Source organism: Streptomyces sp. NPDC048295, from assembly GCF_040652135.1.
In the GTDB taxonomy this organism is placed as follows: Bacteria; Actinomycetota; Actinomycetes; order Streptomycetales; family Streptomycetaceae; genus Streptomyces.
On the sequence record NZ_JBEZLL010000003.1, the window covers coordinates 278,403 to 334,023 of the forward strand.

The 55,621-nt window shown below is 68.4% G+C and carries 60 protein-coding genes and 1 tRNA gene (2 of these 61 only partly in view); 50 read left to right on the forward strand and 11 right to left on the reverse strand.

What is annotated here, in order from left to right; translation table 11 throughout:
* On the forward strand, positions 1-144 hold the 3' portion of the coding sequence (locus AB0D53_RS05860; RefSeq protein WP_362440664.1) for a helix-turn-helix domain-containing protein. The gene continues 462 nt to the left of window position 1, outside the view; only the last 144 of its 606 coding nucleotides appear in the window; the start codon falls outside the window, past its left edge; it ends in the stop codon at positions 142-144.
* 207 nt (positions 145-351) lie between these two features.
* Here the strand turns inward: AB0D53_RS05860 and AB0D53_RS05865 are convergent, their stop codons facing one another.
* Entirely contained in the window at positions 352-1,374 is a 1,023-nt protein-coding gene (locus AB0D53_RS05865; RefSeq protein WP_362440667.1) for an adenosine deaminase, read from the reverse strand.
* A 123-nt stretch (positions 1,375-1,497) separates the two neighbouring features.
* Complete coding sequence (locus AB0D53_RS05870; protein ID WP_362440670.1) at positions 1,498-2,724, reverse strand: pyridoxal phosphate-dependent aminotransferase; 1,227 nt, start codon at positions 2,722-2,724, stop codon at positions 1,498-1,500.
* A 225-nt stretch (positions 2,725-2,949) separates the two neighbouring features.
* Between AB0D53_RS05870 and AB0D53_RS05875 the strand changes: the two genes are divergently transcribed.
* From AB0D53_RS05875 to tuf, 14 genes are all read left to right on the forward strand, one after another.
* Positions 2,950-3,022 (forward strand) — tRNA-Trp (locus AB0D53_RS05875).
* Between the two features lie 106 nt (positions 3,023-3,128).
* The gene (secE, locus tag AB0D53_RS05880; protein ID WP_072485564.1) at positions 3,129-3,416 is read left to right on the forward strand and encodes a preprotein translocase subunit SecE; all 288 of its coding nucleotides are present in this window, start codon (positions 3,129-3,131) and stop codon (positions 3,414-3,416) included.
* A 74-nt stretch (positions 3,417-3,490) separates the two neighbouring features.
* Positions 3,491-4,360 carry a transcription termination/antitermination protein NusG gene (gene nusG / locus AB0D53_RS05885; protein WP_362440674.1) on the forward strand — a complete coding sequence of 290 codons (870 nt, stop codon included), beginning with the start codon at positions 3,491-3,493 and terminating at the stop codon, positions 4,358-4,360.
* A gap of 177 nt (positions 4,361-4,537) precedes the next feature.
* On the forward strand, positions 4,538-4,972 hold the full coding sequence (gene rplK / locus AB0D53_RS05890) for a 50S ribosomal protein L11 (RefSeq protein ID WP_006126872.1): 435 nt from the start codon (positions 4,538-4,540) through the stop codon (positions 4,970-4,972).
* An 82-nt stretch (positions 4,973-5,054) separates the two neighbouring features.
* Positions 5,055-5,777, forward strand: coding sequence for a 50S ribosomal protein L1 (rplA, locus tag AB0D53_RS05895; RefSeq protein ID WP_093540773.1), 723 nt, complete (start codon positions 5,055-5,057; stop codon positions 5,775-5,777).
* Positions 5,778-5,939: 162 nt separating this feature from the next.
* Positions 5,940-6,842, forward strand: coding sequence for a hypothetical protein (locus AB0D53_RS05900; protein WP_362440677.1), 903 nt, complete (start codon positions 5,940-5,942; stop codon positions 6,840-6,842).
* 275 nt (positions 6,843-7,117) lie between these two features.
* A complete protein-coding gene (rplJ, locus tag AB0D53_RS05905; RefSeq protein WP_266415516.1) occupies positions 7,118-7,648 on the forward strand; it encodes a 50S ribosomal protein L10 in 531 nt (176 codons plus the stop codon).
* 111 nt (positions 7,649-7,759) lie between these two features.
* Positions 7,760-8,143 carry a 50S ribosomal protein L7/L12 gene (rplL, locus tag AB0D53_RS05910; RefSeq protein WP_362440680.1) on the forward strand — a complete coding sequence of 128 codons (384 nt, stop codon included), beginning with the start codon at positions 7,760-7,762 and terminating at the stop codon, positions 8,141-8,143.
* Positions 8,144-8,762: 619 nt separating this feature from the next.
* The gene (gene rpoB / locus AB0D53_RS05915) at positions 8,763-12,248 is read left to right on the forward strand and encodes a DNA-directed RNA polymerase subunit beta (protein WP_362440683.1); all 3,486 of its coding nucleotides are present in this window, start codon (positions 8,763-8,765) and stop codon (positions 12,246-12,248) included.
* A 129-nt stretch (positions 12,249-12,377) separates the two neighbouring features.
* Positions 12,378-16,277, forward strand: coding sequence for a DNA-directed RNA polymerase subunit beta' (locus AB0D53_RS05920; RefSeq protein WP_362440686.1), 3,900 nt, complete (start codon positions 12,378-12,380; stop codon positions 16,275-16,277).
* A gap of 471 nt (positions 16,278-16,748) precedes the next feature.
* On the forward strand, positions 16,749-17,120 hold the full coding sequence (gene rpsL, locus AB0D53_RS05925) for a 30S ribosomal protein S12 (RefSeq protein WP_003948652.1): 372 nt from the start codon (positions 16,749-16,751) through the stop codon (positions 17,118-17,120).
* Between the two features lie 2 nt (positions 17,121-17,122).
* A complete protein-coding gene (gene rpsG / locus AB0D53_RS05930) occupies positions 17,123-17,593 on the forward strand; it encodes a 30S ribosomal protein S7 (protein ID WP_072485550.1) in 471 nt (156 codons plus the stop codon).
* A 38-nt stretch (positions 17,594-17,631) separates the two neighbouring features.
* Entirely contained in the window at positions 17,632-19,758 is a 2,127-nt protein-coding gene (fusA, locus tag AB0D53_RS05935) for an elongation factor G (protein WP_362440691.1), read from the forward strand.
* A 160-nt stretch (positions 19,759-19,918) separates the two neighbouring features.
* On the forward strand, positions 19,919-21,112 hold the full coding sequence (gene tuf, locus AB0D53_RS05940) for an elongation factor Tu (RefSeq protein WP_356479249.1): 1,194 nt from the start codon (positions 19,919-19,921) through the stop codon (positions 21,110-21,112).
* A 147-nt stretch (positions 21,113-21,259) separates the two neighbouring features.
* On the opposite strand, the gene AB0D53_RS05945 is transcribed toward tuf, so the two are convergent.
* The 4 genes from AB0D53_RS05945 to AB0D53_RS05960 form a co-directional block, all read right to left on the reverse strand.
* Complete coding sequence (locus AB0D53_RS05945) at positions 21,260-23,311, reverse strand: PIG-L family deacetylase (RefSeq protein WP_362441046.1); 2,052 nt, start codon at positions 23,309-23,311, stop codon at positions 21,260-21,262.
* Between the two features lie 218 nt (positions 23,312-23,529).
* Positions 23,530-23,988, reverse strand: a complete 459-nt coding sequence (locus AB0D53_RS05950; protein WP_362440694.1) for a GNAT family N-acetyltransferase — start codon at positions 23,986-23,988, stop codon at positions 23,530-23,532.
* 23 nt (positions 23,989-24,011) lie between these two features.
* On the reverse strand, positions 24,012-26,303 hold the full coding sequence (locus tag AB0D53_RS05955; RefSeq protein ID WP_362440696.1) for a poly(A) polymerase: 2,292 nt from the start codon (positions 26,301-26,303) through the stop codon (positions 24,012-24,014).
* Between the two features lie 162 nt (positions 26,304-26,465).
* Complete coding sequence (locus AB0D53_RS05960) at positions 26,466-28,136, reverse strand: RNA ligase family protein (RefSeq protein WP_362440699.1); 1,671 nt, start codon at positions 28,134-28,136, stop codon at positions 26,466-26,468.
* A gap of 510 nt (positions 28,137-28,646) precedes the next feature.
* Here AB0D53_RS05960 and rpsJ point away from each other — a divergent pair.
* The 31 genes from rpsJ (at position 28,647) to truA (ending at position 45,976) form a co-directional block, all read left to right on the forward strand.
* Entirely contained in the window at positions 28,647-28,955 is a 309-nt protein-coding gene (gene rpsJ / locus AB0D53_RS05965) for a 30S ribosomal protein S10 (protein ID WP_003948644.1), read from the forward strand.
* 13 nt (positions 28,956-28,968) lie between these two features.
* The gene (gene rplC / locus AB0D53_RS05970; RefSeq protein WP_072485542.1) at positions 28,969-29,613 is read left to right on the forward strand and encodes a 50S ribosomal protein L3; all 645 of its coding nucleotides are present in this window, start codon (positions 28,969-28,971) and stop codon (positions 29,611-29,613) included.
* Between the two features lie 7 nt (positions 29,614-29,620).
* Positions 29,621-30,271: a 50S ribosomal protein L4 gene (gene rplD, locus AB0D53_RS05975; RefSeq protein WP_327369309.1), complete on the forward strand. Its 651-nt coding sequence runs from the start codon at positions 29,621-29,623 to the stop codon at positions 30,269-30,271.
* Complete coding sequence (gene rplW / locus AB0D53_RS05980) at positions 30,271-30,594, forward strand: 50S ribosomal protein L23 (RefSeq protein WP_003966958.1); 324 nt, start codon at positions 30,271-30,273, stop codon at positions 30,592-30,594. The genes rplD and rplW overlap by 1 nt, the downstream gene beginning before the upstream one ends.
* A 39-nt stretch (positions 30,595-30,633) precedes the next feature.
* Positions 30,634-31,470 (forward strand): 50S ribosomal protein L2, encoded by an 837-nt coding sequence (gene rplB, locus AB0D53_RS05985; protein ID WP_072485540.1) that lies wholly within the window; start codon positions 30,634-30,636, stop codon positions 31,468-31,470.
* Positions 31,471-31,482: 12 nt separating this feature from the next.
* Complete coding sequence (gene rpsS / locus AB0D53_RS05990; protein WP_003966956.1) at positions 31,483-31,764, forward strand: 30S ribosomal protein S19; 282 nt, start codon at positions 31,483-31,485, stop codon at positions 31,762-31,764.
* A gap of 40 nt (positions 31,765-31,804) precedes the next feature.
* Entirely contained in the window at positions 31,805-32,152 is a 348-nt protein-coding gene (gene rplV, locus AB0D53_RS05995) for a 50S ribosomal protein L22 (protein ID WP_004571827.1), read from the forward strand.
* Positions 32,152-32,991, forward strand: coding sequence for a 30S ribosomal protein S3 (rpsC, locus tag AB0D53_RS06000; protein WP_072485539.1), 840 nt, complete (start codon positions 32,152-32,154; stop codon positions 32,989-32,991). The genes rplV and rpsC overlap by 1 nt, the downstream gene beginning before the upstream one ends.
* A gap of 5 nt (positions 32,992-32,996) precedes the next feature.
* The gene (gene rplP, locus AB0D53_RS06005; RefSeq protein ID WP_072485538.1) at positions 32,997-33,416 is read left to right on the forward strand and encodes a 50S ribosomal protein L16; all 420 of its coding nucleotides are present in this window, start codon (positions 32,997-32,999) and stop codon (positions 33,414-33,416) included.
* Positions 33,416-33,640 (forward strand): 50S ribosomal protein L29, encoded by a 225-nt coding sequence (gene rpmC, locus AB0D53_RS06010; protein ID WP_014047786.1) that lies wholly within the window; start codon positions 33,416-33,418, stop codon positions 33,638-33,640. The genes rplP and rpmC overlap by 1 nt, the downstream gene beginning before the upstream one ends.
* The gene (gene rpsQ, locus AB0D53_RS06015) at positions 33,640-33,924 is read left to right on the forward strand and encodes a 30S ribosomal protein S17 (protein WP_030977953.1); all 285 of its coding nucleotides are present in this window, start codon (positions 33,640-33,642) and stop codon (positions 33,922-33,924) included. The genes rpmC and rpsQ overlap by 1 nt, the downstream gene beginning before the upstream one ends.
* A 107-nt stretch (positions 33,925-34,031) precedes the next feature.
* Positions 34,032-34,400, forward strand: a complete 369-nt coding sequence (gene rplN, locus AB0D53_RS06020) for a 50S ribosomal protein L14 (protein WP_003966950.1) — start codon at positions 34,032-34,034, stop codon at positions 34,398-34,400.
* Positions 34,401-34,402: 2 nt separating this feature from the next.
* A complete protein-coding gene (rplX, locus tag AB0D53_RS06025; RefSeq protein ID WP_003966949.1) occupies positions 34,403-34,726 on the forward strand; it encodes a 50S ribosomal protein L24 in 324 nt (107 codons plus the stop codon).
* Positions 34,726-35,283, forward strand: coding sequence for a 50S ribosomal protein L5 (gene rplE, locus AB0D53_RS06030; protein WP_072485537.1), 558 nt, complete (start codon positions 34,726-34,728; stop codon positions 35,281-35,283). Before rplX ends, rplE begins: the two co-directional genes overlap by 1 nt.
* 2 nt (positions 35,284-35,285) lie before the next feature.
* On the forward strand, positions 35,286-35,471 hold the full coding sequence (locus AB0D53_RS06035) for a type Z 30S ribosomal protein S14 (protein ID WP_003948630.1): 186 nt from the start codon (positions 35,286-35,288) through the stop codon (positions 35,469-35,471).
* 224 nt (positions 35,472-35,695) lie between these two features.
* Positions 35,696-36,094 (forward strand): 30S ribosomal protein S8, encoded by a 399-nt coding sequence (gene rpsH, locus AB0D53_RS06040; RefSeq protein ID WP_037688013.1) that lies wholly within the window; start codon positions 35,696-35,698, stop codon positions 36,092-36,094.
* Positions 36,095-36,115: 21 nt separating this feature from the next.
* A complete protein-coding gene (rplF, locus tag AB0D53_RS06045; protein WP_329818618.1) occupies positions 36,116-36,655 on the forward strand; it encodes a 50S ribosomal protein L6 in 540 nt (179 codons plus the stop codon).
* A gap of 2 nt (positions 36,656-36,657) precedes the next feature.
* Positions 36,658-37,041, forward strand: a complete 384-nt coding sequence (gene rplR, locus AB0D53_RS06050) for a 50S ribosomal protein L18 (RefSeq protein ID WP_093540756.1) — start codon at positions 36,658-36,660, stop codon at positions 37,039-37,041.
* 46 nt (positions 37,042-37,087) lie between these two features.
* The gene (gene rpsE, locus AB0D53_RS06055) at positions 37,088-37,693 is read left to right on the forward strand and encodes a 30S ribosomal protein S5 (protein ID WP_072485533.1); all 606 of its coding nucleotides are present in this window, start codon (positions 37,088-37,090) and stop codon (positions 37,691-37,693) included.
* Complete coding sequence (rpmD, locus tag AB0D53_RS06060; protein ID WP_018550611.1) at positions 37,693-37,875, forward strand: 50S ribosomal protein L30; 183 nt, start codon at positions 37,693-37,695, stop codon at positions 37,873-37,875. The genes rpsE and rpmD overlap by 1 nt, the downstream gene beginning before the upstream one ends.
* 1 nt (position 37,876) lies before the next feature.
* Entirely contained in the window at positions 37,877-38,332 is a 456-nt protein-coding gene (rplO, locus tag AB0D53_RS06065; protein ID WP_329818619.1) for a 50S ribosomal protein L15, read from the forward strand.
* Between the two features lie 214 nt (positions 38,333-38,546).
* Positions 38,547-39,866 (forward strand): preprotein translocase subunit SecY, encoded by a 1,320-nt coding sequence (gene secY / locus AB0D53_RS06070; RefSeq protein WP_329818620.1) that lies wholly within the window; start codon positions 38,547-38,549, stop codon positions 39,864-39,866.
* A complete protein-coding gene (locus tag AB0D53_RS06075) occupies positions 39,866-40,522 on the forward strand; it encodes an adenylate kinase (RefSeq protein WP_329818621.1) in 657 nt (218 codons plus the stop codon). Before secY ends, AB0D53_RS06075 begins: the two co-directional genes overlap by 1 nt.
* A 137-nt stretch (positions 40,523-40,659) precedes the next feature.
* Positions 40,660-41,502: a type I methionyl aminopeptidase gene (map, locus tag AB0D53_RS06080; protein ID WP_362440711.1), complete on the forward strand. Its 843-nt coding sequence runs from the start codon at positions 40,660-40,662 to the stop codon at positions 41,500-41,502.
* Between the two features lie 204 nt (positions 41,503-41,706).
* Complete coding sequence (gene infA, locus AB0D53_RS06085; protein ID WP_003956442.1) at positions 41,707-41,928, forward strand: translation initiation factor IF-1; 222 nt, start codon at positions 41,707-41,709, stop codon at positions 41,926-41,928.
* Between the two features lie 60 nt (positions 41,929-41,988).
* The gene (gene rpmJ, locus AB0D53_RS06090) at positions 41,989-42,102 is read left to right on the forward strand and encodes a 50S ribosomal protein L36 (RefSeq protein WP_003956441.1); all 114 of its coding nucleotides are present in this window, start codon (positions 41,989-41,991) and stop codon (positions 42,100-42,102) included.
* A 194-nt stretch (positions 42,103-42,296) separates the two neighbouring features.
* On the forward strand, positions 42,297-42,677 hold the full coding sequence (gene rpsM, locus AB0D53_RS06095; RefSeq protein WP_018519286.1) for a 30S ribosomal protein S13: 381 nt from the start codon (positions 42,297-42,299) through the stop codon (positions 42,675-42,677).
* 105 nt (positions 42,678-42,782) lie between these two features.
* A complete protein-coding gene (rpsK, locus tag AB0D53_RS06100; protein ID WP_003956432.1) occupies positions 42,783-43,187 on the forward strand; it encodes a 30S ribosomal protein S11 in 405 nt (134 codons plus the stop codon).
* Between the two features lie 133 nt (positions 43,188-43,320).
* Positions 43,321-44,343, forward strand: coding sequence for a DNA-directed RNA polymerase subunit alpha (locus AB0D53_RS06105; RefSeq protein ID WP_003966937.1), 1,023 nt, complete (start codon positions 43,321-43,323; stop codon positions 44,341-44,343).
* Between the two features lie 180 nt (positions 44,344-44,523).
* A complete protein-coding gene (rplQ, locus tag AB0D53_RS06110) occupies positions 44,524-45,024 on the forward strand; it encodes a 50S ribosomal protein L17 (RefSeq protein ID WP_072486706.1) in 501 nt (166 codons plus the stop codon).
* 97 nt (positions 45,025-45,121) lie between these two features.
* Positions 45,122-45,976 (forward strand): tRNA pseudouridine(38-40) synthase TruA, encoded by an 855-nt coding sequence (truA, locus tag AB0D53_RS06115; protein ID WP_362440716.1) that lies wholly within the window; start codon positions 45,122-45,124, stop codon positions 45,974-45,976.
* A gap of 18 nt (positions 45,977-45,994) precedes the next feature.
* Here truA and AB0D53_RS06120 read toward each other — a convergent pair whose 3' ends face one another.
* Both AB0D53_RS06120 and AB0D53_RS06125 read right to left on the reverse strand, forming a co-directional pair.
* Positions 45,995-47,884, reverse strand: a complete 1,890-nt coding sequence (locus tag AB0D53_RS06120) for a hypothetical protein (protein ID WP_362440719.1) — start codon at positions 47,882-47,884, stop codon at positions 45,995-45,997.
* Between the two features lie 16 nt (positions 47,885-47,900).
* Positions 47,901-48,746, reverse strand: a complete 846-nt coding sequence (locus AB0D53_RS06125; protein ID WP_362440722.1) for a hypothetical protein — start codon at positions 48,744-48,746, stop codon at positions 47,901-47,903.
* A gap of 58 nt (positions 48,747-48,804) precedes the next feature.
* Between AB0D53_RS06125 and AB0D53_RS06130 the strand changes: the two genes are divergently transcribed.
* The 4 genes from AB0D53_RS06130 to glmM all read left to right on the forward strand — a co-directional run bounded on the left by AB0D53_RS06130 (position 48,805) and on the right by glmM (position 53,324).
* Positions 48,805-50,433, forward strand: coding sequence for an ATP-binding cassette domain-containing protein (locus AB0D53_RS06130; RefSeq protein WP_362441049.1), 1,629 nt, complete (start codon positions 48,805-48,807; stop codon positions 50,431-50,433).
* Between the two features lie 344 nt (positions 50,434-50,777).
* The gene (rplM, locus tag AB0D53_RS06135) at positions 50,778-51,221 is read left to right on the forward strand and encodes a 50S ribosomal protein L13 (RefSeq protein WP_072486702.1); all 444 of its coding nucleotides are present in this window, start codon (positions 50,778-50,780) and stop codon (positions 51,219-51,221) included.
* Positions 51,222-51,265: 44 nt separating this feature from the next.
* Positions 51,266-51,793, forward strand: coding sequence for a 30S ribosomal protein S9 (gene rpsI / locus AB0D53_RS06140; RefSeq protein ID WP_072486701.1), 528 nt, complete (start codon positions 51,266-51,268; stop codon positions 51,791-51,793).
* A 172-nt stretch (positions 51,794-51,965) separates the two neighbouring features.
* Positions 51,966-53,324 (forward strand): phosphoglucosamine mutase, encoded by a 1,359-nt coding sequence (glmM, locus tag AB0D53_RS06145; RefSeq protein ID WP_362440726.1) that lies wholly within the window; start codon positions 51,966-51,968, stop codon positions 53,322-53,324.
* A gap of 10 nt (positions 53,325-53,334) precedes the next feature.
* Here the strand turns inward: glmM and AB0D53_RS06150 are convergent, their stop codons facing one another.
* The 3 genes from AB0D53_RS06150 to AB0D53_RS06160 all read right to left on the reverse strand — a co-directional run.
* Positions 53,335-54,291, reverse strand: a complete 957-nt coding sequence (locus AB0D53_RS06150; RefSeq protein ID WP_362440729.1) for a DUF389 domain-containing protein — start codon at positions 54,289-54,291, stop codon at positions 53,335-53,337.
* A gap of 37 nt (positions 54,292-54,328) precedes the next feature.
* Positions 54,329-55,324 (reverse strand): type I pantothenate kinase, encoded by a 996-nt coding sequence (gene coaA, locus AB0D53_RS06155; RefSeq protein ID WP_362440732.1) that lies wholly within the window; start codon positions 55,322-55,324, stop codon positions 54,329-54,331.
* Between the two features lie 86 nt (positions 55,325-55,410).
* On the reverse strand, positions 55,411-55,621 hold the 3' end of the coding sequence (locus tag AB0D53_RS06160) for a hypothetical protein (protein ID WP_362440735.1). The gene runs 386 nt beyond the window's last position; only the last 211 of its 597 coding nucleotides appear in the window; its start codon lies off the right edge, out of view; the stop codon is at positions 55,411-55,413.

Here is a 55,621-nt window from a genome sequence, read left to right on the forward strand (position 1 = left end):
TACGCGGCCGCCTCGCTGCTGCTGGGAGCCTGCGTGCAACGGGCGTTCGCCTACGAGGCCACGGCCGACGGGAGGCCCCCGCAGCCCCTCGACGAATTCGCCGCGTCCCTGGCCAGGACGCTGATGCGGGGTATGGGTGCGTAGCCGCCCCTAGGGGTGTCGGACACATGCCTGCGGCGTCGCGGTGTCCGGCACGCACGCTCACGGCGTTGCCGAAACGCCCACGTGGCTCCTTCCCCGAGCTCTCAGCTGCGTTCGAGCAGGGGAGACCCCATCCGCGGACGCTCCGGCGCCTTGCGGTCGCACGCACCGGACACCGCTCCTCCTCCCGCACTCATGTGTCGGACACCCCTAGTCCGCGGGCTTCGCCAGCCAGTCGTCGACGCCCGCCAGCAGCTCCGCCCGGACCGGGGCGGGCGCGGCGGAGCCCCGCACCGACTGCCGGGCCAGCTCCGCGAGCTCCTCGTCCGTGAACGCGTGATGGCGCCGCACGAGGTCGTACTGCGCGGCCAGCCGGGAACCGAAGAGCAGCGGATCGTCCGCGCCCAGCGCCATCGGCACCCCGGCATCGAACAGCTTGCGCAGGGGTACGTCGGCGGGCTTCTCGTAGACGCCCAGCGCCACGTTCGACGACGGGCAGACCTCGCAGGTCACCCTGCGCTCCGCCAGCCTGCGCAGCAGCCGCGGGTCCTCGGCGGCCCGTACCCCGTGTCCGATCCGGGCCGCGTCGAGATCGTCCAGACAGTCCCGCACGCTGGCGGGGCCGGACAGCTCGCCGCCGTGCGGCGCCGCCAGCAGCCCGCCCTCGCGGGCGATGGCGAAGGCCCGGTCGAAGTCCCGGGCCATCCCGCGCCGCTCGTCGTTGGAGAGCCCGAATCCGACCACGCCACGGTCCGCGTACCGCACCGCGAGCCGGGCGAGCGTCCGGGCGTCCAGCGGATGCTTCATCCGGTTCGCCGCGATCACCACCCGGATCGGCAGCCCGGTCGCGCGCGAGGCGCTGTCCACCGCGTCCAGGATGATCTCGATCGCAGGGATCAGCCCGCCGAGCAGCGGGGCGTACGAGGTGGGGTCGACCTGGATCTCCAGCCAGCCGGAGCCGTCCGCGACATCCTCCTGGGCCGCCTCGCGCACCAGCCGCTGAATGTCCTCGGGCGCCCTGAGGCAGGACCGGGCGATGTCGTAGAGCCGCTGGAAGCGGAACCATCCGCGCTCGTCCGTGGCCCGCAGCTTGGGCGGTTCGCCGCCGGTCAGGGCGTCGGGCAGGTGCACGCCGTACTTGTCGGCGAGTTCGAGCAGGGTCGTCGGCCGCATCGACCCGGTGAAATGCAGGTGCAGGTGGGCCTTGGGCAACAGCCGTACATCACGCTCCATCCCAAGATCCTGCCGCACACGTGGGGTCGAGCGGTAGCCGCTTTCCCCATCGGGTTGACGCCCGAACGCAGAAGCGACCCCCGGCCGGGCGCCGGGGGTCGCTTCTGCCGAATTCGGTACCCGCTACGCCTTGGCCTCGCCCAGCAGCTTCTGGATCCGCGAGACGCCCTCGACGAGGTCCTCGTCACCCAGCGCGTACGAGAGGCGGAGGTAGCCCGGCGTACCGAAGGCCTCGCCCGGCACGACCGCGACCTCGGCCTCGTCCAGGATCAGCGCCGCCAGCTCGACGGAGGTGGCCGGGCGCTTGCCGCGGATCTCCTTGCCGAGCAGCTCCTTCACCGAGGGGTACGCGTAGAACGCGCCCTCGGGCTCCGGGCACAGCACCCCGTCGATCTCGTTGAGCATCCGGACGATGGTCCGACGGCGCCGGTCGAAGGCGGTACGCATCTCGGCGACCGCGTCCAGGTTCCCGGAGACGGCGGCCAGCGCGGCGACCTGGGCCACGTTGGACACGTTGGACGTGGCGTGCGACTGGAGGTTGGTCGCGGCCTTGACGACGTCCTTCGGGCCGATGAGCCAGCCCACCCGCCAGCCGGTCATCGCGTACGTCTTGGCCACGCCGTTGACCACGATGCACTTGTCACGCAGGGCGGGAACGAGCGCGGGCAGCGAGGTGAACTTCGCGTCGCCGTAGACCAGGTGCTCGTAGATCTCGTCGGTCAGCACCCACAGGCCGTGCTCGACGGCCCACTCACCGATCGCCTTGGCGTCGGCCTCGCTGTACACGGCACCGGTCGGGTTCGAGGGGGAGACGAACAGGACGACCTTCGTGCGCTCGGTGCGCGCCGCCTCCAGCTGCTCGACGGAGACCCGGTAGCCGGTGGTCTCGTCGGCCACTACCTCCACCGGGACACCGCCGGCCAGCCGGATCGACTCGGGGTAGGTGGTCCAGTACGGGGCGGGCACGACGACCTCGTCGCCCGGGTCGAGGATCGCGGCGAACGCCTCGTAGATGGCCTGCTTGCCACCGTTGGTCACCAGGATCTGCGAGGTGTCGACCTCGTAGCCCGAGTCGCGCAGCGTCTTCTCCGCGATGGCGGCCTTGAGCTCGGGGAGCCCGCCCGCCGGGGTGTAGCGGTGGTACTTCGGGTTGCGGCAGGCCTCGACCGCGGCGTCGACGATGTAGCCGGGGGTCGGGAAGTCGGGCTCACCGGCACCGAAGCCGATCACCGGACGGCCGGCGGCCTTGAGGGCCTTGGCCTTGGCGTCGACGGCGAGGGTGGCGGATTCGGAGATCGCACCGATGCGGGCGGAGACCCGGCGCTCGGAGGGGGAAGTTGCAGCGCTCATGGTCCCCATGGTTTCAGACCGTGATCCCTGTCGGCACAGCGGTTTCAGGGACCGGACAGGACTCGGACAGCATGCGGACAACATGCGGCCAGGAGCGGTCGGGAGCTATCTGTTCGACGCCGGGCCGCTGAACACGTACACTCACCTGTCGTTGGCCTTCACCAGCCGCACCGTTCCTGCACCGGAACCATCCGGGGAGATGCGGTAGGTTGGTGGAAACCACAAAGGGTCGTAGCTCAATTGGTAGAGCACTGGTCTCCAAAACCAGCGGTTGGGGGTTCAAGTCCCTCCGGCCCTGCTACACACTCCTTCGCCAGGATGTGTGCGCATGTACGTACTTCTATGCACCGCCGTGCGGCTCCACCGGGCGCGGCACGGCCATGACCCGGAATCAGGTGAGAAGCGTGACGGACGCCGTGGGCTCCATCGACATGCCTGATGCCGAGGATGAAGTACCCGAGTCGAAGAAGAAGACCCGGAAGGGCGGCAAGCGCGGAAAGAAGGGCCCTCTGGGCCGCCTCGCGCTGTTCTACCGCCAGATCGTCGCCGAGTTGCGCAAGGTCGTCTGGCCGACTCGTAGTCAGCTGACGACGTACACCAGCGTGGTGATTGTCTTCGTCGTCGTCATGATCGGTCTGGTTACCGTGATTGACTTCGGATTCCAGCGGGTCATCAAGTACGTCTTCGGCTGATCCCGCGGAGGGCGCCTCATGGGCGCCCCTTTCGCATGTTCCACCCATTTGTGATCCAGGAAGAAGCAGCCACCGTGTCTGACCCGAACCTGAACGACGCCGTCGAGCCGACGGCGGGCGCCTTCGAGTCCGCCGAGGACGAGCTCGACATCGTCGAGGCGGCGGACGCCGAGGAGCCGGACCAGGCCGAAGCTGCCGACGCCGCCGCTGGTGAGCCCGCCGAGCAGGCCGCCGTGAACGTCGAGGACGAGGAAGAGGCCGCGGAGGCCGACGCCGAATCCGAGAGCGACGAGGACGACGAGGAGGAGGCCGAGCCGGCCGCTCCCGTCGACGCCGTCACCGCCCTGCGCGACGAGCTGCGTGGCCTTCCCGGCGAGTGGTACGTCATCCACACGTACGCCGGCTACGAGAAGCGCGTGAAGGCCAACCTGGAGCAGCGCGCCGTCTCGCTCAACGTCGAGGACTTCATCTACCAGGCCGAAGTGCCCGAGGAAGAGATCGTCCAGATCAAGAACGGTGAGCGCAAGAACGTTCGCCAGAACAAGCTCCCGGGCTACGTCCTGGTGCGCATGGACCTGACGAACGAGTCCTGGGGCGTCGTCCGCAACACCCCCGGTGTCACCGGCTTCGTGGGCAACGCCTACGACCCGTACCCGCTGACCCTGGACGAGATCGTCAAGATGCTCGCCCCGGAGGCCGAGGAGAAGGCCGCCCGCGAGGCCGCCGAGGCCGAGGGCAAGCCGGCTCCGGCCCGCAAGGTCGAGGTCCAGGTGCTCGACTTCGAGGTCGGCGACTCGGTCACCGTCACCGACGGCCCGTTCGCGACGCTGCAGGCGACGATCAACGAGATCAACGCCGACTCGAAGAAGGTCAAGGGCCTCGTCGAGATCTTCGGCCGCGAGACCCCGGTCGAGCTCAGCTTCGACCAGATCCAGAAGAACTAGCGGTTTTCCGCCAGTTCCTGGACACATGCCTACCGAGCAGGTCAGACCGGCTGAGAAGCCCGTCTGACCTGCTCGGTTTTTGGTCGCGCAGCTATACCCGTTATCGTTGTGCGGTATGCCTCCATCCGGATGATCGGACGGCGGCGAAACAACTCTCACTAGGACCCGGAGAGAGCAATGCCTCCCAAGAAGAAGAAGGTCACGGGGCTTATCAAGCTCCAGATCAACGCCGGTGCGGCCAACCCGGCCCCGCCGGTCGGCCCCGCGCTCGGCCAGCACGGCGTCAACATCATGGAATTCTGCAAGGCCTACAACGCCGCGACCGAGTCGCAGCGTGGCATGGTCGTGCCGGTGGAGATCACGGTCTACGAAGACCGTTCCTTCACCTTCGTCACCAAGACTCCGCCGGCCGCGAAGCTGATCCTCAAGGCCGCGGGCGTGGAGAAGGGCTCCGGCGAGCCGCACAAGACCAAGGTCGCCAAGCTGACGGCTGCCCAGGTCCGTGAGATCGCCACGACGAAGCTCCCCGACCTGAACGCCAACGACCTCGACGCCGCGTCGAAGATCATCGCTGGCACCGCCCGTTCCATGGGCATCACGGTCGAAGGCTGATTCAGCCCCTCACACCCCCAGTGGTAGGGCCAAGCGCTGGCCCGCACCACGACTCCACACCCTGAAACCAACAGGAGTAGAAGTGAAGCGCAGCAAGAACCTCCGCGCTGCGGACGCCAAGGTCGACCGGTCGCGCAACTACGCGCCGCTCGAGGCCGTCCGTCTCGCCAAGGACACCGCCTCCACCAAGTTCGACGGCACCGTCGAGGTCGCGTTCTGCCTGGGTGTCGACCCGCGCAAGGCCGACCAGATGGTCCGTGGCACCGTGAACCTCCCGCACGGCACCGGCAAGACCGCCCGGGTCCTGGTCTTCGCGACCGGTGACCGTGCTGCGGCCGCGGAAGCCGCTGGAGCCGACATCGTCGGCGCCGACGAGCTCATCGACGAGGTGGCGAAGGGCCGTCTGGACTTCGACGCCGTCGTCGCCACTCCGGACCTCATGGGCAAGGTCGGCCGCCTCGGCCGCGTGCTCGGTCCGCGTGGTCTGATGCCGAACCCGAAGACCGGCACCGTCACCCCCGACGTCGTGAAGGCTGTCAACGACATCAAGGGCGGCAAGATCGAGTTCCGCGTCGACAAGCACTCGAACCTGCACTTCATCATCGGCAAGACGTCGTTCGACGACACCAAGCTGGTGGAGAACTACGCAGCGGCGCTGGAGGAGATCCTCCGTCTGAAGCCGTCCGCCGCCAAGGGCCGCTACATCAAGAAGGCCACCCTGGCCACCACGATGGGCCCCGGCATCCCGCTGGACGCCAACCGCACCCGTAACCTCCTCGTCGAGGAGGACCCGGCCGCCGTCTGAGCCCTCGCGCTCGGCAGCACGCCGCGTCACGTGTGACATTGACGGGCCCCGCAACCTTTCGAGGTGCGGGGCCCGTCCTTGTATCCGTATTGCCGGAGGCTGTGTCGGACCTGTGCGTTAGCGTGAGGCCCCGACAGAGCCGAACGAGGGGTGGAAGCTGACATGAGGACCAGTACCGTGCGACGCGTGTGTCTGTCGGTGGCGGTGGCAGCGACGCTGACGTCGGTCGCGGCCTGCAATGGATCGGACAGCGGCAAGAGCGACAGCAAGGGCAGCGGCGTCGTGAAGGCCGACCCGATCGCCGCGCTGCTCGACGTGCAGAAGAAGACCGGCGGGGAGAGCTCGGCGAAGGTCGAGGGCAGCACCCAGATGGGCACCACCATGTCCATGGAGCAGACCGGCGCCATCGACTGGGCCGACGGTCTCACCGGCACCATGGAGATCACGTACACCGGCGGCAGCATGGCGGACGCCATGAAGCAGACCGGCGGCACCGGCACGATGCAGGCCCGCTACTTCAAGGACGGCTACGTCGTCAACATGGGCGACGGCTTCGCGAAGCAGGCCGGCGGCAAGCACTGGATCAGCTACGGCTACGCCGACCTCGCCAAGCTGGCGGGCGCCTCCGGCGAGGCGATGAAGCAGCAGATGCAGAACACCACGCCGGACCAGGGCGTGAAGTCGCTGCTGGCCTCCGGCGACGTGAAGAAGGTCGGCAAGGAGGACGTCCGGGGCGTCTCCACCACGCACTACTCCGGCACCGTCGACGTCGCCGCCCTGACGGCGAAGAACTCCGAGCTCGACGCCGGCCAGCTGGAGCAGCTGAAGAAGCAGCTGAGCGACGCCGGCATCACCACGGAGACGGTCGACCTCTGGGTCGACGACAACGACCTGCTGGTCAAGAAGACCGAGCGCGGCCAGATGAAGACCGGTGAGCTCAACTCCACGGTGTACTACAGCGACTACGGCACGAAGGTCTCGGTCGAGCAGCCCCCGGCCTCCGACACGGTCGACTTCGCCGAGCTCCTGAAGCAGCAGCAGGGAGCGGGTTCGGGCGCGTCCTGACCCTCCCGGGCCGCCCGGAGCGGGACGGATTTGCTCGGCGCGACCACGGTCGCGTACTCTCCTACAGAAGCCAAAGACCGCTGGTCGTTGCTGTGCTCTCGCAAGAGGGAACAGTGACCGAAGGATCCGTTGAGTACGGGCGACCTGCGCAGGTGACTGTGGAAAGCTCCCGGACTTCGTTCGGTCGAGCTACGCCCTGGCGCCCGCGCCGGGGCGTTTCGTCTTTCCCGGCCCCTTCTGAGCGGTCCTCATCACCCGGAAGGAGGCCGACGCTCATGGCAAGGCCCGACAAGGCTGCCGCGGTAGCCGAGCTGACGGACCAGTTCCGCAGCTCGAACGCCGCCGTGCTGACCGAGTACCGGGGTCTCACCGTGGCGCAGCTCAAGACGCTGCGTCGTTCGCTCGGTGAGAACGCCCAGTACGCCGTGGTGAAGAACACGCTGACCAAGATTGCGGCCAACGAGGCCGGGATCACTTCGCTGGACGACCAGTTCACTGGTCCGACGGCGGTTGCCTTCATCACCGGTGACCCGGTGGAGTCGGCGAAGGGTCTTCGTGACTTCGCCAAGGAGAACCCCAACCTCATCATCAAGGGCGGTGTCCTTGATGGTAAGGCGCTGACCGCGGATGAGATCAAGAAGCTCGCGGACCTCGAGTCCCGCGAGGTTCTGCTCGCCAAGCTGGCGGGCGCCATGAAGGGCAAGCAGACTCAGGCTGCTCAGGTCTTCCAGGCGCTCCCGTCGAAGTTCGTCCGCACCGCGGAGGCGCTTCGTGCCAAGCAGGCCGAGCAGGGCGGTGCCGAGTAATTCGGCTCGCGCAATGATCGTCGCCCACTAGGGCGACGGTCGCAGCGGGCCGAACGTACGCCCGCCGACATGTACATCCGGCACCTGCCGAATTAGTGGAAGGACGCCATCATGGCGAAGCTGTCCCAGGACGACCTGCTCGCGCAGTTCGAAGAGATGACCCTCATCGAGCTCTCCGAGTTCGTGAAGGCCTTCGAGGCGAAGTTCGACGTCACCGCCGCCGCCGCGGTCGCCGTTGCCGCCCCGGGTGCCCCCGGTGCTGCCGCTGAGGCCGTCGAGGAGCAGGACGAGTTCGACGTCATCCTCACCGGCGCCGGCGAGAAGAAGATCCAGGTCATCAAGGTCGTGCGTGAGCTGACCTCGCTGGGCCTGAAGGAGGCCAAGGACCTCGTCGACGGCACCCCGAAGCCGGTCCTCGAGAAGGTCGCCAAGGAGGCCGCCGAGAAGGCTGCCGAGTCCCTCAAGGCCGCCGGCGCTTCCGTCGAGGTCAAGTGACTCAGGGAGTCTGCTGACTCCTTCTGACGCCTCCTGCCGTACGGCACGGACGTCATCACACGAAGGGCGATCACCCATCCGGGTGGTCGCCTTTCGGCGTTCCCGAGGCGGCTGCCTTGCTCTTCCGGCGGCGACGAGTATGGTGATCATCGCCGTTGCCTCTCCGGGGGCGGCCGACCGGCGCCGGGCGGCGGTCGGGTGAGGACCTCGGGGCTCTGTCCCCGCAGGGGGGCCTTGACGAACCGCACGAGGCGCGCAATTCTCAGGACGCGTCGTCACATCGATCCGAATCCGAGGCATGGATCGTGTGAGAAGCGGGCAGTAAAGAAGAGCGCACCACGCGCAAGGGCTAGCCATAGGTGTTGAGAACAGCTGTTGAGAGCAACGTGGGTCTCTGAGAACCCCGACTGGACATCAGTGTGCCGTTTGGCTACACTGACCCTTTGCGCTGCCTGTTAGCTGCCCCCTGCCCGTCACCAGGGGCATGCCCTCGCTTCAGCATCGATGACTGATCGTCTCTGACCTGGCCTTTTCGGTCGAATCAGGAATTGACTGTCACCGTGTCCGGCTTGGGACCGGTACGCGCGTAGTGAGTCCGAGCCCTCGGAAGGACCCCCTCTTGGCCGCCTCGCGCAACGCCTCGACCGCGAATACGAACAACGGTGCCAGCACCGCCCCGCTGCGCATCTCCTTTGCAAAGATCAAGGAGCCCCTCGAGGTTCCGAACCTCCTCGCGCTGCAGACCGAGAGCTTTGACTGGCTCCTCGGCAATGCCGCATGGAAGGCTCGCGTCGAGGCTGCTCTGGACAGCGGACAGAACGTCCCGACCAAGTCCGGCCTGGAAGAGATCTTCGAGGAGATCTCGCCGATCGAGGACTTCTCCGGGTCGATGTCGCTGACTTTCCGCGACCACCGCTTCGAGCCCCCGAAGAACTCGATCGACGAGTGCAAGGAGCGCGACTTCACGTTCGCCGCCCCGCTCTTCGTCACCGCCGAGTTCACCAACAACGAGACCGGCGAGATCAAGTCCCAGACGGTCTTCATGGGCGACTTCCCGCTCATGACCAACAAGGGCACCTTCGTCATCAACGGCACCGAGCGTGTCGTCGTGTCGCAGCTGGTCCGCTCGCCGGGTGTCTACTTCGACTCCTCCATCGACAAGACGTCCGACAAGGACATCTTCTCCGCCAAGATCATCCCGTCCCGGGGTGCCTGGCTGGAGATGGAGATCGACAAGCGCGACATGGTCGGTGTCCGCATCGACCGCAAGCGCAAGCAGTCCGTCACCGTTCTCCTGAAGGCTCTCGGCTGGACCACCGAGCAGATCCTGGAGGAGTTCGGCGAGTACGAGTCGATGCGCGCCACCCTGGAGAAGGACCACACCCAGGGCCAGGACGACGCGCTGCTCGACATCTACCGCAAGCTGCGTCCGGGCGAGCCGCCCACCCGTGAGGCCGCTCAGACGCTGCTCGAGAACCTCTACTTCAACCCGAAGCGCTACGACCTCGCGAAGGTCGGCCGCTACAAGGTGAACAAGAAGCTCGGCGCCGACGAGCCGCTCGACGCCGGTGTGCTCACCAGCGACGACGTCATCGCGACGATCAAGTACCTGGTCAAGCTGCACGCCGGTGAGACCGAGACGGTCGGCGAGTCCGGCCGCTCGATCATGGTCGAGACCGATGACATCGACCACTTCGGCAACCGTCGTATCCGTAACGTCGGCGAGCTGATCCAGAACCAGGTCCGTACGGGTCTCGCCCGTATGGAGCGCGTCGTGCGCGAGCGCATGACCACCCAGGACGTCGAGGCGATCACGCCGCAGACCCTGATCAACATCCGGCCGGTCGTCGCCTCCATCAAGGAGTTCTTCGGCACCAGCCAGCTGTCCCAGTTCATGGACCAGAACAACCCGCTGTCGGGCCTGACGCACAAGCGTCGTCTCAACGCGCTGGGCCCGGGTGGTCTCTCCCGTGAGCGGGCCGGCTTCGAGGTCCGTGACGTGCACCCGTCGCACTACGGCCGCATGTGCCCGATCGAGACGCCCGAAGGCCCGAACATCGGTCTGATCGGCTCGCTGGCCTCCTACGGCCGGATCAACGCGTTCGGCTTCATCGAGACGCCGTACCGCAAGGTCGTCGAGGGCCAGGTCACCGACGAGGTCGACTACCTGACCGCCGACGAGGAGGACCGCTTCGTCATCGCGCAGGCCAACGCGCCGCTGAGCGACGAGCTCCGCTTCGTCGAGAACCGTGTGCTGGTCCGCCGCCGTGGCGGCGAGGTCGACTACGTGCCCGGCACGGACGTCGACTACATGGACGTCTCGCCGCGCCAGATGGTGTCCGTCGCGACCGCGATGATCCCCTTCCTGGAGCACGACGACGCCAACCGTGCCCTCATGGGCGCGAACATGATGCGTCAGGCGGTGCCGCTGATCAAGTCGGAGGCCCCGCTCGTCGGCACCGGCATGGAGTACCGCTGCGCCACCGACGCCGGCGACGTGCTCAAGGCCGAGAAGGACGGTGTGGTCCAGGAGGTCTCCGCGGACTACATCACCGTCACCAACGACGACGGCACGTACACCACGTACCGCATCGCCAAGTTCATGCGCTCCAACCAGGGCACCTCGGTCAACCAGAAGGTTGTCGTCTCCGAGGGCGACCGGGTCGTCGCCGACCAGGTCCTCGCCGACGGTCCGGCCACCGAGAACGGTGAGATGGCCCTCGGCAAGAACCTGCTCGTGGCGTTCATGCCGTGGGAGGGTCACAACTACGAGGACGCGATCATCCTGTCGCAGCGCCTCGTGCAGGACGACGTCCTCTCCTCGATCCACATCGAGGAGCACGAGGTCGACGCCCGTGACACCAAGCTCGGCCCGGAGGAGATCACCCGGGACATCCCGAACGTCTCCGAGGAGGTCCTCGCCGACCTCGACGAGCGCGGCATCATCCGTATCGGTGCCGAGGTCGTCGCCGGTGACATCCTCGTCGGCAAGGTCACGCCCAAGGGTGAGACCGAGCTGACCCCCGAGGAGCGCCTGCTCCGCGCGATCTTCGGTGAGAAGGCGCGCGAGGTGCGCGACACCTCGCTGAAGGTGCCGCACGGTGAGATCGGCAAGGTCATCGGTGTCCGCGTCTTCGACCGCGAAGAGGGCGACGAGCTGCCGCCGGGCGTGAACCAGCTGGTCCGCGTCTACGTCGCGCAGAAGCGCAAGATCACCGACGGTGACAAGCTCGCCGGCCGTCACGGCAACAAGGGCGTCATCTCGAAGATCCTGCCGATCGAGGACATGCCGTTCCTGGAGGACGGCACCCCGGTCGACATCATCCTCAACCCGCTGGGTGTCCCGTCCCGAATGAACCCGGGACAGGTCCTGGAGATCCACCTCGGCTGGCTCGCCAGCCGCGGCTGGGACGTCTCCGGCCTCGGTGACGAGTGGGCCAAGCGCCTGCAGGTCATCGGCGCCGACCAGGTCGCCCCCGGCACCAACGTCGCCACCCCCGTCTTCGACGGTGCGCGCGAGGACGAGATCTCCGGTCTCTTCGAGGCCACGATCCCGAACCGCGACGGCGACCGCCTGGTGCAGCCCTCCGGCAAGGCCAACCTGTTCGACGGCCGCTCCGGCGAGCCGTTCCCGGACCCGGTCTCGGTCGGCTACATGTACATCCTCAAGCTGCACCACCTCGTCGACGACAAGCTGCACGCTCGTTCGACGGGTCCGTACTCCATGATCACCCAGCAGCCGCTGGGTGGTAAGGCACAGTTCGGTGGTCAGCGATTCGGTGAGATGGAGGTGTGGGCCCTTGAGGCATACGGCGCCGCATACGCCCTCCAGGAGCTCCTGACGATCAAGTCCGACGACGTGACCGGCCGTGTGAAGGTCTACGAGGCCATCGTCAAGGGCGAGAACATCCCCGAGCCGGGCATCCCTGAGTCCTTCAAGGTGCTCATCAAGGAAATGCAGTCGCTCTGCCTCAACGTGGAGGTGCTGTCCTCGGACGGCATGTCCATCGAGATGCGCGACACCGACGAGGACGTCTTCCGCGCGGCGGAGGAGCTCGGTATCGACCTGTCCCGGCGCGAGCCGAGCAGCGTCGAAGAGGTCTGACGGGTTGGCCGGCCGGATCCCCGTGATCCGGCCGGCTCTCCCCGGACCCGTTCAGACCATTGCTGAAGTGCCCCGATTTCTCGCCTGACGCGAGGGGGCTCGAACCCCCGAAAGAGGGATTGACGACAAGTGCTCGACGTCAACTTCTTCGACGAGCTGCGGATCGGCCTTGCCACCGCGGACGACATCCGTACCTGGTCCCACGGCGAAGTGAAGAAGCCGGAGACCATCAACTACCGCACGCTCAAGCCCGAAAAGGACGGACTCTTCTGCGAGAAGATCTTCGGTCCGACCCGGGACTGGGAGTGCTACTGCGGCAAGTACAAGCGTGTCCGCTTCAAGGGCATCATCTGTGAGCGCTGTGGCGTCGAGGTCACGCGCGCCAAGGTGCGCCGTGAGCGCATGGGTCACATCGAGCTTGCCGCTCCCGTCACCCACATCTGGTACTTCAAGGGCGTCCCGTCGCGTCTGGGCTACCTCCTCGACCTCGCGCCGAAGGACCTCGAGAAGGTCATCTACTTCGCCGCGTACATGATCACGTTCGTGGACGAGGAGCGCCGTACGCGCGACCTGCCGTCGCTGGAGGCGCACGTCTCCGTCGAGCGTCAGCAGATCGAGAACCGTCGCGACGCCGACCTGGAAGCCCGCGCCAAGAAGCTCGAGACCGACCTGGCCGAGCTGGAGGCCGAGGGCGCCAAGGCCGACGTGCGCCGCAAGGTGCGCGAAGGTGCCGAGCGCGAGATGAAGCAGCTGCGCGACCGTGCGCAGCGCGAGATCGACCGTCTCGACGAGGTGTGGAGCCGCTTCAAGAACCTCAAGGTCCAGGACCTGGAGGGCGACGAGCTGCTCTACCGCGAGCTGCGTGACCGCTTCGGCACGTACTTCGACGGCTGCATGGGCGCCGCCGCGCTGCAGAAGCGCCTGGAGTCCTTCGACCTCGACGAGGAGGCCGAGCGCCTCCGCGAGATCATCCGTACCGGCAAGGGCCAGAAGAAGACCCGTGCGCTCAAGCGCCTCAAGGTCGTCTCCGCGTTCCTGCAGACCAGCAACAAGCCCAAGGGCATGGTGCTCGACTGCGTGCCGGTCATCCCGCCGGACCTGCGTCCGATGGTGCAGCTGGACGGTGGCCGCTTCGCGACCTCCGACCTGAACGACCTGTACCGCCGTGTGATCAACCGCAACAACCGCCTCAAGCGTCTCCTTGACCTCGGTGCCCCCGAGATCATCGTGAACAACGAGAAGCGGATGCTGCAGGAGGCCGTCGACGCGCTGTTCGACAACGGCCGCCGCGGTCGCCCGGTCACCGGTCCCGGCAACCGCCCGCTCAAGTCCCTCAGCGACATGCTGAAGGGCAAGCAGGGCCGATTCCGTCAGAACCTTCTCGGTAAGCGTGTGGACTACTCCGCGCGTTCCGTGATCGTCGTCGGCCCGCAGCTCAAGCTGCACCAGTGCGGTCTGCCGAAGGCCATGGCGCTGGAGCTCTTCAAGCCGTTCGTGATGAAGCGCCTGGTCGACCTGAACCACGCGCAGAACATCAAGTCGGCCAAGCGCATGGTCGAGCGCGGCCGCACCGTGGTGTACGACGTCCTCGAAGAGGTCATCGCCGAGCACCCGGTGCTGCTGAACCGTGCCCCGACCCTGCACCGCCTCGGCATCCAGGCCTTCGAGCCGCAGCTGGTCGAGGGCAAGGCCATCCAGATCCACCCGCTCGTCTGCACCGCGTTCAACGCGGACTTCGACGGTGACCAGATGGCCGTGCACCTGCCGCTCTCCGCGGAGGCGCAGGCCGAGGCCCGCATCCTGATGCTGTCCTCGAACAACATCCTGAAGCCGGCCGACGGTCGTCCCGTCACCATGCCGACCCAGGACATGGTGCTGGGCCTGTTCTTCCTCACCACGGACGAGGAGGAGCGCAAGGTCGTCGGCCAGGGCCGTTCCTTCGGCTCCACGGCCGAGGCGATCATGGCCTTCGACGCCCGCGAGCTGTCGCTCCAGGCGAAGGTCGACATCCGCTTCCCGGTGGGCACCATCCCGCCGCGTGGCTGGGTGCCGCCGGTCGCCGAGGAGGGCGAGCAGGAGTACCAGCAGGGCGACACGTTCCGGCTGCGTACGTCCCTGGGCCGCGCGCTCTTCAACGAGCTGCTGCCCGAGGACTACCCGTTCGTCGACTACTCGGTCGGCAAGAAGCAGCTCTCCGAGATCGTCAACGACCTCGCCGAGCGCTACCCCAAGGTCATCGTGGCGGCGACGCTCGACAACCTGAAGGCGGCGGGCTTCCACTGGGCGACCCGTTCCGGTGTCACCGTGGCCATCTCCGACGTCGTGGTCCCCGAGGCCAAGAAGGCGATCGTCGCCGGCTACGAGGCGCAGGACGAGAAGGTCCAGAAGCAGTACGAGCGCGGTCTGATCACCAAGGACGAGCGCACGCAGGAACTCATCGCGATCTGGACCAAGGCGACCAACGAGGTCGCCGAGGCGATGAACGCGAACTTCCCCAAGACGAACCCCATCTTCATGATGGTTGACTCGGGTGCCCGAGGAAACATGATGCAGATGCGTCAGATCGCCGGTATGCGTGGTCTGGTGTCCAACGCCAAGAACGAGACGATCCCGCGTCCCATCAAGGCGTCCTTCCGTGAGGGCCTCACCGTTCTGGAGTACTTCATCTCCACGCACGGTGCCCGTAAGGGTCTGGCGGACACCGCCCTGCGTACCGCCGACTCGGGTTACCTGACCCGTCGTCTGGTGGACGTCTCGCAGGACGTGATCATCCGCGAGGAGGACTGCGGCACCGACCGCGGCCTCAAGCTGAAGATCGCCGTCAAGGGTGCGGACGGTGTGCTCCGCAAGACGGAGGACGTCGAGACCTCGGTCTACGCCCGCATGCTCGCCGAGGACGTCGTCGTCGACGGCAAGGTCATCGCGCCTGCCAACGTCGACCTCGGTGACGTCCTGATCGACGCCCTGGTGGGCGCCGGCGTCGAGGAGGTCAAGACCCGTTCGGTCCTGACCTGTGAGTCCGCGGTCGGCACCTGTGCCTTCTGCTACGGACGCTCGCTCGCCACCGGCAAGCTGGTCGACATCGGTGAGGCGGTCGGCATCATCGCCGCCCAGTCCATCGGTGAGCCCGGTACCCAGCTGACGATGCGTACCTTCCACACCGGTGGTGTGGCCGGTGACGACATCACCCAGGGTCTGCCCCGAGTCGTCGAGCTCTTCGAAGCCCGTACGCCCAAGGGTGTCGCCCCGATCTCGGAGTCCGCGGGCCGGGTCCGGATCGAGGAGACCGAGAAGACCAAGAAGATCGTGGTCACGCCGGACGACGGCAGCGACGAGATCCCCTTCCCGATCTCGAAGCGCGCCCGTCTGCTCGTCGGCGAGGGCGACCACGTCGAGGTGGGCCAGAAGCTCACCGTGGGTGCCACCAACCCGCACGACGTGCTGCGCATCCTCGGCCAGCGCGCGGTCCAGGTCCACCTGGTCGGCGAGGTCCAGAAGGTCTACAACTCGCAGGGCGTGTCGATCCACGACAAGCACATCGAGATCATCATCCGGCAGATGCTGCGCCGTGTGACGATCATCGAGTCCGGCGACGCGGAGCTGCTGCCGGGCGAGCTCGTCGAGCGCTCGAAGTTCGAGACCGAGAACCGTCGTGTGGTCACCGAGGGCGGTCACCCCGCCTCCGGCCGTCCGCAGCTGATGGGTATCACCAAGGCCTCGCTGGCGACGGAGTCCTGGCTGTCGGCCGCCTCCTTCCAGGAGACGACCCGAGTCCTGACGGATGCGGCGATCAACGCCAAGTCCGACAGCCTCATCGGCCTCAAGGAGAACGTCATCATCGGTAAGCTCATCCCGGCCGGTACGGGTCTGTCCCGCTACCGCAACATCCGGGTCGAGCCGACCGAGGAGGCCAAGGCCGCGATGTACTCGGCCGTCGGCTACGACGACATCGACTACTCGCCGTTCGGCACGGGCTCCGGCCAGGCCGTTCCGCTGGAGGACTACGACTACGGTCCGTACAACCAGTAAGCGAGTCGTCTGACCGACCGGAGGGCGGTCACCCCGTTTCGTACGGGGTGGCCGCCCTCCGGCGTGTTTCACGTCACTGCCCTGCGGTGGGGCCTCGGCCGGCCGAGGGGAGGCTCCTGAGCCGCCCGGGAGCGGGCTCCAGGGCTCTGTACGGGGCGGTACGGGCCCGCACGGGGTGCGGAGGCTACGGGTACGGGTCGGGAGAAGCCGGGCACTCGTCACGGCGTGTCGCGGTGGACCGCATTTGTTTTGACCGGAGTCGACGAGGTAGGTACGCTCAGACCTTGTGCCTGGGGTGTGCCTGGGCTCGTGTGCGTGTCCTCAGCCGCACGGCGAGTCCGTCAGTGGTCACCGCAATCTGCGCTCCCTCTGCCTTGCGGCAGAAGCCTGCAGTATTCGACACACCCGACCGCGTGGGTCGGTGACGTTCCAGGTTAGTTTCACGAACGGCACACAGAAACCGGAGAAGTAGTGCCTACGATCCAGCAGCTGGTCCGGAAGGGCCGGCAGGACAAGGTCGAGAAGAACAAGACGCCCGCGCTCGAGGGTTCGCCCCAGCGCCGCGGCGTCTGCACGCGTGTGTTCACGACCACCCCGAAGAAGCCGAACTCGGCCCTCCGTAAGGTCGCGCGTGTGCGTCTGACCTCCGGTATCGAGGTCACGGCCTACATCCCGGGTGAGGGACACAACCTGCAGGAGCACTCCATCGTGCTCGTGCGTGGTGGCCGTGTGAAGGACCTGCCGGGTGTTCGTTACAAGATCATCCGCGGCTCGCTCGACACCCAGGGTGTCAAGAACCGCAAGCAGGCCCGCAGCCGCTACGGCGCCAAGAAGGAGAAGTAAGAATGCCTCGTAAGGGCCCCGCCCCGAAGCGCCCGGTCATCATCGACCCGGTCTACAACTCTCCTCTTGTCACCTCGCTGATCAACAAGATCCTGCTGGACGGCAAGCGTTCCACCGCCGAGCGGATCGTGTACGGCGCCATGGAGGGCCTCCGCGAGAAGACCGGCAACGACCCGGTCATCACGCTGAAGCGCGCGCTTGAGAACGTCAAGCCCTCGCTCGAGGTCAAGTCCCGCCGTGTCGGTGGCGCCACCTACCAGGTGCCGATCGAGGTCAAGCCCGGTCGCGCCTCCACCCTCGCGCTGCGCTGGCTCGTGGGTTACTCCCGCGCCCGCCGTGAGAAGACCATGACCGAGCGCCTCATGAACGAGCTGCTCGACGCCTCCAACGGTCTTGGCGCTGCCGTCAAGAAGCGCGAGGACACCCACAAGATGGCCGAGTCCAACAAGGCCTTCGCGCACTACCGCTGGTAGTCGCTACCCACATCGAGACCGAGAGAAGATTGAGCCTTATGGCCACCACTTCGCTTGACCTGGCCAAGGTCCGCAACATCGGGATCATGGCCCACATCGACGCGGGCAAGACGACCACCACTGAGCGGATCCTCTTCTACACCGGCGTTTCGTACAAGATCGGTGAAGTCCACGACGGCGCTGCCACGATGGACTGGATGGAGCAGGAGCAGGAGCGCGGCATCACGATCACGTCGGCCGCGACGACCTGCCACTGGCCGCTCAATGATGTTGACCACACCATCAACATCATCGACACCCCGGGTCACGTCGACTTCACCGTCGAGGTGGAGCGTTCGCTCCGCGTCCTCGACGGTGCCGTCACCGTGTTCGACGGTGTCGCCGGCGTCGAGCCGCAGTCCGAGACCGTCTGGCGTCAGGCGGACCGCTACGGCGTGCCGCGTATCTGCTTCGTCAACAAGCTCGACCGCACCGGTGCCGACTTCTTCCGCTGCGTCGACATGATCTCGGGCCGCCTCGGTGCGACCCCGATCGTCATGCAGCTCCCGATCGGTGCCGAGGCCGACTTCACGGGCGTCGTCGACCTCGTGACGATGAAGGCGTTCGTCTACCCGGTGGAAGCCACCAAGGGCGAGGCGTACGACATCGTCGACATCCCCGCAGAGCTTGCGGAGAAGGCCGAGGAGTACCGCGGCAAGCTCCTCGAGGCCGCCGCGGAGAACGACGAGGCGCTCATGGAGCTCTACCTGGAGGGCGAAGAGCCTTCCGTGGAGCAGCTCTACGACGGCATCCGTCGCATCACGATCAACTCCGGCAAGGGCGGCGAGACGACCGTCACCCCGGTGTTCTGCGGCACCGCGTTCAAGAACAAGGGCGTTCAGCCCCTGCTCGACGCCGTTGTGCGCTACCTGCCCTCGCCCCTGGACGTCGAGGCCATCGAGGGCCAGGACGTCAAGGACCCCGAGGTCGTCGTCAAGCGCAAGCCGTCCGACGACGAGCCGCTCGCGGCGCTGGCGTTCAAGATCATGAGCGACCCGCACCTCGGCAAGCTCACCTTCGTCCGGGTCTACTCGGGCCGCCTGGAGTCCGGCACCTCGGTGCTGAACTCCGTCAAGGGCAAGAAGGAGCGCATCGGCAAGATCTACCGCATGCACGCGAACAAGCGTGAGGAGATCGACTCGGTGGGCGCCGGCGACATCATCGCCGTCATGGGCCTGAAGCAGACCACCACCGGTGAGACGCTCTGCGACGACAAGGCGCCGGTGATCCTGGAGTCCATGGACTTCCCGGCACCGGTCATCCAGGTCGCCATCGAGCCCAAGTCCAAGGGCGACCAGGAGAAGCTGGGTGTCGCCATCCAGCGCCTCTCCGAAGAGGACCCGTCCTTCCAGGTGCACTCCGACGAGGAGACCGGCCAGACCATCATCGGTGGTATGGGCGAGCTGCACCTCGAAGTGCTCGTCGACCGCATGAAGCGCGAGTTCCGCGTCGAGGCGAACGTCGGCAAGCCGCAGGTCGCGTACCGCGAGACGATCCGCAAGGCCGTCGAGCGCGTCGACTACACCCACAAGAAGCAGACCGGTGGTACCGGTCAGTTCGCCAAGGTGCAGATCGCGATCGAGCCCATCGAGGGCGGCGAGGCCTCGTACGAGTTCGTCAACAAGGTCACCGGTGGCCGCATCCCCAGGGAGTACATCCCCTCGGTGGACGCGGGTGCCCAGGAAGCCATGCAGTTCGGCATCCTGGCCGGCTACGAGATGACCGGCGTCCGCGTCATTCTTCTCGACGGTGGTTACCACGAGGTCGACTCCTCCGAGCTGGCCTTCAAGATCGCCGGTTCGCAGGCCTTCAAGGAGGCCGCGCGGAAGGCGTCCCCGGTTCTCCTCGAGCCGATGATGGCCGTCGAGGTCACCACGCCCGAGGACTACATGGGCGATGTCATCGGCGACATCAACTCCCGCCGTGGCCAGATCCAGGCCATGGAGGAGCGCAGCGGCGCTCGCGTCGTGAAGGGCCTCGTGCCCCTCTCGGAGATGTTCGGCTACGTCGGAGACCTCCGCAGCAAGACCTCGGGTCGCGCAAGCTACTCGATGCAGTTCGACTCCTACGCCGAGGTTCCGCGGAACGTCGCCGAGGAGATCATCGCGAAGGCCAAGGGCGAGTAACTCTCCCGAGCTCACGCTTTAGGCTTGTCACCGGAGCCTGGTGGGGCATTCCGCGCAGTGCGAGAGCAATGTGCTGAATGCCCCCGGGCCCGGCATCCCAGCAAAGATCACCTGGCGCCGATGAAGCAAGGCGTACAGAACCACTCCACAGGAGGACCCAGTGGCGAAGGCGAAGTTCGAGCGGACTAAGCCGCACGTCAACATCGGCACCATCGGTCACATCGACCACGGTAAGACGACCCTCACGGCCGCCATTACCAAGGTGCTGCACGACGCGTACCCGGACCTGAACGAGGCCTCGGCCTTCGACCAGATCGACAAGGCTCCCGAGGAGCGCCAGCGCGGTATCACGATCTCGATCGCGCACGTCGAGTACCAGACGGAGTCGCGTCACTACGCGCACGTCGACTGCCCGGGTCACGCGGACTACATCAAGAACATGATCACGGGTGCCGCGCAGATGGACGGCGCCATCCTCGTGGTCGCCGCCACCGACGGCCCGATGCCGCAGACCAAGGAGCACGTGCTCCTGGCCCGCCAGGTCGGCGTTCCGTACATCGTCGTCGCCCTGAACAAGGCCGACATGGTGGACGACGAGGAGATCCTGGAGCTCGTCGAGCTCGAGGTCCGTGAGCTCCTCTCCGAGTACGAGTTCCCGGGCGACGACCTGCCGGTCGTCAAGGTCTCGGCGCTCAAGGCGCTCGAGGGCGACAAGGAGTGGGGCCAGACCGTCCTCGACCTGATGAAGGCCGTCGACGAGAACATCCCGCAGCCCGAGCGTGACGTCGACAAGCCGTTCCTGATGCCGATCGAGGACGTCTTCACGATCACCGGTCGTGGCACCGTCGTCACCGGTCGTATCGAGCGTGGTGTCCTCAAGGTCAACGAGACCGTCGACATCGTCGGTATCAAGCAGGAGAAGACCACCACCACGGTCACCGGCATCGAGATGTTCCGCAAGCTGCTCGACGAGGGCCAGGCCGGTGAGAACGTCGGTCTGCTCCTCCGTGGCATCAAGCGCGAGGACGTCGAGCGCGGCCAGGTCATCATCAAGCCCGGTTCGGTCACGCCGCACACCGAGTTCGAGGCCCAGGCCTACATCCTGTCGAAGGACGAGGGTGGCCGTCACACCCCGTTCTTCAACAACTACCGCCCGCAGTTCTACTTCCGTACCACGGACGTGACCGGCGTCGTGACCCTCCCCGAGGGCACCGAGATGGTCATGCCGGGCGACAACACCGTCATGTCGGTCCAGCTGATCCAGCCGGTCGCCATGGAGGAGGGCCTGAAGTTCGCCATCCGTGAGGGTGGCCGGACCGTGGGCGCCGGCCAGGTCACCAAGATCGTCAAGTAATTACCTGACTGTCTGACCTGGTTGCTCCGCACAGAGCACCGAGGAGGGCCCCGGCCCGCCGCGCGAGCGGTGGACCGGGGCCCTTCTTCATGTCCGGGCGATGTCCGGGCGGGACGCCCTGGCGGGGTGTCCCGGGCGGGTGCCCGTTCAGGGGCGCCAGAGCCAGGGCAGGGCGTCGGGTCCCAGGGCCACCGCCGTCGGCCGCCCGTCCCTGCCGATGTGCAGGGCCGGTATGTCCAGTGCCACCGGCCCGCGCTCACGTACGGAGAGCCCCCGGGCGGTACGGAGCTGGACCAGGCCCTTCTCGGTGCGGCCGAGCAGCACCGGGGCGCCCGGTGACCCGGCGGCGGCCACCGGGCCGTATCCGTCGAAGCCCGCGCGGTCCGGTATCCGGCGGCCGTAGCCGTCGATGCCGGTCTCGTCGGCCGTCTCCCCGGTCCGCAGGGTCGTCAGCGCGGCCTTCGCCGCCGGGCGGTAGAACAGCTCGATGCTGCCGTCCGCCCCCGGCAGCGCGGCCGGGCCGTCCCCGGGCACCGGCACCCCGCTGATCTGGGTGCGCGCCGTGGCCGGATCGCCGGGCGCGTCCTGCGTCCAGTGGTGCACCGCGAACCGGCCCGCCGCGAAGACATGGACGCGCCCCTCGGCGTCCACCACGGCACTCAGCCCGTCCTGGATCTCGCCGCCGCCCATGTCCTGCCACCCGCTCCACCGGCCGGTCGTGTCCCGTACCCGGGTGCTGACGCCCTTCTCCGCGTTCCGTACGAAGAGATGCACCCGCCCGTCGGGTGCGGCGACCGCGACCGGGACGCCGATCCGGCGCCCGCCGTCGTGGTCGTGCACCGGGTTGCCCAGCCCCTCCCAGGCGCGGAAGGAGCCGCCGGGGGAGCGCTGCTCCAGCGCGACGATCTCGCGCTGGTTGTCCGCGCCGTGCCCGCCGAGCGCGGCGAAGCGAAGCCCGAAGAGCAACTGCCGGCCGTCCGGCAGGGTCGCGCAGCCCAGGACCGAGGCGAGCGGGCCGCCGCCGAGGTCGTCCGGGGTGTCCCACGTCCCACTGCCCGGCGCGCTCTCGCGCCAGCGCACCGCCCGCAGTCCCAGCACCCCGTAGGCGACCAGCCGGCCGTCCGGGTCGGTGGTGACGGCCGGGCGGGGGCCCGGGTAGCGGTAGTGGGTGGACCGTACCCAGCCCTTCCGGTTGGTCAGCGGCCGGTTGCCGCCGACCCCGTAGTCACCGCAGCCCGCGGGGTTGCCGCAGCGCCAGTCGGCCGATCCCCCGTACGCCACCAGGAGCGACGCCTTCTCCTTCAGCACGGCGGGCGGCAGGTTCTTGGGCCAGTGCCGGTTGTAGTAGCCGCGGAACGCGGTGGTGGCGAAGCGCGGCACCCCGTCGCCGTCGCGGGTGGCCGTCGCCACCCAGCGGATCAGCGCCGTCCAGGTGAACAGCGCGGTCGCGGTGTGGTCGGGATGGTCGGAGTAGCCCTTCTGCTCGCTGTCCCGCCGCCGGACGGGCTCACTGCTGTGCTGGATGTCGGGGTCCGGGTCCATGGTGTGCACGATGCTGGGCCGGTACCGGTCGAACAGCCCGACCAGGACGTCGATCAGTCCGTCGTACGTGTACGAGCCCACCTGCTGCAGCGGCGAGTCGTCGGCGACGACGGTGGGCAGGACGAGGCGGCGGTCCTGCCAGAGGCTGGGCAGTCCGAGACGCCCGTACGTGGTGTGCATGGCGGTGTTGATGAAGATCAGCTCGACCCTGCGGCCGTTGTGGCCGAGGCGGTTGATCTCGGCCCGGTGGTTGCCGTTCAGGGTGATGACGGACTTCTGCCATTTTGTGAACCGGCCGAGTCCGAGCAGGGTCGCGTACGCCTGGCGGAGCCCCTGGTGACGGGAGGAGGAGTACGCGGCCTTGTCGGGGGCGGGCAGGGGCCGGCCGGGCATGCGGTTGATGCCGGTGGCCTCGCCGCCGGTGAGATAGACGCAGACCAGCGGCGTCCCGTCGTGGAAGGCCTGCTGGGTGTCCGGGTTCATGAAGTACAGGTCGTCGTCCGGGTGGGCGAGGATCTGCATCATCAGGGCCGGGTGCGAGGTGCTGATCGGCAGTCCGGGCGTCGGGTCCGCGGCGGGATCGCGGCGGCGGGGCGGCGAGGGCGCCGTGCAGGCGGTGAGGGCCGCCAGACCGGTCGCAGCGGCCGCCGTCAGCATCGTGCGCCGCGGCACTCCGGGGCGGGATGCGCGCAGGGCGGGTCGATCCGTCACACCGTGGCTCCGTCCACTTCCCCCGCAGCGGGCGGCTGTGCGGCCCTGTGCTGCGTGCCGAATCCGTGCAGGCCACGGCGGGGGGCGAGCCGCTGCTGCGGGGGGATAGACGGAGATTCCCGGGGGCGGGTTGCCTGGATATCCGATGATGTGACCCGGACGGTTCAACTCACGGGTGTACGCACCATGAACACATCCACCGGGTCCTGCCGCTCAACGGTGAACCCGTGCCGTTCGTAGAGCGCGCGGGCGGCGCTGCCCTGGAGCACGTCCAGCCGTACGGCCGCGCCCTCCTCGTCGGCCCGCGCGAGCAGCGACCGGAGCACCGCGGTGCCTGTGCCGCGCCCGTGGAGCGCGGGGGAGAGGTAGAAGTTCTCCAGTCGCAGCCCGCTGCCTGCCGGGCGCAGGGTGACGGATCCGGCGAGTTCGCCGTCCACGACCACGATCGAGGTGTGCTCCGGTGCGTAGTGGTCCCGCAGCCGCTGCCGTACGCGGTGCTCGTCGTAACGTCCGAGCCGCTCCAGGTCGGGGCGCATCACCACGGCCCTGAGCTCGGCCAGGGCCTCGACGTCCTCGGGCAGGGCGGGGCGCAGGGTCCAGGTCGCGGTGGTGCTCGTCGTCATGGACGGATTCTCGCCGGCCTTCGTCACCGCGGCTCCGGCGCCTCCCCGCGGTCCGCCCGGCGCAGTCCCGCCTCCGGGATGCCGCGCAGCAGCTCCGCGCCGATCTCCGCGAGCCGGCCGCCGTCGGGCGGGGTGAGGCCCAGGCCGATGGCGTACTGGACGTGGGAGGCGTCGGCACCGTACGGGCGGGGCCAGGCGTGCGCGTCCGGGGAGCCCGCTTCCGCGAGGGCGGCGAGCAGGGCCAGTAGCCGGCCACGGAAGCGCCCCTCGTCCGCGCCGTGCCGCACGGAGACGATCGCCCAGGCGGCGTGGCGCCGGCGCAGCGGCGGCGGGGCGCAGAGCAGGGTGTGCGGTACGGGGCCGGAGTCGTCGGCGGACTCCAGGATCTCCCAGGCGCGGAACAGTTCCTCGGCCAGGAGGTCGCGGCCGGCGGGGGAGACCTGTGCGGTGCAGGAGCGGACCGGGGCGGTCGGGGTCAGCACGGTGAGGGGGAGTCCGCCGGTCCCGTCCGGGCCGCCGGGACCGGCGGCCGTGCCGGTGCCGTCTGTGCCGTCCGTACCTCCGGGCCCGACCGGGCGGTCCCAGTCCCAGGCGGCCCAGGTCGCGAAGAAGTGCCTGAGCAGGGGGAGTGGCGGCAGTCCGCCAGCCTCGTGGGCGGTACGGGCCGCGAGTACGGACCAGGCGAGGCCGGGCAGTCCGCCGCACGGGGCGGAGTCCAGACCGCGCGCCCGCGCCCAGGCCTTCACCTCGCGGGCGAGCCGGGTGAAGGCCGCCCGGTGCGGGTCCGCCGCCACGAGCACCGCGTCCGCGTCGCTCACCGCGCTCAGCGCCGTGGCCGCCGGCTCGCCCAGCTCGGTGCGCCGGGCCACCGCCTCGGCCGGGGGGAGAGCGCCCGTCGCCACGGTCGCCAGGTCCACCCCGAGCCCGCCGAAGGAGAAACGCAGTCCCGGCACGCGGGCACCGGCCACCTCGCGCAGCCCCTCGGCGTCCGGCAGGGCCGCGACCAGCCGCTCCCGTACCTTCGGCAGATCCACGGCACCGGGCAGGGCCGCGACCAGGTCCACGTCCGCGCCGGGCAGCGCACAGTCCATCCGCCGGGAGCCGGCCAGGTGGACAGCGCCTTCGGGCAGGGCAGCGGCCACCCGGCGCACGACATCGGCCGCGCACGCCTCCTCCGCCGCGTCCGCGCGGATTTCCTCCGCCACCTCGGCGGCCAGCTCCACCCGTACCCCGAAGTGGTCCGAGACGTACAGCCCGTCCGGCGCCGCAGGGACATCGCCCAGCAGCACCGCCGACACGGGCCGCAGCCGCTCCGAGCGGACCAGCACCCGGTCCAGCCGGGACACCCGCCCGGACAGGGAGGAGACCGCGGCCAGCGGGTTGACCGACGGGTCGAAGGTGGGTGCCCGGTCGTCCGGGCCGTGCACCCGGCTCCAGGCGTCCGTCATCGCCAGCCGGTCCTGCGGGGTGTCCCCGCCGTCGTTGAAGTCGCCGAGCAGTGTCACATCGCCCTCGACGGCCGCCAACCCCGTTGCCAGATCGGCCAGTTCGGCATCACGCCGGCCGGCGCCGTTCGCCGAGTGGTCGCTGCTGAGATGGGTCGCGGCGACCGTCACCGGCCCTTCTGCGGTCTCCACGACGACGGCGGCGACCGCCTTGTGCGGGCCGAGGACATGCAGGCCCGCCTCGCGCACCGGGAGCCTGCTGAGCAGCAGCAGCCCGCAGTCGGCGACGTCCCGGCCGGCCGGATCGGCCCAGAGCGTGTAGCCGTCGCGGACCCAGGGCGCCGCCAACAGCAGGGCGAGCAGGGCGGGTTCGGCCTCCTGGAGGGCGATGACATCGACGTCCGCGCCGCGCAGGGCGTCGAGCAGGAGCGGCCGGCGCCGGGCGGTGTCGATGCGGTCGCTGTCGTATCGGTCCCAGAGGGTGTTCCAGGTCAGCAGCGTCAGGGGGCCGGGCCCCGGCGCGGGCGGCGGTGCGTCCTCGGGCACCGGCACCCAGGCGGCCTGCTGCGCGGAGTACGCGTGCGGGGTGCGGGAGACGAAGTACGGGGAGGGCAGCCGGCGCGGGGCGCGCACCCGCCCGGCCTCCGTCGCGTCGATCCGGTCCACGCCCGAGGACCGGTCCCACACCACCTCGCCGTCCGCCTCGAAGAACAGGACCCGGTGCCAGGGGATCTCCCCGCCCGGTGTGAAGCGGGGCAGCGGCACCCGCTTGGGCACCGTCCCGCGCTGCGCCACGCCCAGCACGAAGCGCGCCGGATCGAACCGGGAGTCCCAGCGGACCCGGTGGTATATCTCCTCGCTGGTACGCATTCAGGGCCTTCCGTCTGGATCACGCCGGGCTCGCATGCCCCCGGTGCCGCGCCTCACGGCGTTGTCGTCACTCGCCATGGCCTTGCCATGCCTTCCTCTCCGCCTTGCGATCCACGGCACCGGAGCCCGCTCCCCGGTCCGGCCCGATCCGGACGGAAGGCCCTACGCCCTGTCCTCCACGGTCCCGCTCGCGCCGATGTACCAGGTGCGGTGCGCCTGGCCCGGGTACGGGGGCACGAACCGGTGCAGCTGCGAGGTCAGCACCCCGGGCGGCACCGGATGGCCGCGGTGTTCGTTGCGGCGGATCAGCTCGGCCTCGTCGACCAGGGCCACGGCATGGGTGAGCAGCGCGTCCCTGCGCCGGGCGACCGCGTGCACCAGGGAGCGCTGGTGCGCGTTGAGCGAGGTGGCGTCCCAGACGACCGTGGAGTCGGTGGCGAGCGCGGCGTCCAGCCGGTCCAGCCCCTCGCGCAGCACCTCCCCGTTGGCCTTCTGGCCGGCACGGGAGCCCCGGGCCAGGCGCAGGTCGTCGAGCGAGATACAGGTGTCGACGCCGGGCAGGGCGCGCGCGAAGGTGCTCTTGCCGCTGCCGGACGGGCCGACCAGCTGGACCAGGCGCGGGAAGTTGCCGGACCGCCAGCGCCAGGTCGCCGCGACGGCCTCCTCGGCGGTGGCGACCCGGCCCAGGGCGTACGCCTCCCGGGCCTGCGCCCAGCAGCGGTCCGCGGCCTCGGGCTCCAGGTCGGCGAAGGCCTCCCGCAGCCCGGCCGGTTCCGCCAGGTCGTCCGCGTACAGCGCCGACCACTCCACCTGCTCGCGCGCCCCGGCGGTGTCGGCCACCGTGGCGGCCAGGGTGTGCAGCAGCGGCAGATCGGCGGCGAACGACATCCGGACCAGTCCGGTGCGGCGCTCCTCGTCCGGGTAGGGCCGGTGCAGCCCGGGGTGCAGCCCGACGAGGTCCGCGACGCGGCGGGCGAGCGGCATCCCGAGCGAGGGGGCCAGTGCGGGCGCGAGCGCGGGGCGGCGGGACCGGTGCAGCAGCGCGGCCAGTACCCCGGTCAGCCGGTCCTCGCCCGTCCGGCCCAGCGCGTCGAGGGCGTCGCCCATCGCGCGGGCGGCCCCGGCGTCCCCCGCGTCCGTGCCCGCGGCGGCGGCCAGCGCCGTCGCGTCGACCGGTGCCCCGGACCGTACGGCCCACAGGGCGGCGGCCGGACCGAGCCCGTTCGCCACGACGGCGGCGTGCATCCAGTGCGTATCGGTCCGTACGTGGCCGGGCCGCACCCACTTGGCCACCAGCCGCCCGAAGTCCGCCGCCCCGAAGCCGTCCACGGGCCGTACGACGTACCCCTCCTGCCGTCCGGTGTCGGTCTTCCGTGCCCGCAGCGCCTTCTCGGCGCGGGCGTCGAACACTCCGCGCCACAGCACGGGCGGCACCGGTATCCCCAGCCCCCGCAGGAACTCCACGGTCCGGTCCCAGTCCAGGCAGCGCTCCCCGTCCCAGACGGAGAAACCGTAGAAGAAGCTCTCCAGGCCGTCGTACGGGATCGAGTGGCGGGCGAACATGTTCTCGCCGCAGACCCGCCACCCGTCGGGGATGCGCGCCCCGACCCGGCCCTGGAGCGCCTTCACCCAGCCCCGCGAGGGGTGGTGGGCCGAGTCGAGGGAACGGGCGTGGAGCCCGTCGGCGTAGAGCGTGGTGTTCTCGCCGTCCAGCTTCTCGGTGACGACGACCTCGCGGCCGGCCAGCGCGGCGAGACCGGCGATCCGCACGTCGTCCGAGGTGGCCCCGGGGGACCAGGGCAGATGGGCGGTGCGTGGATAGTGCGTACGCATGATCGATGCCCCTGGTGACTACGGCCGGTCCGGCCGGTCACTGTAGGCATGATGGTGCGCACCGCTCGACCCGATTTACGGTGAGGGACGCCCGGCACTGCTCCCTCTGCGCGCCCGCGTTTGACCGTGCGACGGCGGGGGGTAAGATCCTCCGCCCGATTGGCCAGGCTCACGCCCCGTATGGCACACTGACCAGGTTGCTCGGTTGAGTGTCAATGCTGCGCGCCTCCCGCCGGGAGGACCGGAAGCGAGTCCCACAGTACTCGTCGACCCCTCGCGGGTCGGACGTACGGGAATCTTCCGGGAAGCGTCAGTGGGGCACCGGCCAGGCGCCCGGTGGGTGTTCCGCCCCCGGTCCTGCGGTCCTCGGGCCCGCACCCCCTTGGTTGGGAAATCCTTCGGGAGATCTGCGTAGAGGGGATGCGACACGCCCGACCGCGTGGGTCGGAGGGGGAGTCGTCAGAGCCCCCGGGTTCCAGAGCGTTACGAGAGACAGGACTACTAGTAGCCATGGCGGGACAGAAGATCCGCATCCGGCTCAAGGCCTACGACCACGAGGTCATCGACTCCTCGGCGAAGAAGATCGTCGAGACGGTGACCCGCACTGGTGCGTCGGTCGCGGGCCCGGTGCCGCTGCCCACTGAGAAGAACGTGTACTGCGTCATCAAGTCGCCGCACAAGTACAAGGACTCGCGCGAGCACTTCGAGATGCGCACGCACAAGCGCCTCATCGACATCCTCGACCCCACGCCGAAGACGGTTGACTCGCTGATGCGTCTCGACCTGCCGGCGGGCGTCGACATCGAGATCAAGCTCTGAGGTGACGCGCGAGATGGCTAAGAACATTAAGGGCGTCCTGGGCGAGAAGCTCGGCATGACCCAGGTCTGGGACGAGAACAACCGGGTCGTCCCGGTGACCGTCGTCAAGGCCGGGCCCTGCGTCGTCACCCAGGTCCGCACCAACGACAACGACGGCTACGAGGCAGTCCAGATCGCCTTCGGCGAGATCGACCCCCGCAAGGTGAACAAGCCCCTCAAGGGCCACTTCGCCAAGGCCGACGTGACCCCGCGCCGCCACCTGGTGGAGCTCCGCACCCCTGACGCCAGCGAGTACACGCTGGGCCAGGAGGTCACTGCCGAGGTGTTCGAGTCCGGCGTCAAGGTCGACGTCACGGGCAAGAGCAAGGGCAAGGGCTTCGCCGGTGTGATGAAGCGTCACAACTTCAAGGGTGGCAAGGCGTCCCACGGTGCCCACCGTGTGCACCGTATGCCCGGCTCCATCGGTGGCTGTGCCACCCCCGGCCGTGTCTTCAAGGGCATGCGCATGGCGGGTCGTATGGGCAACGAGCGGGTCACCACCCAGAACCTGACCATCCACGCGGTTGACGCGGAGAAGGGTCTGCTCCTCATCAAGGGCGCGGTCCCGGGTCCGAACGGCGGCCTCGTCCTGGTCCGCACCGCGGCCAAGGGGGCTTGAGGAACCGATGAGCACCATTGACATCCTTTCGCCGGCAGGCGACAAGGCCGGGACCGTCGAGCTCCCCGCGGAGATCTTCGACGCCAAGACCAGCGTTCCGCTGATCCACCAGGTCGTCGTCGCGCAGCTGGCAGCTGCCCGTCAGGGCACGCACAAGACCAAGACCCGCGGCGAGGTCCGTGGTGGTGGGCGCAAGCCGTACCGCCAGAAGGGCACCGGCCGCGCGCGCCAGGGTTCGACCCGTGCGCCGCAGTTCGCCGGCGGTGGCGTCGTCCACGGCCCGCAGCCGCGTGACTACTCGCAGCGGACCCCGAAGAAGATGAAGGCCGCCGCCCTGCGCGGTGCCCTCTCGGACCGGGCCCGTCACTCCCGCATCCACGTCGTCACCGGCGTGGTCGAGGGTGCCGTCTCCACCAAGGCCGCCAAGACGCTGTTCGGCAAGATCTCGGAGCGCAAGAACCTGCTCCTGGTCGTCGACCGCGCCGACGAGGCCGCGTGGCTGTCCGCCCGTAACCTGCCCCAGGTGCACATCCTGGAGCCGGGCCAGCTGAACACGTACGACGTGATCGTCTCTGACGACGTGGTCTTCACCCAGGCCGCCTTCGAGTCCTTCGTGTCTGGCCCCCAGACCGCTGAGACCGAAGGGAGCGACGCCTGATGAGCGAGGCGACCGTTACCAGCAAGACCTACTCGGACCCGCGCGACGTTCTCGTCAAGCCGGTTGTTTCCGAGAAGAGCTACGCGCTGCTCGACGAGAACAAGTACACGTTCATCGTCGCGCCCGGCTCCAACAAGACCCAGATCAAGCAGGCCGTGGAAGCGGTCTTCTCGGTCAAGGTCACCGGGGTCAACACGATCAACCGGCAGGGCAAGCGCAAGCGCACCCGCACCGGTTTCGGCAAGCGCGCCGACACGAAGCGCGCCATCGTGACCCTCGCCGAGGGCGACCGTATCGACATCTTCGGCGGCCCGACCTCCTGACGGAGGTCGAGTCGTCCGGAATCGGACGAGGACTGAGAAATGGGTATCCGCAAGTACAAGCCGACGACCCCGGGCCGTCGTGGCTCCAGCGTCGCCGACTTTGTCGAGATCACGCGGTCCACGCCGGAGAAGTCGCTGGTCCGCCCCCTGCACAGCAAGGGCGGCCGTAACAACGCCGGTCGTGTGACCGTTCGCCACCAGGGCGGTGGCCACAAGCGCGCCTACCGAGTGATCGACTTCCGTCGTCACGACAAGGACGGCGTGCCGGCCAAGGTCGCGCACATCGAGTACGACCCCAACCGCACCGCGCGCATCGCGCTCCTGCACTACGCGGACGGCGAGAAGCGCTACATCATCGCGCCGCGTGGCCTGTCGCAGGGCGACCGTGTCGAGAACGGCCCGGCCGCCGACATCAAGCCCGGCAACAACCTGGCGCTGCGCAACATCCCGGTCGGTACGACCATCCACGCCATCGAGCTGCGGCCCGGCGGCGGCGCGAAGTTCGCCCGTTCCGCGGGTGCCTCCGTGCAGCTGCTGGCGAAGGAGGGCACCATGGCCCACCTTCGTATGCCGTCGGGTGAGATCCGCCTGGTCGACGCCCGCTGCCGCGCCACCATCGGCGAGGTCGGCAACGCCGAGCAGTCGAACATCAACTGGGGCAAGGCCGGCCGCATGCGCTGGAAGGGCGTCCGCCCGACCGTCCGCGGTGTCGCGATGAACCCGGTCGACCACCCGCACGGTGGTGGTGAGGGCAAGACCTCCGGTGGTCGCCACCCGGTCTCCCCGTGGGGTCAGAAGGAGGGTCGTACTCGTTCGCCGAAGAAGGCTTCGAACAAGTACATCGTCCGCCGCCGCAAGACGAACAAGAAGCGCTAGGAGCGGGTTTAGATGCCGCGCAGTCTCAAGAAGGGGCCCTTCGTCGACGGCCACCTCATCAAGAAGGTGGACGTACAGAACGAGGCAGGCACCAAGAACGTCATCAAGACCTGGTCCCGTCGCTCGATGATCGTCCCGGCCATGCTGGGTCACACCATCGCGGTGCACAACGGCAAGATCCACGTCCCGGTGTTCGTCACCGAGTCGATGGTCGGCCACAAGCTCGGCGAGTTCTCGCCGACTCGCACCTTCCGCGGCCACGTCAAGGACGACCGGAAGTCGAAGCGCCGCTAACGCGGGGTGACTGACTATGACTTACACCGAAGGGACAACCATGGAAGCCAGGGCCCAGGCGCGGTACATCCGCGTCACGCCCATGAAGGCCCGCCGCGTGGTGGACCTCATCCGTGGCATGGATGCCACGGAGGCTCAGGCGGTCCTGCGTTTCGCCCCGCAGGCCGCGAGCGTGCCGGTTGGCAAGGTGCTGGACAGCGCCATCGCCAACGCCGCACACAACTACGACCACACCGACGCCTCTTCGCTGGTCATCAGCGAGGCGTACGTGGACGAGGGCCCGACCCTGAAGCGGTTCCGTCCGCGTGCTCAGGGCCGTGCCTACCGGATCCGTAAGCGGACCAGCCACATCACCGTGGTCGTCAGCAGCAAGGAAGGAACCCGGTAATGGGCCAGAAGGTAAACCCGCACGGGTTCCGGCTCGGCATTACCACGGACTTCAAGTCCCGTTGGTACGCCGACAAGCTGTACAAGGACTACGTCAAGGAAGACGTCGCCATTCGTCGCATGATGACGAAGGGCATGGAGCGGGCCGGCATCTCGAAGGTCGAGATCGAGCGCACCCGCGACCGCGTCCGCGTTGACATCCACACCGCCCGCCCGGGCATCGTCATCGGCCGCCGCGGCGCCGAGGCCGACCGCATCCGTGGCGAGCTGGAGAAGCTGACCGGCAAGCAGGTCCAGCTGAACATCCTCGAGGTCAAGAACCCCGAGGTGGACGCTCAGCTGGTGGCCCAGGCCGTCGCCGAGCAGCTCTCCTCCCGCGTCTCCTTCCGTCGGGCCATGCGCAAGAGCATGCAGAGCTCGATGAAGGCCGGCGCCAAGGGCATCAAGATCCAGTGCGGTGGCCGCCTCGGCGGCGCCGAGATGTCCCGCTCGGAGTTCTACCGCGAGGGCCGTGTGCCCCTGCACACGCTCCGCGCGAACGTCGACTACGGCTTCTTCGAGGCCAAGACGACCTTCGGCCGCATCGGCGTGAAGGTCTGGATCTACAAGGGCGACGTCAAGAACATCGCCGAGGTCCGCGCCGAGAACGCCGCTGCCCGTGCCGGCAACCGCCCGGCCCGTGGCGGCGCTGACCGCCCGGCCGGCCGTGGTGGCCGCGGTGGCGAGCGTGGCGGTCGCGGTCGCAAGCCGCAGCAGCAGTCGGCTCAGACCGAGGCCCCCAAGGCCGAGGCTCCCGCCGCTGCCGCTCCGGCTGCCGAGAGCACCGGAACGGAGGCCTGACCGAAATGCTGATCCCCCGTAGGGTCAAGCACCGCAAGCAGCACCACCCGAAGCGCAGCGGTATGTCCAAGGGTGGCACGCAGGTTGCGTTCGGCGAGTACGGCATCCAGGCGCTGACCCCGGCGTACGTGACGAACCGTCAGATCGAGGCAGCTCGTATCGCGATGACCCGTCACATCAAGCGTGGCGGCAAGGTCTGGATCAACATCTACCCGGACCGTCCCCTGACGAAGAAGCCGGCCGAGACCCGCATGGGTTCCGGTAAGGGTTCTCCCGAGTGGTGGATCGCGAACGTCAAGCCGGGTCGCGTGATGTTCGAGCTGTCCTACCCGAACGAGAAGATTGCTCGTGAGGCGCTCACCCGCGCTGCTCACAAGCTTCCGATGAAGTGCCGCATCGTTCGGCGCGAGGCAGGTGAGGCGTGATGTCGGCCGGAACCAAGGCGTCCGAGCTGCGCGAGCTGGGCAACGAGGAGCTGCTCAACAAGCTCCGCGAGGCCAAGGAAGAGCTGTTCAACCTCCGCTTCCAGGCGGCGACCGGGCAGCTCGAGAACCACGGTCGGCTCAAGTCCGTCCGTAAGGACATCGCCCGGATCTACACCCTGATGCGCGAGCGCGAGCTGGGCATCGAGACGGTGGAGAGCGTCTGATGAGCGAGAAGACTGTGACTGAGACGAACACCGACCGCGGTTTCCGCAAGACCCGTGAGGGTCTGGTCGTCAGCGACAAGATGGACAAGACCGTCGTCGTCGCTGTCGAGGACCGTGTCAAGCACGCGCTGTACGGCAAGGTCATCCGCCGTACGAACAAGCTCAAGGCGCACGACGAGCAGAACGCCGCCGGCGTCGGCGACCGCGTCCTCCTGATGGAGACCCGGCCGCTGTCCGCCACGAAGCGGTGGCGCGTCGTCGAGATCCTCGAGAAGGCCAAGTAATTCCTGAGGGGCATTCCCCTCAGGCAAGTTCCGCCAGGCTCGGCGGGGGTTCGCTCCGGTGACGGAGCGGCCCCCGCCGGGAACCGGCAGACGATCAGGAGATAGACGTGATCCAGCAGGAGTCGCGACTTCGCGTCGCCGACAACACGGGTGCGAAGGAAATCCTCACCATCCGTGTTCTCGGTGGTTCGGGTCGCCGCTACGCGGGCATCGGTGACGTCATCGTCGCCACCGTCAAGGACGCGATCCCCGGTGGCAACGTGAAGAAGGGTGACGTCGTCAAGGCCGTCATCGTTCGCACCGTCAAGGAGCGTCGCCGTCAGGATGGCTCGTACATCCGCTTCGACGAGAACGCCGCCGTCATTCTGAAGAACGACGGTGACCCCCGCGGCACCCGCATCTTCGGCCCGGTGGGCCGGGAACTGCGCGAGAAGAAGTTCATGAAGATCATCTCGCTCGCGCCGGAGGTGCTGTAAGCATGAAGATCAAGAAGGGCGACCTGGTTCAGGTCATCACCGGTAAGGACAAGGGCAAGCAGGGCAAGGTCATCGTGGCCTACCCCGCTCAGGACCGCGTCCTCGTCGAGGGTGTCAACCGGGTCAAGAAGCACACCAAGGCCGGTCAGACCGCTCGCGGTTCGCAGACCGGTGGCATCGTCACGACCGAGGCCCCCATCCACGTGAGCAACGTTCAGCTCGTCGTGGAGAAGGACGGCAACAAGGTCGTCACGCGCGTCGGTTACCGCTTCGACGACGAAGGCAACAAGATCCGCGTTGCCAAGCGGACGGGTGAGGACATCTGATGGCTACCACCACCACTCCGCGTCTGAAGACGAAGTACCGCGAGGAAATCTCCGGCAAGCTGCGTGAGGAGTTCTCGTACGAGAACGTCATGCAGATCCCCGGTCTGGTCAAGATCGTGGTCAACATGGGTGTGGGCGACGCCGCCCGCGACTCCAAGCTGATCGACGGCGCCGTGCGCGACCTCACCACGATCACCGGTCAGAAGCCGGCCGTGACCAAGGCCCGCAAGTCCATCGCGCAGTTCAAGCTGCGCGAGGGTCAGCCGATCGGCTGCCACGTCACCCTTCGTGGTGACCGCATGTGGGAGTTCCTGGACCGTACGCTGTCGCTCGCGCTGCCGCGTATCCGTGACTTCCGTGGTCTGTCGCCGAAGCAGTTCGACGGCCGTGGCAACTACACGTTCGGTCTCACGGAGCAGGTCATGTTCCACGAGATCGACCAGGACAAGATCGACCGGGTCCGGGGCATGGACATCACCGTGGTCACCACGGCGACCAACGACGACGAGGGTCGTGCCCTCCTTCGTCACCTCGGCTTCCCGTTCAAGGAGAACTGACCGTGGCGAAGAAGGCTCTGATCGCTAAGGCCGCCCGTAAGCCGAAGTTCGGCGTTCGCGGGTACACCCGCTGCCAGCGCTGCGGCCGGCCCCACTCCGTCTACCGCAAGTTCGGCCTGTGCCGCGTGTGCCTTCGTGAGATGGCTCACCGTGGCGAGCTGCCGGGCGTGACCAAGAGCTCCTGGTAATTCTCCTTCGCCCTTTGGGCGTTGGGAATTGACGGAAGCTCTCGGTAAGCATCTGGTCGGCAGGATCCCACCCTCACATGCCGTAGGCTTGTGGGGTTGGGCGCCTGCCGCCCAAGACCGACTTACTACGCCGTAGGTCCCCGCACCGCACCCGTCCTGCCTCTGAGTGGGGAGAGGGATGGCGCATACAGGAAACCCCGGCGAGAGAGGCCGAAGGCCAATTCATGACCATGACTGATCCCATCGCAGACATGCTCACGCGTCTGCGTAACGCGAACTCGGCATACCACGACTCCGTCGTGATGCCGCACAGCAAGATCAAGTCGCACATCGCGGAGATCCTCCAGCAGGAGGGCTTCATCACCGGCTGGAAGGTCGAGGACGCCGAGGTCGGCAAGAACCTCGTCCTCGAGCTGAAGTTCGGCCCGAACCGCGAGCGTTCGATTGCCGGCATCAAGCGCATCTCGAAGCCGGGTCTGCGTGTTTACGCAAAGTCCACCAACCTGCCGAAGGTCCTCGGCGGCCTGGGCGTGGCGATCATCTCCACGTCCCACGGTCTCCTGACCGGCCAGCAGGCCAGCAAGAAGGGCGTAGGTGGGGAAGTCCTCGCCTACGTCTGGTAGTCGGGAACGGAGGAATAGCTCATGTCGCGAATCGGCAAGCTCCCCATCCAGGTTCCCGCCGGTGTGGACGTCACCATCGATGGCCGCACGGTCGCGGTGAAGGGCCCCAAGGGCACCCTCACGCACACCGTCGCGTCGCCGATCGAGGTCACCAAGGGTGAGGACGGCTTCCTCAGCGTCACCCGCCCGAACGACGAGCGTCAGAACAAGGCCCTTCACGGCCTGTCCCGCACGCTGGTGGCGAACATGATCACCGGTGTGACCCAGGGATACACCAAGGCGCTCGAGATCAGCGGTGTCGGTTACCGCGTCCAGGCGAAGGGCTCCAACCTGGAGTTCGCCCTGGGCTACAGCCACCCGATCGTCGTCGAGGCGCCGGAAGGCATCACCTTCAAGGTCGAGTCCCCGACCAAGCTGTCTGTCGAGGGAATCGACAAGCAGAAGGTCGGCGAAGTGGCGGCCAACATCCGCAAGCTGCGGAAGCCCGACCCGTACAAGGCGAAGGGCGTCAAGTACGCCGGCGAGGTCATCCGCCGCAAGGTCGGAAAGGCTGGTAAGTAGCCATGGCATACGGCGTGAAGATCGCCAAGGGCGACGCCTACAAGCGTGCCGCCCTCAAGCGTCGCCACATCCGCGTCCGCAAGCACATCTCCGGTTCGCCGGAGCGTCCGCGCTTGGTCGTGACGCGGTCCAACCGCCACATGGTCGCTCAGGTCATCGACGACATCGCGGGCCACACGCTCGCGTCGGCGTCGACCCTGGACGTCTCCATCCGTGGTGGCGAGGGCGACAAGAGCACCCAGGCCAAGCAGGTCGGCGCCCTGGTCGCTGAGCGCGCCAAGGCCGCAGGCGTCGAGGCCGTCGTGTTTGACCGCGGTGGTAACCAGTACGCCGGGCGGATTGCCGCTCTGGCTGACGCCGCCCGTGAAGCCGGTCTGAAGTTCTGAGCCCGGTTCCTACGCACAGCGGACGTAACAGAGAGAGGTAAATCCAATGGCTGGACCCCAGCGCCGCGGAAGCGGTGCCGGTGGCGGCGAGCGGCGGGACCGGAAGGGCCGTGACGGCGGCGCAGCTGCCGCCGAGAAGACCGCGTACGTTGAGCGCGTTGTCGCGATCAACCGCGTCGCCAAGGTTGTGAAGGGTGGTCGTCGCTTCAGCTTCACCGCGCTGGTCGTGGTGGGCGATGGTGACGGCACCGTCGGTGTCGGCTACGGCAAGGCCAAGGAAGTTCCCGCGGCCATCGCCAAGGGCGTGGAAGAGGCCAAGAAGAACTTCTTCAAGGTCCCGCGCATCCAGGGCACCATTCCTCACCCGATCCAGGGCGAGAAGGCCGCGGGCGTCGTCCTGCTGAAGCCTGCTTCCCCCGGTACCGGTGTTATCGCCGGTGGCCCGGTGCGCGCCGTTCTGGAGTGCGCCGGCGTTCACGACATCCTGTCGAAGTCGCTCGGCTCCGACAACGCGATCAACATCGTGCACGCGACCGTGGAGGCCCTCAAGGGCCTGCAGCGTCCCGAGGAGATCGCGGCCCGCCGTGGTCTGCCGCTCGAGGACGTCGCCCCCGCGGCCCTGCTTCGTGCGCGTGCGGGAGCGGGTGCGTAATGGCTCGCCTCAAGATCACGCAGACGAAGTCGTACATCGGCAGCAAGCAGAACCACCGCGACACCCTTCGTTCGCTCGGGCTCAAGCGCCTGCACGACGTGGTTGTCAAGGAGGACCGCCCCGAGTTCCGCGGAATGGTGCACACCGTCCGCCACCTCGTGACGGTCGAGGAGGTCGACTGACATGGCGGAGAACAAGCCGCTGAAGGCCCATGACCTCCGGCCCGCCCCGGGCGCCAAGACCGCCAAGACCCGTGTGGGTCGTGGTGAGGCGTCCAAGGGTAAGACCGCCGGTCGTGGCACCAAGGGCACCAAGGCCCGTTACCAGGTTCCGGAGCGCTTCGAGGGTGGGCAGATGCCCCTCCACATGCGTCTCCCGAAGCTCAAGGGCTTCAAGAACCCGTTCCGCACCGAGTACCAGGTCGTGAACCTGGACAAGCTCGCGACGCTCTACCCCGAGGGTGGAGAGGTCACCGTGGCCGACCTGGTCGCCAAGGGTGCGGTGCGCAACAACCACCTCGTCAAGGTCCTCGGACAGGGCGAGATCTCCGTGGCGCTGCAGGTTTCGGTTGACGCCGTCTCCGCCTCCGCCAAGGAGAAGATTGCCGCCGCCGGCGGCACCGTCACCGAGCTCGTCTGAGACAACTCGATGGCTTGAACATCCGACCGGGGATGCCTCTCATATGGGGCATCCCCGGTTGGTCGTTCCTAGGGGGGCATGGTCGCCGGTAAGGTGGCGTGCGTCGTTGTGTGGTAACCCCTGGGCGCCTGCCCGGGGACTTTGACTGTTTACGTATTCGTCGATCCTCAAGACCGTCACCTCTACGCTCTGCGCGGGGGTCGCAGGAGGCACCGTGCTCACCGCGTTCGCCCGGGCGTTCAAGACGCCCGACCTGCGCAAGAAGCTGCTCTTCACGCTCGGCATCATCGTGCTCTACCGGCTCGGGGCACACATCCCCGTACCGGGAGTGAGCTACGAGAACGTCCAGACCTGTGTTGATCAGGCCAGCAAGGGCAACAACAGCCTCTTCGGCCTGGTGAACATGTTCAGCGGTGGTGCACTGCTGCAGATCACGATCTTCGCGCTCGGCATCATGCCGTACATCACGGCCAGCATCATTCTTCAGCTGCTGACCGTGGTCATCCCCCGACTCGAGGCGCTCAAGAAGGAGGGGCAGTCCGGCCAGGCCAAGATCACGCAGTACACGCGTTATCTGACCGTCGCGCTCGCCATCCTCCAGGGCACCGGCCTGGTGGCCACCGCCACCAGCGGCGCCCTCTTCAGCGGCTGCCCGGTCGCCGACCAGATCGTCCCGAACCAGTCGATCTTCACGACCATCGTCATGGTCATCACGATGACCGCGGGCACCGCGGCCGTCATGTGGCTCGGTGAGCTCATCACCGACCGCGGCATCGGCAACGGCATGTCGATCCTGATGTTCATCTCGATCGCCGCCAGCTTCCCCGGCGCCCTGTGGGCCATCAAGACCAGCGGCAAGCTGGCCGACGGCTGGATCGAGTTCGGCACCGTCATCCTGATCGGTTTCGTGATGGTGGGCCTCGTCGTCTTCGTCGAGCAGGCCCAGCGCCGAATTCCGGTGCAGTACGCGAAGCGCATGATCGGCCGCAGGTCGTACGGCGGTACGTCGACGTACATTCCGCTGAAGGTCAATCAGGCGGGTGTGATTCCCGTCATCTTCGCTTCTTCGCTGCTCTACATTCCCGCCCTGATCGTCCAGTTCTCCAACTCCACCGCGGGCTGGGCGACCTGGATCAAGGACAACTTCGTCAAGGGCGACCACCCGTACTACATCACGGCGTACTTCCTGTTGATCGTCTTCTTCGCCTTCTTCTATGTGGCGATTTCGTTCAACCCCGAGGAAGTCGCCGACAACATGAAGAAGTATGGTGGCTTCATCCCGGGTATCCGGGCTGGTCGACCTACTGCCGAGTACCTGAGCTACGTGCTCAACAGGATCACTTGGCCGGGCTCGCTGTACCTGGGTCTGATCGCTCTTGTGCCGACGATGGCGTTGGCAGGCTTCGGCGGCGCAAACCAGAACTTCCCGTTCGGCGGGACGAGCATCCTCATCATCGTGGGTGTGGGTCTGGAGACCGTGAAGCAGATCGAGAGTCAGCTCCAGCAGCGCAATTACGAAGGGTTCCTCCGCTGATGCGAATCGTCCTCGTCGGGCCGCCCGGTGCCGGCAAGGGAACGCAGGCTGCGTACCTTGCCAAGAACCTGTCGATTCCGCAGATCTCCACGGGCGATCTCTTCCGCGCCAACATCAGCCAGGGCACCGACCTTGGCAAGCAGGCCCGCTCCTTCATGGACGCAGGCAAGTTGGTCCCGGACGAGGTCACCATCGGGATGGCCAAGGACCGCATGTCCCAGCCGGACGCCGAGAACGGTTTCCTGCTGGACGGCTTCCCGCGCAATGTGGGTCAGGCCGAGGCCCTTGACGAGATGCTCAAGAGCGAGGGCACGAAGCTCGACGCGGTCCTGGACCTGGAGGTCCCCGAGGACGAGGTGGTCAAGCGCATCGCCGGCCGCCGGATCTGCCGGAACGACGGCTCGCACGTCTTCCACGTGACGTACAACCCGCCGAAGGCCGAGGGCGTCTGCGACGTCTGCGGCGGCGAGCTGTACCAGCGCGACGACGACACCGAGGACACCGTCCGGACCCGGCTGGAGGTCTACCACTCGCAGACCGAGCCGATCATCGACTACTACCGGGCCCAGAACCTGGTGGTCACCATCTCCGCGCTCGGCAAGGTCAACGATGTGACCGAGCGTGCGATGGAGGCTCTCAAGTCCGACCAGGGCTGAGCGAAACACCCGCAGTACTCGTGCATTCGGCCGCGGCGTCCATGGGCGCCGCGGCCGACTGTTTGCGCCGTATCGTTGTGTGAGTACGCCGCAGACGTCACCGTTCGACGCAGTCCGATGCAGAGAGGCGCCACGCAATGGTGCAGATCAAGACCCCCGAGCAGATCGCGAAGATGCGCGAGGCGGGGCTGGTGGTCGCTGCCATTCACGCGGCCACCCGCGAGGCGGCGGTGCCCGGCGCCACCACGCTCGACCTGGACCAGGTCGCCCGCAAGGTGATCGCCGATCACGGTGCGAAGTCGAACTTCCTCGGGTACGGCGGTTTCCCCGCGACCATCTGCACCTCGGTCAACGAGGTCGTCGTCCACGGCATCCCGGACGACAAGACCGTCCTCAAGGACGGCGACATCATCTCCATCGACGCCGGCGCGATCGTCGACGGCTGGCACGGCGACGCCGCCTACACGGCCTTCGTGGGCACCGGTCACGCTCCGGAGCTGGTCGAGCTCTCCCGGGTGACCGAGGAGTCCATGTGGGCCGGCATCGCCGCGATGAAGGTGAACAACCGCCTGGTCGACATCTCGAAGGCGATCGAGTCGTACATCCGCCGCCAGCCCCGCCCCGCCACCGGCAAGTACGGGATCATCGAGGACTACGGCGGCCACGGCATCGGCACCGAGATGCACATGGACCCGCACCTGCTGAACTACGTCGCGCGCAAGCGCGGCAAGGGCATCAAGCTCGTCCCCGGCGTCTGCCTGGCGATCGAGCCGATGGTCTCGCTCGGTACCGCGCGGACCGAGGTGCTCCAGGACGACTGGACCGTCATCACGACCGACGGCACCTGGTCCTCCCACTGGGAGCACTCGATCGCCCTCACCGAGCAGGGCCCCCTGGTCCTGACCGCCCCCGACTGCGGCAGGGCGAAGCTGGCGCAGTACGGCGTCGAGGTGGCGCCGGACCCTTTCCCGAAGTCCTGAGGACCAGGGGACACCCCATTGGCTGACGGCCCCCGGGGGATTTGACCTGCTTGTGGAGGTCTAAGGATCTCCCCGGGTGGGCAAACTTGACGGATTCGTCTTTTGGGGTCCGCTGACGTAGACTGACTCGTCGGCTGTCGTGCATCAGTGTGTCCGCATGCGATGCCGAGAGTCGATCAAGGTAGCCGATTCGAAAGGCGAAGCGTGGCCAAGAAGCAAGGTGCCATCGAAATTGAGGGCACCGTGATCGAGTCCCTCCCGAACGCCATGTTCAAGGTGGAACTCCAGAACGGTCACAAGGTCCTCGCGCACATCAGCGGCAAGATGCGGATGCACTACATCCGAATCCTTCCGGATGACCGGGTCGTCGTGGAGCTCTCCCCGTACGACCTGACGCGTGGCCGGATCGTCTACCGCTACAAGTAGATCTTGCCTCCACCTCGCTTCCGCGTGGTGACGGCACTGACCCGGAGAACCTGACATCCCATGAAGGTCAAGCCGAGCGTCAAGAAGATCTGCGACAAGTGCAAGGTGATCCGCCGTCACGGTCGGGTCATGGTCATCTGCGACAACCTGCGCCACAAGCAGCGCCAGGGCTGACGCACGACCCCCTGCATCTCGCAGCACTTCGCGCGACGCACGTAATACGTACATACGCAGAGTCCGTCCAAGCTTCGGCTGACGACACCTCCGGTGGGGGCCGGGGACCCGGGCGTACCACCTCTCCTCGTGAGGGGTCGGCGATCGGGAGCGGCACTGCGGAAGACCCCCGAATGAACAACTGGAGCCATTGAATGGCACGCGTTTCAGGTGTTGACATCCCGCGCGAAAAGCGCGTGGAGGTTGCCCTCACCTACGTCTTCGGTATCGGGCGCACCCGGTCCAAGGAGATTCTCGCCACCACTGGCGTGAACCCCAACACCCGCGTTCGCGACCTGGCCGAAGAGGACCTGGTCAAGATCCGCGAGTACGTGGACGCCAACCTCCGCACCGAGGGTGACCTCCGTCGCGAGATCCAGGCCGACATCCGCCGCAAGGTCGAGATCGGCTGCTACCAGGGTCTGCGTCACCGCCGCGGCCTGCCGGTCCACGGCCAGCGCACCAGCACGAACGCTCGTACCCGCAAGGGCCCGCGTCGCGCGATCGCCGGCAAGAAGAAGCCGGGCAAGAAGTAGTCCTCAGCGGACGCACTGCGGGCGTCCGGGCCACCGGTCATCCGCAGCAACCAGCGGTCTTCGCTGTAGGACCGATCACCTCCCCTCTCCATCTGGAGTCAAGACATGCCCCCCAAGGGTCGTCAGGGCGCAGCCAAGAAGGTGCGTCGCAAGGAAAAGAAGAACGTCGCTCACGGCCACGCGCACATCAAGAGCACGTTCAACAACACCATCGTCTCGATCACGGACCCCTCGGGCAACGTGATCTCCTGGGCCTCCGCCGGCCACGTCGGCTTCAAGGGCTCGCGCAAGTCCACCCCCTTCGCCGCGCAGATGGCCGCCGAGTCGGCCGCCCGCCGCGCGCAGGAGCACGGCATGCGCAAGGTTGACGTCTTCGTGAAGGGTCCGGGCTCCGGCCGCGAGACCGCGATCCGTTCGCTCCAGGCCACCGGCCTGGAGGTCGGTTCGATCCAGGACGTCACCCCCACCCCGCACAACGGATGCCGCCCGCCCAAGCGTCGCCGCGTCTGATTTCTTCGGGCTCTGCTCCAGGCAGTAGCCCGTGGGTCCGGGCGGTACGGCCCCTTCGGGGTCGTACCGCCCGTACCCTTGTCAGTATCTGGGGGCGTCAAATAGTGGGCGCCCACGACTGAAGGAACGCAACATGCTTATCGCTCAGCGTCCGTCGCTGACCGAAGAGGTCGTTGACGAGTTCCGCTCCCGGTTCGTCATCGAGCCGCTGGAGCCGGGCTTCGGCTACACCCTCGGCAACTCTCTCCGCCGTACGCTCCTCTCCTCGATCCCCGGTGCCGCTGTCACCAGCATCCGGATCGACGGTGTCCTGCACGAGTTCACCACCGTGCCGGGCGTCAAGGAGGACGTCACCGACCTCATCCTCAACATCAAGCAGCTGGTCGTCTCCTCGGAGCACGACGAGCCGGTCGTGATGTACCTGCGCAAGCAGGGTCCGGGCCTGGTCACCGCTGCCGACATCGCGCCGCCGGCCGGTGTCGAGGTGCACAACCCGGACCTGGTCCTCGCCACGCTCAACGGCAAGGGCAAGCTGGAGATGGAGCTGACCGTCGAGCGCGGTCGCGGCTACGTCTCCGCCGTCCAGAACAAGCAGGTGGGCCAGGAGATCGGCCGTATCCCGGTCGACTCCATCTACTCGCCGGTGCTCAAGGTCACGTACAAGGTCGAGGCGACCCGTGTCGAGCAGCGCACCGACTTCGACAAGCTGATCGTCGACGTCGAGACCAAGCAGGCCATGCGTCCGCGTGACGCCATGGCTTCGGCCGGCAAGACCCTGGTCGAGCTGTTCGGTCTGGCGCGCGAGCTCAACATCGACGCCGAGGGCATCGACATGGGCCCGTCCCCGACGGACGCCGCGCTCGCCGCCGATCTGGCGCTGCCGATCGAGGAGCTGGAGCTCACGGTCCGTTCGTACAACTGCCTCAAGCGCGAGGGCATCCACTCCGTGGGTGAGCTCGTGGCTCGTTCCGAGGCCGACCTGCTCGACATCCGCAACTTCGGTGCGAAGTCGATCGACGAGGTCAAGGCGAAGCTGGCCGGTATGGGCCTCGCGCTGAAGGACTCGCCTCCCGGCTTCGACCCGACCGCCGCCGCCGACGCCTTCGGCGCCGACGACGACGCGGACGCCGGTTTCGTGGAGACCGAGCAGTACTGATCCGCCTCCGGCAGGGGTGCCCGGGTTTCCGGGTGCCCCTGACCGGGCGAGGGCTTTGTCCTCGATCGCCGGACGGGCTTGATCCTGCCCGCCGGCTCCTGAACTTCCGTGCGGCGGCCGCCGCACGGGAACTGACACCGGTACCTGATACGGCCGGTGCAGCACACAAGGAGAAACACCATGCCGAAGCCCGCCAAGGGTGCCCGTCTGGGCGGCAGCGCCGCGCACGAGAAGCTGCTTCTCAACAACCTCGCGAAGTCGCTGTTCGAGCACGGCCGCATCACCACGACCGAGGCCAAGGCCCGTCGCCTGCGTCCGGTCGCCGAGCGTTTCATCACCAAGGCGAAGAAGGGCGACATCCACAACCGTCGCCTGGTGCTGCAGTCGATCACGGACAAGGGCGTCGTGCACACGCTCTTCACCGAGATCGCCCCGCGGTACGAGAACCGCCCCGGTGGTTACACCCGCATCACCAAGATCGGCAACCGTCGTGGCGACAACGCCCCGATGGCGGTCATCGAGCTGGTCGAGGCGCTGACCGTGGCCCAGCAGGCCACCGGTGAGGCCGAGGCCGCCACGAAGCGTGCGGTCAAGGAAGACGCCCTCAAGAAGGACGAGGCTCCGGCCGAGGCCGTCGAGGACGCCAAGCCGGCCGACGACGCCGAGTCCAAGGACGCCTGAGCGTTCTGAGACCACTGGACGGGCCCGCATCACCCTTCGGGGCGGTGCGGGCCCGTTCCGTATGTACCTGTGAGCAGCTGCGGAAAAGGACCCTTGGGTGAGTGACGACGTGGAGCCCGGCTTCGTACGGGTGCGGCTGGACCTGGCCTACGACGGCAAGGACTTCTCGGGCTGGGCGAAGCAGACCGCCAGGCGGACCGTCCAGGGGGAGATCGAGGACGCGCTGCGGACCGTGACGCGGTCCTCGCGGACGTACGACCTGACCGTCGCCGGGCGGACCGATGCCGGGGTGCACGCGCGGGGGCAGGTCGCGCATGTGGATCTGCCGGACGAGGTGTGGGCCGAGCACGGGGAGAAGCTGCTGCGGCGGATGGCCGGGCGGATGGCGCCCGATGTGCGGATCTGGCGGATCGCGCCGGCGCCCGACGGTTTCAACGCGCGCTTCTCGGCGCTGTGGCGTCGCTACGCCTACCGCGTCGCCGACCGGCCCGGCGGGGTGGATCCGCTGGTGCGCGGTCATGTGCTCTGGCACGACCGGCCGTTGGACCTGGCGGCCATGAACGAGGCGGCCGCCCGGATGGTCGGGGAGCACGACTTCGCCGCGTACTGCAAGAAGCGCGAGGGCGCGACGACCATCCGTACGCTCCAGAAGCTGAGCTGGGAACGGGACGGGGCGACCGGGATCCTGACGGCGACCGTGCAGGCGGACGCGTTCTGCCACAACATGGTCCGCGCGCTGATCGGGGCGGCGCTCTTCGTCGGGGACGGGCGCCGTCCGGCGGAGTGGCCGGCCCAGGTGCTCGCGGCCCGGGTCCGGGACCCCGGGGTGCACGTGGTGCGTCCGCACGGGCTGACGCTGGAGGAAGTCGCGTACCCGGCCGACGAGTTGCTGGCCGCCCGGGCCGTGGAGGCGCGCAATGTGCGCACGCTCCCCGGGGGCGGCTGCTGCTGACGCCCGGAGCGCCCGCTCCTACTCCGGGGCCGTCGTGTGCGCCCGACGGCGGCGCCAGGCGCGTGTCATTGCGATGGCCGGGTACAGGGCCAGGAGGGTGTACGCCGTCGCGTGCGCCGGGGGGACGCCGGGCGCCGTCCAGCCGTGCACCGAGGCTGCCGTGAACAGCAGCAGGCCCAGCGTGCGCAGCACCCACCAGCGCGGCCGCCGGGGCCGGAACGCGCCCGGCGGCGCCGGGTGTTCGCCGTCCCGGGTGGTGAGCGCGGAGCCCATGCCGGCCAGCAGGCCCCGCCGGGTGAGCACCCGGGCGCCCGGCAGGGTGTCCAGGACGTCCGGGCGCTCGCCGAAGCCCGGGGGGAGCGGGGGCAGGGAGAGCGCCGCCAGGAGGTCCGCCTGGTGGCGGGGCGGGTTGCCGGTGGAGCGCAGGACGTGCGTCAGCGGGCGGGGGTCCGGGAGCGCGAAGGCGCGGGCCAGGGCCTCGGCCGTGGCGGTGACCGCGGCGTGGTCGGGGGCCGGGGAGGTGGCGTCCCACTCGTGGGCGGCCAGCGGCCGGCCCTTGAGGAACAGCGTGAGCCCGCAGCGTTCGGGGGTGCGGCGCAGAACCAGCGTGGGCCACTTCTCGCCGGTGGTGAAGTTGTCCGCCGCCGTGGTCAGCGGGTCCTCGGTGGACAGGACCGAGCGCTTGGCCGGGCGGGCGTCGGCGACCGCCTCGACATAGGTGTGGGTGTCGGTCGCGGGGGCGGTACGGAGCGAGACGCCGCACATCAGCGCCGCCTGAGCCACGGCCGCCGGGCGGGCCGCCGCTATCGCGACCGCGCAGGGCGCGCCGGGCGCCCGGCCGGGGGCGGGGGCCGGTGCGGTGCGGGGCTGCGGGGGACGGCCGAAGAAGGGGGTCCGGGACGCCAGTTGGACACGGGTGCCGGAGCGGGTTTCGAGGAACTCCTGGCGCGGGTCGTCGCCGAAGTACGCCCAGGGGTACTTGGTGGCGCGGGTGCCGATGCCGCGGAAGGCGTCGAGCGCTTCGTCCCAGCGCTCCGTGCGCAGCAGCATCAGGGCCAGGCAGTTGCGGAAACCGGCCGCCTCCCGGCTGTCCGGCGCGTACGCCGCGGAGAGGTCCAGGGCGCGGGCGACCGCGGCCTCGACGCGCGGCGCGTACGGATCGGGGCCGGGCGGTGCGCCGGGGGAGAGCACCGTGTACTCCAGCGCCGCGGACAGGGGCAGCGCGTGCAGCTTCGAACCGGGCGGGGCCGTGTCGGCCGCGCGCTCGGCGAAGTCGAACATCTCCGTGTGCGAGCCGTGCCACTTCGCGCAGAGGTACGTGAGGGCGGCGGTGTGGCATCCGTAGTGGTGCGGGTCGAGGGCCAGCGCCTGCGCCCAGTACTCGTCGAAGACCTCGCGGGGGGCCTGGCTGCCCAGCGCGTGGGTCAGGGCGATGCGCCAGGGCACCGGGTCGGCGGGGTTGAGCTCGGCCGCCCTGCCGATCACCGGTGCGGCGTCCTCCAGCAGCGCGAAGAAGGCCCGGAACTGGTCGGGCGTGACCTGTCCGGAGCCCTCCCCGGTGCGCACCTCCCACGCCCGGTGGACGCAGAGGTCCGCCCAGACCAGGGCCGCGTCCGGGTCCTCGGGGTGCCCGGCCCGCCAGGCGTCCAGCCAGCCGGGGTTGTGCAGGGCGGCCTCCGCGAGCCGCGACACGTAACCGTCCCTCAGCTCCCACTGCCGGTGCTCCCGGGTCTGGGCGAGCAGCTCCCGGGCGGGGCCGTGGTCCCCGTCGGCGGCCGAGGCCAGGGCCGCCCGGAGCGCGGGGTCCGGGGCGTCGACGGACACCGCCTCGTCGGGCGGCAGATCGGCGCCGACGGACGCGCTGTGGCGCAGTACGCGGGGAAGGGTGAGCAGGAACGGAAGGCGCACGTGACCCCGGTGCCCGTCAGCCGGTCTGCGCGGTGGCCGCGGCCGAGGCCTGGAGTTCGCCGCGGCGGTGGATCTGACGGAACGTGAAGTTCGTCAGGTCGTCGCCGGTGGCGTAGACGTTCTTGTCGCCCGTGGTGACGCTCTTGCCGCTGGTGAACCCGCTGATCGCGAAGTAGGCGTACCGGCCGTAGGAGTTGGCGGTACGGCGGCAGACCGATCCCGGTGGGCAGAAGGCCGGCACGCCCGCGCCGCTGAGCGTGGCGACGCTGCCGGTGGCCTGCTGGGCCGCCTTCTTGGCCTGTGCCTCCGTGGGGAAGACCGCGAGGCCGACGGTGACCGCGACGCCGTCCTTGCTGTACGTGGCCCGTATGACCTGGTCGCAGCCGTTGTTCACCAGGATCGAGCCGAGCGCGCCCTTCGTGGTCGCGGCGCAGCTCTTCGTCTGCTGCGTCGCGCCCTTGACGTAGACCCGGTCGCCCATCGTCAGCTTCTTGCCGGGGAAGAACGCGTCGACGGTGATCGGCGCCCGGTCCTTCTTCGCGCTGGAGATGAAGTCCTTCGGGTTCGGCGGGGGCGGCGGGGCCACCGAGGAGAAGGACGGTTCGGGCTCGGCGGTCTCGTTCGGCAGGTCGGTCGCGGCGGGCAGTTCGCTCGCGTGCTTGCCGGAGGTGTTGCTCTTGTTGGTCGAGATGACCGCCGTGGCCACGATCGCGCCGATCGCCGCGGTGGCGAGCACGCCACCGCCGATCAGCAGCCACTTCTTGCGTCGGTTGCGCGCGGCGGACTCGTCGGCCAGCGCTGCCCAGTCCGGAGTCTGTGTGCCCCCGGGCCCCCAGGAGGGCCCCCCTTGCCCAAAGCTCATGCCGCGAATCCTAGAGGAGACGTAAACCGGTTGGGCCAGGGCTTCGCGGGCCGTGACAATGCTGTGCATGGGACATCTCGAAGCGGGCCATCTGGAGTACTACCTACCGGACGGGCGGGTGCTGCTCGGCGACGCTTCCTTCCGGGTCGCGGACGGGGCCGTCGTCGCCCTCGTGGGAGCCAACGGGGCCGGCAAGACGACGCTGCTCAGGCTGCTTGCCGGGGAGCTCCAGCCGCACGGCGGTTCCGTGTCGGTGAGCGGCGGGCTCGGGGTGATGCAGCAGTTCGTGGGCTCCGTACGGGACGAACGCACGGTCCGGGACCTGCTCGTCTCGGTGTCCCAGCCGCGTATCCGGGAGGCGGCCCTGGCGGTCGACAGGGCGGAGGAGCTGATCCTCACCGTCGACGACGAGGCCGCGCAGATGAAGTACGCGCAGGCCCTGAGCGACTGGGCGGAGGCCCGGGGGTACGAGGCCGAGACCGTCTGGGACATGTGCACCACGGCCGCGCTCGGCGTCCCGTACGAGAAGGCGCAGTGGCGCGAGGTGCGCACGCTGTCCGGCGGTGAGCAGAAGCGGCTGGTGCTGGAGGCGCTGCTGCGCGGCCCCGACGAGGTGCTGCTGCTCGACGAGCCGGACAACTATCTCGACGTGCCCGGCAAGCGGTGGCTGGAGGGGAAGCTCAAGGAGACCCGTAAGACGGTCCTGTTCGTCTCCCACGACCGCGAGCTGCTGTCCCGGGCCGCGGAGAAGATCGTCAGCGTGGAGCCGAGCCCGGCGGGCAGCGACGTGTGGGTGCACGGCGCCGGCTTCGACACGTACCACCAGGCCCGCAAGGACCGGTTCGCCCGGTTCGAGGAGCTGCTGCGGCGCTGGGAGGAGGAGCACGCCCGGCTGAAGGCGCTGGTCCACCGGCTGCGGCAGCAGGCGGCGATCAGCCCCGACATGGCGTCCCGCTACCGGGCGATGCAGACCCGCTTCAAGAAGTTCGAGGACGCGGGCCCGCCGCCGGAGCCGCCGCGCGAGCAGGACATCAAGATGCGGCTGCGCGGCGGCCGGACCGGGGTGCGTGCGGTGACCTGCAAGAACCTTGAGCTGACCGGGCTGATGAAGCCGTTCGACCTGGAGATCTTCTACGGGGAACGGGTCGCCGTGCTCGGCTCGAACGGATCGGGGAAGTCGCACTTCCTGCGGCTCCTCGCGGGCGAGCCGGTCGCGCACACGGGGGAGTGGAAGCTCGGGGCCCGGGTCGTGCCGGGGCACTTCGCGCAGACCCACGCCCATCCGGAGCTGCTGGGCAAGACGCTCGTCGAGATCCTGTGGACGGAGCACGCCAAGGACCGCGGCGGGGCGATGTCCGTGCTGCGCCGCTACGAGCTGGAGCGCCAGGGCGACCAGCCCTTCGAGAAGCTGTCCGGGGGGCAGCAGGCGCGGTTCCAGATCCTGCTCCTGGAGCTGGCCGGAACGACCGCGCTGCTGCTGGACGAGCCGACGGACAACCTGGACCTGGAGTCGGCGGAGGCGCTGCAGGACGGCCTGGAGGCGTACGAGGGGACGGTGGTGTCCGTCACGCACGACCGGTGGTTCGCGAAGTCCTTCGACCGCTATCTGGTGTTCGGCTCGGACGGGGTCGTACGGGAGACGGTGGAGCCGGTGTGGGACGAGCGGCGGGTGGAACGGGCCCGGTGACGCGGCCGCTCCACGGCCGGGGGACGACCCGCACCGGCCGGCCCGTCCGGCGAGTGAGGACCGAACCCCCGGCAGTGGGGCCGACCGGGCCGGGGAACCCCGCTGCCGCCCGCCCGGGGGCCACGCGTTTTGACCCGTCCGGGGCAGGGCGGGTAGTCTCGTCGATTGTTATGCGTATTGGCTTCGTCGTTCTCACGCGTAGGGCCCTTACGTAGGTTCTCTGGAGCAGTTACCAGTGGCTCGCATACGGGCAGCGTCCCCGGCATTGTGGGCCCCAGCTGCATGATCGCTTCAGAGGTGCCATGTGTCTGGACCCCATCCACTGAAGAAGCGAAGGCTACGAAGTGCGTACGTACAGCCCCAAGCCCGGCGATGTGACGCGCCAGTGGCACATCATTGACGCGCAGGACATCGTCCTGGGCCGTCTGGCCACCACGGCTGCGAACCTCCTCCGCGGCAAGCACAAGGCGATCTACGCCCCCCACATGGACATGGGCGACTTCGTCATCATCATCAACGCCGAGAAGGTTCACCTCTCCGGCAACAAGAAGACCCAGAAGATGGCGTACCGCCACTCCGGGTTCCCGGGTGGTCTGCGCTCCGTCCGTTACGACGAGCTGCTCGCCAAGAGCCCCGAGAAGGCCGTCGAGAAGGCCATCAAGGGCATGATCCCCAAGAACAGCCTGGGCCGTCAGATGCTCTCGAAGCTCAAGGTCTACGCGGGCGACCAGCACCCGCACGCTGCTCAGCAGCCGGTCCCGTTCGAGATCACCCAGGTCGCGCAGTAGTTCCGGCCTCCCCCTAAGACCAAAAGAAAGATCTGAGGAGAATCGTGGCCGAGACCACTGTTGAGAACCCCGTCGAGGGCACCGAGGGCGAAGAGGTCTTCGCCGAGGTGACCACCTTCGAGTCCGAGGTTCCCGTCGAGGGCGAGTACACCAGCGAGTCGCTGGCCTCCCGCTTCGGCGACCCGCAGCCTGCCGCCGGCCTTGGCCGTCGGAAGAACGCCATCGCCCGCGTCCGGATCGTTCCGGGCACCGGCAAGTGGAAGATCAACGGTCGCACCCTTGAGGACTACTTCCCCAACAAGGTGCACCAGCAGGAAGTCAACGAGCCCTTCAAGGTGCTCGAGCTCGACAACCGCTACGACGTCATCGCCCGCATCTCGGGTGGCGGCGTCTCGGGTCAGGCCGGCGCCCTGCGTCTCGGTGTGGCTCGTGCGCTGAACGAGGCCGACGTGGACAACAACCGTCCCACGCTGAAGAAGGCCGGCTTCCTCTCCCGCGACGACCGTGCGGTCGAGCGCAAGAAGGCCGGTCTCAAGAAGGCCCGCAAGGCCCCGCAGTACAGCAAGCGCTAATCCGCCTGCTCATCCTGCTGTACACGTTCGCCCCGGCGGCACACTTCGTGCTGCCGGGGCGTTCGTTTATCGGCACCCTCGGGCGTATAACGGCATAAGGCGTTCATATGCTTGTTGCGTTGCTTTGGTTGTTTTTGGTTTTGCGGTTTCGGAGCATCTTCGGAGGACACCAGTGGGACGACTCTTCGGCACGGACGGTGTGCGCGGTGTCGCCAATGCGGATCTGACGGCCGAGCTGGCGCTCGGTCTCTCGGTCGCTGCGGCGCATGTTCTCGCCGAGGGGAGCACCTCCGACGGAACCAGGCCGACAGCCGTGGTGGGCCGCGACCCACGCGCGTCCGGAGAGTTCCTGGAGGCCGCCGTGGTGGCCGGCCTCGCCAGTGCCGGCGTGGACGTCCTGCGTGTCGGTGTGGTGCCCACCCCCGCGGTGGCGTACCTCACCGGCGCGCTCGGTGCCGACCTCGGCGTGATGCTCTCCGCGAGCCACAACTCCATGCCGGACAACGGTGTCAAGTTCATCGCCCGCGGCGGTCACAAGCTCTCCGACGAGCTGGAGGACCGGATCGAGACGATCTACCGGCAGCACCGCACCGGTGAGCCGTGGGAGCGTCCGACCGGCGCCGGTGTGGGACGTGTCACCGAGTACGCGGAGGGCTTCGACCGTTACGTGGCCCACCTGGTCGCGGTCCTGCCGAACCGGCTCGACGGGCTGAAGGTCGTGCTCGACGAGGCGCACGGCGCGGCCTCCCGGGTCTCGCCCGAGGCCTTCGCACGGGCCGGCGCCGAAGTGATCACGATCGGTGCCGACCCGAACGGCCTGAACATCAACGACGGCTGCGGATCCACCCACCTGGAGCCGCTGAAGGCCGCCGTCGTCGAGCACGGCGCCGACTTCGGCATCGCGCACGACGGCGACGCCGACCGCTGCCTGGCCGTGGACGCCTCGGGCGAGGAGGTCGACGGCGACCAGATCCTGGCGGTCCTCGCCCTCGCCATGCGCGAGGCCGGACAGCTGCGCAAGGACACCGTGGTCGGCACCGTCATGTCCAACCTCGGCTTCAAGATCGCGATGGAGCGGGAGGGCATCCAGCTCGTCCAGACCGCCGTCGGCGACCGCTACGTGCTGGAGTCGATGAAGGCCGAGGGATACGCGCTGGGCGGCGAGCAGTCCGGCCATGTCATCGTCCTGGACCACGCCACGACCGGCGACGGCACCCTGACCGGCCTGCTGCTGGCGGCCCGGGTCGCCGCCACCGGCCGCACCCTCGCCGACCTGGCCGGGGTCATGCAGCGGCTGCCGCAGCTGCTGATCAACGTCCGCGACGTCGACAAGTCCCGCGTCGGGACCTCCCCCGAGATCGCCGAGGCCGTGGCCGAGGCCGAGGCCGAGCTGGGCTCCACCGGACGCGTGCTGCTGCGCCAGTCGGGCACGGAGCCGCTGGTGCGGGTCATGGTCGAGGCGGCCGACATCGAGCAGGCACGGGCGGTCGCCGAGCGGCTGGCCGACGTGGTGAAGTCCGCGCTGGGATAGTGCTCGGCGGTCAGTCGCCGGACGGGTTCACTATGAGGCCCGTCCGGCGGCGGTGCGCCCTCCACAGGACCTTCTGGACCAGCAGGGTCAGCGTCCCCGCGACCACGATCCCGCCGAGGTTCGCCAGCAGCTGCGTCACGGAGCCCGTCATCTGGTGGTAGTCGCTGTAGCTGAACGCCACCGCCGCGTTGGACGCGGCCGGCACGGTCGTCACCGAGATGGCGACCCCGATCAGCGCCCCGGACTTCGCCGAGGTCAGCGAGAGCGTGCCGGCGATCCCGGCCAGGAAGGCCACCACGAACGACATCGCGTCGGGCTTCCAGATGAACGCCGTGTTGGGACGGTCGCCCTCGATCATCGAGCGGGTGAACAGCCCCAGGCCGTCCATCAGCCAGGCGAAGCCGACCGTCAGCGCCATCGCCAGGGCGAAGCCGCCGATCAGCGCGTACAGGGAACGCAGCGCCAGCCGCGGAGCGCGCTGCACCAGGGCCGTCGAGATCCCGGCCAGCGGCCCGAACTCCGGGCCGACCGCCATCGCGCCCACGATCAGGATCGCGTTGTCGAGCATCACACCGCAGGCGGCGAGCATCACCGCGACGGTGAGGAACGCCACGTACGTGACGCTGAACGTCGACTCCTCGTGGGTCGCCTCCGTCAGCTCCTCCCACAGCACCGCGTCCGCGCCCTCGCCCGGCGCGTCCTCCTCGGCCTTGTCGGCGTGGGCGGAGAGCGTCAGATCCATGTTCTCGACGGTGATCGAGCCGGACTTGTCGATACCGAGACGGCGCAGCGCGGAGATCAGCTCGTCGCCCGCCTCACGGGCCACGTCGCAGAGCACCACGTCCCCCGCGGGGTTGCGGGCGGCCCCGGCCATCACGACGAGATGGGTCGTGCCCAGAGTGTGCTCCAGCAGGTGCAGCACCTCGTCCGTACGGTCGGCGGGGACGATCAGGCGCAGATGCAGCACGTGGCCACTCCCAGGGGGCTCGCGGACTCGGAGGCTGTCAGAGTTTGCGCAGTGACAGGCGCTGGACCTTGTGGTCCGGGCCCTTGCGCAGCACCAGGGTGGCACGGCCCCGGGTGGGCGCCACATTCTCCACCAGATTGGGCTTGTTGATGGTCCGCCACATCGTCGCCGCGTACTCCATGGCCTCCTCCTCGGAGACCTGGGTGTACTTGCGGAAGTACGAGAAGGGGTTCTGGAACGCCGTCTCCCGCAGCTTCCGGAACCGGTCGAGATACCAGCTCTCGATGTCCTCGGTGCGCGCGTCCACGTACACGCTGAAGTCGAAGTAGTCGGCGAGCCCGACCCTGGTCCGGCCGTCCTTGCCGGGCATCGCGGGCTGAAGCACATTCAGCCCCTCGACGATCAGGATGTCCGGGCGGCGTACGGTGAGCCGCTCGTCCGGCACGATGTCGTAGATCAGGTGCGAGTAGACCGGCGCCGTCACCTCGTCCTTGCCGGCCTTGATGTCGGCGACGAACCGGGTCAGGGCGCGCCGGTCGTACGACTCGGGGAACCCCTTGCGCGACATCAGGCCGCGGGCCCGGAGCTCCTTCATCGGCAGCAGGAACCCGTCCGTGGTCACCAGCTCCACGCGCGGATGCTCGGGCCAGCGGGCCAGCAGCGCCTGGAGGATGCGCGCGGTGGTGGACTTGCCGACCGCGACACTGCCCGCGACGCCTATGACGAACGGGGTGCCGCGCTGCGCGCCGTGGCCGCCGCCCGCGTCCCCGAGGAAGGTGTTCAGGGCGCCGCGCAGACCCGAGGTGGCCTGGACGTAGAGGTTGAGGAGCCGGGAGAGCGGCAGATAGACGTCCCGTACCTCGTCGAGGTCGATGACATCGCCGAGTCCGCGCAGCTGCTCCACCTCGTCGGCGGTCAGCGGGAGCGGCGTCTTGTCGCGCAGGGCGCTCCACTCGGCGCGGGACAGGTCGACGTACGGCGTCGCCGCATGCTCGGCGCGTCGGTGGGTGCTCCGTGGCGGCGAAGTGATCACGGGTTCATTGTTGCGGGAGTTTCCACGCGGTGGAGGGTGGGCTCGGTCACGTGGGGGAGGGGGAACAGGGGTACCGTCGCCGTCGCTCACGGCCGTGCGCCCGCCTTCCTCAGCACACAGAGCTCTCCGCTGTCGGGGTCGCCGATGAAGGTCCACAGGAGAGGGGAATCGGCTTTGCCCCTGGCGGTGAGCTGTCCGCTGACACGGCCGGGGGCGAATGAGGTGGACAGCTCCGTCGCACGGTCCCGGGTCGTGTTCACGACGGACTCCCAGGTGCCGGGCCCGGTCATGGTGGAG

Excerpts from the sequence above, each read along its gene's own strand:
- rpsH (WP_037688013.1), top strand. The coding sequence starts at position 35,696 with ATGACCATGACTGATCCCATCGCAGACATGCTCACGCGTCTGCGTAAC.
- rpmJ (WP_003956441.1), top strand. The coding sequence starts at position 41,989 with ATGAAGGTCAAGCCGAGCGTCAAGAAGATCTGCGACAAGTGCAAGGTG.
- rplE (WP_072485537.1), top strand. The coding sequence starts at position 34,726 with ATGGCTACCACCACCACTCCGCGTCTGAAGACGAAGTACCGCGAGGAA.
- AB0D53_RS05955 (WP_362440696.1), bottom strand. The coding sequence starts at position 26,303 with ATGCGTACCAGCGAGGAGATATACCACCGGGTCCGCTGGGACTCCCGG.
- AB0D53_RS06075 (WP_329818621.1), top strand. The coding sequence starts at position 39,866 with ATGCGAATCGTCCTCGTCGGGCCGCCCGGTGCCGGCAAGGGAACGCAG.
- rplX (WP_003966949.1), top strand. The coding sequence starts at position 34,403 with ATGAAGATCAAGAAGGGCGACCTGGTTCAGGTCATCACCGGTAAGGAC.
- AB0D53_RS06130 (WP_362441049.1), top strand. The coding sequence starts at position 48,805 with ATGCTGTGCATGGGACATCTCGAAGCGGGCCATCTGGAGTACTACCTA.
- rpmD (WP_018550611.1), top strand. The coding sequence starts at position 37,693 with ATGGCTCGCCTCAAGATCACGCAGACGAAGTCGTACATCGGCAGCAAG.
- AB0D53_RS05960 (WP_362440699.1), bottom strand. The coding sequence starts at position 28,136 with ATGCGTACGCACTATCCACGCACCGCCCATCTGCCCTGGTCCCCCGGG.
- rplQ (WP_072486706.1), top strand. The coding sequence starts at position 44,524 with ATGCCGAAGCCCGCCAAGGGTGCCCGTCTGGGCGGCAGCGCCGCGCAC.
- fusA (WP_362440691.1), top strand. The coding sequence starts at position 17,632 with ATGGCCACCACTTCGCTTGACCTGGCCAAGGTCCGCAACATCGGGATC.
- rplF (WP_329818618.1), top strand. The coding sequence starts at position 36,116 with ATGTCGCGAATCGGCAAGCTCCCCATCCAGGTTCCCGCCGGTGTGGAC.
- rplB (WP_072485540.1), top strand. The coding sequence starts at position 30,634 with ATGGGTATCCGCAAGTACAAGCCGACGACCCCGGGCCGTCGTGGCTCC.
- AB0D53_RS06125 (WP_362440722.1), bottom strand. The coding sequence starts at position 48,746 with ATGAGCTTTGGGCAAGGGGGGCCCTCCTGGGGGCCCGGGGGCACACAG.
- rplJ (WP_266415516.1), top strand. The coding sequence starts at position 7,118 with ATGGCAAGGCCCGACAAGGCTGCCGCGGTAGCCGAGCTGACGGACCAG.
- AB0D53_RS05865 (WP_362440667.1), bottom strand. The coding sequence starts at position 1,374 with ATGGAGCGTGATGTACGGCTGTTGCCCAAGGCCCACCTGCACCTGCAT.
- AB0D53_RS05950 (WP_362440694.1), bottom strand. The coding sequence starts at position 23,988 with ATGACGACGAGCACCACCGCGACCTGGACCCTGCGCCCCGCCCTGCCC.
- rplD (WP_327369309.1), top strand. The coding sequence starts at position 29,621 with ATGAGCACCATTGACATCCTTTCGCCGGCAGGCGACAAGGCCGGGACC.
- rplO (WP_329818619.1), top strand. The coding sequence starts at position 37,877 with ATGGCGGAGAACAAGCCGCTGAAGGCCCATGACCTCCGGCCCGCCCCG.
- AB0D53_RS05870 (WP_362440670.1), bottom strand. The coding sequence starts at position 2,724 with ATGAGCGCTGCAACTTCCCCCTCCGAGCGCCGGGTCTCCGCCCGCATC.
- AB0D53_RS06105 (WP_003966937.1), top strand. The coding sequence starts at position 43,321 with ATGCTTATCGCTCAGCGTCCGTCGCTGACCGAAGAGGTCGTTGACGAG.
- map (WP_362440711.1), top strand. The coding sequence starts at position 40,660 with ATGGTGCAGATCAAGACCCCCGAGCAGATCGCGAAGATGCGCGAGGCG.
- rpsG (WP_072485550.1), top strand. The coding sequence starts at position 17,123 with ATGCCTCGTAAGGGCCCCGCCCCGAAGCGCCCGGTCATCATCGACCCG.
- rplK (WP_006126872.1), top strand. The coding sequence starts at position 4,538 with ATGCCTCCCAAGAAGAAGAAGGTCACGGGGCTTATCAAGCTCCAGATC.
- rplC (WP_072485542.1), top strand. The coding sequence starts at position 28,969 with ATGGCTAAGAACATTAAGGGCGTCCTGGGCGAGAAGCTCGGCATGACC.
- AB0D53_RS05900 (WP_362440677.1), top strand. The coding sequence starts at position 5,940 with ATGAGGACCAGTACCGTGCGACGCGTGTGTCTGTCGGTGGCGGTGGCA.
- rpmC (WP_014047786.1), top strand. The coding sequence starts at position 33,416 with ATGTCGGCCGGAACCAAGGCGTCCGAGCTGCGCGAGCTGGGCAACGAG.
- rplP (WP_072485538.1), top strand. The coding sequence starts at position 32,997 with ATGCTGATCCCCCGTAGGGTCAAGCACCGCAAGCAGCACCACCCGAAG.
- rpsE (WP_072485533.1), top strand. The coding sequence starts at position 37,088 with ATGGCTGGACCCCAGCGCCGCGGAAGCGGTGCCGGTGGCGGCGAGCGG.
- rplR (WP_093540756.1), top strand. The coding sequence starts at position 36,658 with ATGGCATACGGCGTGAAGATCGCCAAGGGCGACGCCTACAAGCGTGCC.
- AB0D53_RS05945 (WP_362441046.1), bottom strand. The coding sequence starts at position 23,311 with ATGCTGACGGCGGCCGCTGCGACCGGTCTGGCGGCCCTCACCGCCTGC.
- rplV (WP_004571827.1), top strand. The coding sequence starts at position 31,805 with ATGGAAGCCAGGGCCCAGGCGCGGTACATCCGCGTCACGCCCATGAAG.
- rplL (WP_362440680.1), top strand. The coding sequence starts at position 7,760 with ATGGCGAAGCTGTCCCAGGACGACCTGCTCGCGCAGTTCGAAGAGATG.
- rpsK (WP_003956432.1), top strand. The coding sequence starts at position 42,783 with ATGCCCCCCAAGGGTCGTCAGGGCGCAGCCAAGAAGGTGCGTCGCAAG.
- rpsQ (WP_030977953.1), top strand. The coding sequence starts at position 33,640 with ATGAGCGAGAAGACTGTGACTGAGACGAACACCGACCGCGGTTTCCGC.
- rplW (WP_003966958.1), top strand. The coding sequence starts at position 30,271 with ATGAGCGAGGCGACCGTTACCAGCAAGACCTACTCGGACCCGCGCGAC.
- rpsJ (WP_003948644.1), top strand. The coding sequence starts at position 28,647 with ATGGCGGGACAGAAGATCCGCATCCGGCTCAAGGCCTACGACCACGAG.
- rpsC (WP_072485539.1), top strand. The coding sequence starts at position 32,152 with ATGGGCCAGAAGGTAAACCCGCACGGGTTCCGGCTCGGCATTACCACG.
- rpsS (WP_003966956.1), top strand. The coding sequence starts at position 31,483 with ATGCCGCGCAGTCTCAAGAAGGGGCCCTTCGTCGACGGCCACCTCATC.
- rpsM (WP_018519286.1), top strand. The coding sequence starts at position 42,297 with ATGGCACGCGTTTCAGGTGTTGACATCCCGCGCGAAAAGCGCGTGGAG.